Here is a 54,686-nt window from a genome sequence, read left to right as displayed (position 1 = left end):
GATCGCGCCCGACCCACCGCTGCCCGTCAACCCGGCAGCACCCGCGTTGGCGATACCCTGGTCGTTCCCGCCGCTGGCCGTGTAGTGGTTCGCGCCGAGGACGATCGTGGCGGTCACCCCTCCCGACAGCGCATTCGCGTTCTCGTTCGTGCTGCTGTTTCCACCGTACGAACCTGCGGCACCGATACCGCCGCCTGCCGCGAACGCGCCCCCGTTCGAGCCCCAGCCGCTGGCCGTCGAAGTCGAGTTGTGGAAGGCCGATGCCGTGCCGGTGGAACCAGCGGGTGTCACGGTACTTCCTGCGCTTGCGCCCGCGACCGAATTCGAATTGCTCGTATAGCTGCCTGAGCCGACCAGCACCGAACCGGACACACCCGCTGCAACGGATTGCGTCTGGTTGGTCGTGGACGGACCGGCGGCCAATACGGCCGACGAAAGGACGGTGAGCGCTGTCGCTAAAATGACTTTGGCTTTCATAGCAATTCCTTGCCGTGAGAAAGTTTGGTGGCGAGGTCGCCGGGCTCGCCCTCGCGAAACGAAACCCGGCGTCCGTGCCACCAGCCAATGACGAACGCTGCGCGCCGCGGCTCAGTGGTGATACGTCCAGCCGATCGAGCCGGCATTCGCACCGCTGTTGCCGCCCGCTTGCGCGCCGCCGAAGCCGAAGCCGCCCACCGTCGACGTTTGGACGTGGCTCGTGTACGAGATCGAACCGCTGCTGCCGCCGCCAGCCGTGGCACCGGCTGCGCCGAGTGCGGCACCCGAATCGGTCGCGGTGAAATGGCCGAATCCGGCAACCCCGGCAATCGTCGAGCCGCCGCTCGACGAATTGCTGGTCGATACCGTGCCGCTGCCGGCGAATGCTGCACCCGAAACCGCCAGAACTGCGACTGCAATCAGAAGCTTCTTCATGGTCGACTCCATAACGGCGTGGACGGAACAAGCGAGGAAAGCTGCACGCCTTCAACTTTCCAGCCCTGAGCAATCCCCATAACATAAGGATCACTATCTAATTACAAAGAATTTATTCATCTCGAATCCGATGGCCGCGCAATTTTTCGGCGATCCGAATCCTGGTTTCATATTTTTTTAGTTTTCCGAAATTTTTATATTTATTCTCGATATGAGTTATCGATCATTTATCAATCGGAAAACGAATCGACGCACGCACCCGGAAACAGGCATTCGCCATTCGGGATCAGTCGTTTTCGAAATTTGCTTACACGGCATACCGGCACATGGCATCCGCTTCAGCGATCGAAAATGCGTGAGTACAGTTATCTACCGTGAATGCAGTGCCATCGAAAACATGCGCGTTATCGCGGCGATAACGGGCCTGCATTACAGTCAGGCGGCATCGCTTCTCCCTGGGCTACCGATCAAAGATCTTCCGGGCAATCCGGCCGACGGGTATGCGAGCTAGTCCAGCCACCGCAGGCATCGACCCGGCGCAGCGGATACGGCTCGGCACGAGCGGAAACGATTCGGCGTCGAGCCGTCCGGCACGGACAGCATGGCCCATCCGGACGAGCTGAATGAAGGGGAGCACGGCTGTCGGCCGGTTGTCGTGAGAAACGACAGGCGGTCCAGCACGCGCAACGCGCGGATACCGGGAAACCGGCAACGAACCCGCGAAGCTGGCACTGCATCGCGAGTCCTGTTCCGAGCTGTCCGACTACCCCACGGGTGCGCAAGGAATGCGCGCATCAAGTTGTTGCTTCTGGTCTTCATCGCTATTTCCCCGACTGCTTATTGACGAACGGGCCGCCCCCCATCTTTGTTGCATCAGGTCGACCGCTCGCCGGTGCGTCCAATATCGCAAACGGCATGCCATGCGTGATTCCACCGATGGTTGCGCGTCGCGTATCGTTCGCGGCGCCCGCAATATCGCCGGGAATCGAATTTTTTGTTTCAGGAATGTATCGCGATAACGCTCGGCAGCACGCGCCGATCATCGAATGGCGCGAAGCAATGCCGGAAAAGGCGGACGAACGCGGCCCGCGGGGCCGCGCGCAAGGCGGTGTCGAACGGATGTTTCATACTTGAGAACTGCACCGTCGCATATCCCGGCCGATGTACATTTCGGCCCCGGCAAACCCCCTGCCGCAGCCCGTTCGGCAGCCTTCCCGTACGCGAAAAAATCGTGAATCGAAGCGCGCGACAACCGGTTCTGCGGGACCCGCGCGGCCGACATCGCTATCGTTCCGGACGTGCGCACCCGCCGCCGCGAAACGCAATTGATTCATCCGTGAAAATACCGACGATATCGAGCATCGGCCGGCGATGCGAACGCGCGGCAAAAACCGGTAAATACGACGCAAGCCGACATGGCTTTCACGCCGCATATCGGAAAAAACGACGGCAGGTGCGCCATGCGGCCTTGAACACACTTTATCGATTTTTACTGTTTTCCTTCGATTCACCGACATCCAGTACCGGCAACCATCGTGCTCCAACGGATGGGATGAGAACACGCGCTGCGCGCGAGAAACATTTTCGAATCGAGTTCGACTGCGAATCTCATCGCGCGAAACATGGTCGTGAAACGCGCGATCCATGCAGAATGTGCGGGGCGGAGCGGCGTTATTGCGCGTTTCGGCCCGTCGGTTCGCATCCTGCCGGCATTTTCCGTATCGGTTCGCCCGTTTCCGGGATGCATGCTTGAAACAGAAGTTCGTGCGCGGCGCGGCGGCACGCTCCGCTGTCCCGTTGCGCCTGCGTGCGGCGGCCATGGCACATCGATTGCGTGTCATCCCGTTCCGGCGAGCCGCGCATCGCGCGACGAAGCCAGGCCGGATGCGGTCGACACGACCGGCACCGCCGTCAGGTGCCGAGCAATTCCTTCTTGCGCAGATGCACGACATCGCGCATCGGCGGCGCGCCGAACAGCCGGCTGTATTCGCGGCTGAACTGCGACGCGCTTTCATAGCCGACGGTTGCCGCCACCGACCCGACGTCGCCGCCCTGCCGCAACAGCAAACGCCGCGCCTCGTGCAGCCGCAGCTGCTTCTGGTACTGCAGCGGACTCAGCGTGGTCACGTGCTTGAAGTGATGGTGCAGCGACGACACGCTCATGTTGACCGCCTGTGCGAGCGTGTCGACGCGCATCGGCTCCGCGTAGTGATCGCGGATCCATTCGATCGCTCGCGCGATCCGGTGCGTCTGGCTGCTCGCGACGGCCATGTGCCGCAGCCGCGTGCCCTGCCCGCTCGTCATCAGCCGGTACAGCAGTTCCTTTTCGATCAGCGGCGCGATCACCGGAATGTCGGCCGGCGTATCGAGCAGCCGCAACAGCCGCAGCGCGGCATCGAGCAGCGGCGGCGTCAACTCGGCGAGCGCGATGCCCTCGCCTTCCGGGCCCGCATCGGGCTCGGGCAGCCGCATCTCGGCCGCGAGTTCGACGATGCGCTGCAGATCGAGCGTGAGCGACAGGCACAGGTAAGGCGCGTCGGGCGACGCCTGCGTGACGCGCGAGAGGATCGGCAAGTCGATCGACGTAATCAGGCAATTGCGCGTGTCGTATTCGTAGGCCTGGCCGGCCACGATCACGCGCTTCGCGCCCTGCGCGGCGATCACGAGCGCGGCACGCGACACGCCGCAGCCGAGATCGACCGGATGCGCATGCCGATGCAGCATCAGCGCCGGCACGGCCGTGGAGTGGGAGCCGTCCGTCGGCGCGAAACGGCCGATCAGCGACGCCAGTTCGCGCCGCCCGGATTCGCGCGACGCCGCGATATCGGTCATGTCCATGACGGATTCCTCGCCTCATTTCCCTGAATCGCGGGAGCATAGCGAATCGCTCGCCGCCGCGCCGGGGATTTGCAGGATTGTTCAATAAATTTGCAGGATTGGGTAGACGTAAAAATCGGCCGTTCGCGCACACTGCCACCTGATCCGGCGCATGCCGGGTTTTCCCCACGGAGACAAAAAATGCCCACCACGTTTGTCCTGAACGGCAAGAGTGTCACGCTCGACGCCGATCCGTCGATGCCCGTCCTCTGGGCAATCCGCGAGCACGCGGGGCTGACCGGCACGAAGTTCGGCTGCGGCATGGCGCAGTGCGGCGCGTGCACCGTCCATCTCGAAGGCCAGGCCGTGCGCTCGTGCGTGCTGCCGCTCGCCGGCATCGCGGGCAAGCACATCACGACGATCGAAGGCCTCGAGAGCAAACCCGCGCAGGCCGTGCAGGCCGCCTGGGTGAAGCTGCAGGTGCCGCAGTGCGGCTATTGCCAGTCCGGCCAGATCATGTCGGCAACCGCCCTGCTCGAACAGAACCCGAAGCCGACCGACGCGGACATCGACGCCGCGATGAACGGCAACATCTGCCGCTGTGCGACCTACGCCCGGATCCGGGCCGCGATCCACGACGCGGCCGCGACGCTGGGAGCCTGACCATGACGATCGAACTCGACAACGCCGGCTCGGTGCGACCGTCGCGCCGCACGTTCCTGAAGGCCGCGGGTGCCGCGGCCGCCGTCAGCCTGACGATCGGCTTCGAATGGGCCGGCCTCGGCCGCCGCGCGCTCGCCGCGACGGCGGCCGCCGCCGACTTCGCGCCGAATGCATTCCTGCGCATCACGCCCGACGGCACGGTCACGGTCATCGCAAAACATGTCGAAATGGGCCAGGGCGCGTACACGGGCATCGCGACGATCGTCGCCGAGGAACTCGACGCGGACTGGTCGAGCGTGCGCGTCGAAAGCGCACCGGCCGATGCGAAGCGCTATGCGAACCTCGCGTTCGGCACGATGCAGGGCACGGGCGGCAGCTCGGCCATGTCGAACTCGTGGCAGCAATTGCGCGAAGCGGGCGGCAAGGCCCGCGCGATGCTCGTGTCGGCCGCGGCGGCGCGCTGGAAGGTGCCGGCCGGCGAACTGACCACCGCCAACGGCGTCGTCACGCATGCGAAGAGCGGCAAGACGGCCGCCTACGGCACGCTCGTCGCCGACGCGTCGAAACTGCCGGTGCCCGACAAGGTCACGCTGAAGCAGCCGGCCGACTTCAAGCTGATCGGCCATCGCATTGCGCGCGTCGACGGGTCGGCCAAGTCGAACGGCACCGCGCATTTCACGCTCGACACGACCTTCCCCGGCATGCGCGTCGCGCTGCTGCAGCGCCCGCCGCGCTTCGGCGCGACGGTCAAGTCATTCGACGCGACGGCCGCGAAGGCCGTGCCGGGCGTGGTGTCGGTCGTGCAGGTGCCGGGCGGCGTCGCGGTCGTCGCGAACGGTTTCTGGGCCGCGAAGCAGGGCCGCGACGCGCTGAAGGTCGACTGGGACGAAACCAACGCCGAAAAGCGCAGCTCGGACCAGCTCATGCGCGAGTACCGGCAGCTCGCCGCGCAGCCCGGCGCGTCGGCCCGCAAGGACGGCGATGCCGACGCGGCGATCGCGGGCGCCGCGCGCAAGGTCAGCGCGACCTACGAATTTCCGTATCTCGCGCACGCGCCGATGGAGCCGCTCGACGCGGTCGTCAAGCTGAGCGCGAACAGCTGCGAGATCTGGGCCGGCGACCAGTTCCAGACGGTCGACCAAGGCAACGCCGCAAGGGTCGCGGGCCTGAAGCCCGAGCAGGTGCAGATTCACACGCTGTACGCGGGCGGCAGCTTCGGCCGGCGCGCGAACGCGTGGTCGGACTACGTGGTCGAGGCCGTGTCGATCGCGAAGGCGCTCGGCGCGGACGGCAAGCCGGTCAAGCTGCAGTGGACGCGCGAGGACGACATCCAGGGCGGCTTCTATCGCCCGATGTACTTCCACAAGCTCGACGCGGGGCTGACCGCGGACGGCCGGCTGGTCGGCTGGCGCCACCGGATCGTCGGCCAGTCGATCCTCGCCGGCACGCCGTTCGAGGCGTTCATGGTCAAGGACGGAATCGACGCGACGTCGGTCGAGGGTGCGGCGAACCTGCCGTACGCAGTGCCGAACGTGTCGGTCGAACTGACCACCACCAAGGTCGGCCTGCCCGTGCTGTGGTGGCGCGTGGTCGGCAGCTCGCACACGGCCTACGCGGTCGAGGCGTTCATCGACGAAGCCGCGCACGCGGCGGGCAAGGATCCGTACCTGTTCCGCCGCGACCTGCTCGCGAAGGAGCCGCGGATGCGCGCGGTGCTCGAGCTGGCCGCGCAGAAGGCCGGCTGGGATCCGGCGAAACCGCTGCCGAAGGGCCGCGGGCGCGGGATCGCGGTGGCCGAGGCGTTCAAGAGCTACGTCGCGCAGGTCGCGGAAGTGTCGGTCGACGCCGACGGCAAGGTGAAGGTCGAGCGCGTGGTGTGCGCGGTTGACTGCGGAATCGCGATCAATCCCGACATCGTCGCCGCGCAGATGGAAGGCGGCATCGGCTTCGGGCTCGGCGCGGCGCTGCACAGCGCAATCACGCTGAAGGACGGCCATGTCGAGCAGCGCAACTTCGACGGCTATCACGTGCTGCGGATGGCGGAGATGCCGAAGGTCGAGGTGCATATCGTGCCGTCGGCCGAGGCGCCGACGGGCGTCGGCGAGCCGGGTGTCGCTCCGGTCGGGCCGGCGGTCGCCAACGCGATCTTCGCGGCGACCGGCAAGCGGCATTACGTGCTGCCGTTCGATTCGGGCGATACGGCGAAGGCTTGACGGGCGGAACGAAGAGACGCCGGGCCGGCCGCGTGACGGGAACGTTGCGCGGCCGGTTTTTTATTGCCGAGCCTGCGGCTTCCAATGTAGGGTTCCAAGTCGGCAAAAATCTTCTGCAAACCATTGATTCACTTATAAAAACGGCTAACCCGGGTAGGGTTCGATGTAGGGTTCGCCATCCGCCCGAAACCCCGTTCGCGCTGGGCGAACCCCGCGTTCCGCACGTTACGCCGCCCGTAACGTCCGTAACGCCCGTAACGTTCCCGCCGGATGCTACGTAACAATCCTTCAATGTTGCTCCGACCCTTCCGAAGCACACCACACGCCCCACGTTAAAAATTCTTTTAGATTCAAGGCCGGCGCGCCGCCCACCCCGCTCCGACCGCCCGTCGATTCCTGTCAGTCCGCCCCTGGCCCGGAAGTTGCGGTACATGACTCGCAAACACTCCTTTACGGACATGCGAGGGCCAACATGGATTGCAAATACCTGTACATCGACAACATAAAAATCAACTTCGTGCGCCGCACGATCGAAATCGACAACAAAGTCGTCGACGTCACGCCGCGTGAATTCGATGTCGTCGAATTCCTGCTCGACAACATGAACAAGATCGTGCCGCGGCAAGCGATCCAGGAAGCGGTCTGGGGCCGCGAGCTCGGCGTGTCGTCGCGCACGCTCGACACCCATATCTCGCGCATCCGTTCGAAGCTGCAGCTCGATCACGACAAGAACCTGCGGATCATCCCGATCTATGCGGTCGGCTATCGGCTGGTGCTGTTCGGCGCGGCCATGACGCACGTCGAACGCCACGATGTGGCGCCGATCCTGCGCGCCGCACCCCAGCAGGCGCTGGCCGCCGACTACGCGTAACGCGTAGCGGCTCACCCGCGCGCCGCCGCAGCGCGGCGCGCCGGCAAGGCTCCTCCACGGCGCTGCACGCGCGACCCGGAGCGTCTCGTGGCCGGGCACGCCTTCCCCGCCGCGACACGACCGCCGCCATCGGGCGGCGGCCGCGTTTGCGGCAGTCGCATGCAAGCGCGCGTGCCGTCGATTAGCGGCTGCGCTATCGCACGCCACGCCGCCGCGACACCGCGCCGACCCACCACCGCCCCGCCACGCCCCCCCGACAAAAGGCTTCGTAGCTCGCCGCCACCCGCGCGGCCCCGCGCTGGACACGACTACGGATTCCGGCGCGGCACGCGGCCGGCGGCGTCCCTACAATCGACGCAGCAGCCGCGCGCCCCCTGCGCCGCCGGCCACAACAACCCGTCGAACCAACGCCGAATCCGCCCTGATCCCGCCGTGCCTGCGCTGTCCCTGACGAATGCCGACGCCGGCGACGCCGCGAATCGGGCTCCGCCCGCCGCCGCCACCCCGGCCGCCGCCGCGCCCGCCATCCCGCCCCCGCCGGCCGCGGTCGCGCTCGACGCGTCGCCCTGGCTGCCGCGCCTGTCCGCCGCCGCCGCGCGCGGGCTGTCGCATGCGTACGGCGCGACGGCCGCGGTCCCGGTCACGCTCGGCGAACACGCGTACGAGGTGCGCTGGCGCGCCGATGCCGAACCGGCCGCCGACGCGCATGCCTACCGCTTCGTCATCGGCCCGGCCGCCGGCACGCTGTGGATCGATCCGGTCGCGGAAAGCGCATGGCTCGGCGACGCGGCCGACCCGGCCGTGCCGGCCGTGATCCGCGCGGCGCTGCTCGCCGACCTCGCCGCGCCGCTCTCGGCCGTATTGCAGGCCGCGACGCGGCAGCGCGTGGAATTGCTGCCGCCGCCGGCGAGCGTGCCCGCGTGGCGCACCGCGCCGGCCGCGCTGCGCTTCGAGCTGCGTCGCGCCGACGGGGCCTGGCGCTGCCACGGCGCGCTGCTGTTCGATGCGCCGGACGCGCTCGCGGTGTTCTTTGCAGCACCGACGCCGGCGGCCGCGCGGCCCGACACCCGCGCCGCGTATGCGGGCCTGCCGGTGCCGCTGGTATTCGAGATCGGCCGGACCGAGCTGACGATGGCCGAACTGGCCGACGTCGTCGGTGGCGACATCATCGCGATCGAACGCTGGCGCGCGCACGAGCAGAACCTGCTGTGCGTCGCGCGGGTGCCGGCCGCGCCGGCGTGGGAGATCACCGGACGGCCGTCGGGCAACCGGCTGACCGTCGAACGAATCAGGGAGATGCCTTTGGAACCGACCCGCACCGACACCCCGCCCGCGAGCGCGCACGATGCGCCGCCCGACGATGCGCCGCGCTCGCTCGACGGCCTCGCGGTCGACCTGCGTTTCGAATTGCCGCCCACATCGATCCCGCTCGGCGAACTCGGCGCACTGCAGCCGGGCGCGGTGATCGAGCTGCAGCAAGGCATCAACCAGAGCGTGATCCATCTCGTCGCGAACGGGATGCTGATCGGCACCGGCCACCTGATCGCGGTCGGCCAGAAGCTCGGCGTGCGCGTCGTCACGCTGACGCAGCCCGCGCCGCGCGAGCGCTGAACGATGGGCAGCCTGCCGAATCCGGTCGCGCTGATCGCGGTGATCGCCGCGCTCGGCATCGCGCCGTTCGCCGCGCTGATGGTGACGAGCTATACGAAGCTCGTGGTCGTGCTTGGCCTGCTGCGCTCCGCGCTCGGAATCCAGCAGGTGCCGCCGAACCTCGTGCTGAACGGCATCGCGCTGATCCTGTCGCTGTTCATCATGGCGCCGGTCGGGATGTCGATCCGCGACGCGCTGCAGGCACGCCACTTCGACGCGTCGGGGCAGCTGTCGACCGCCGATATCGGCGCGCTCGCCGATGCCGCGCTGCCGCCGGTCAAGGATTTCCTGGTGTCGCACACGCGGCAGCGCGATCGCGAATTCTTCGTGCGCACGGCAACCTCGGTCTGGCCGAAGAACCGCGCGGACGGCATCAAGGACGACGACCTGCTCGTGCTGGTGCCGAGCTTCACGCTCGCCGAGCTGACCAAGGCATTCCAGATCGGCTTCGTGATCTACATCGTGTTCATCGTCGTCGACCTGCTGGTCGCAAACATCCTGCTCGCGCTCGGGATGCAGATGATCTCGCCGACGACGATCTCGGTGCCGTTCAAGCTGCTGCTGTTCGTCGCGCTCGACGGCTGGTCGCTGCTCGTGCACGGGCTCGTGCTGTCGTACCGCGTATCGGGGGCGGGATGAACGCGCGCGCGTTGCGCAGCGTCGTGCCGAACCTGCGCGCAGTGATCGCGCCGGCCGTGCTGATCGCGCTGGCGTTGACGCTCGCCGGCGCGGGCCTGCAGCCGCGCAGCGCGCACGCGGCCGGCAGCGCCGCCGGCTTCGCGCAGCTCGCGCGCGCGTGCGCGCCGAACGTCGATCCCGACACGCTCGCCGCGCTGGTGCGCACCGAATCCGGTTTCAACCCGTATGCGATCGGCGTGGTCGGCGGCCACCTGACGCGCCAGCCCGCGTCGCTCGACGAAGCGCGCGCGACCACGAGCGAGCTGGCCGCGCGCGGCTTCAGCTACAGTGTCGGCCTAGCTCAGGTGAACGAACGAAACTTCGCGAAATACGGCCTCGACGACACGACGATGTTCGAACCGTGCCGCAACCTGCGGGCGGGCGGCGCGATCCTGACCGAATGCTTCGCGCGCTCGTCGAATACCGGCCGTCCCGCGCAGGCCGCGTTGCGCGCGGCGCTGTCGTGCTACTACAGCGGCAACTTCACGACCGGGTTCTCGAGCGGCTACGTGAGCCGCGTCGTCGCGAGCGCGCGGCGCAATGCGCGCGAAGGCGGCGTCGAGCCGATTCCGGTGGTGAGCGATACGCCGCCGCCCGCGCGACAACGGCGCATGGACGCGGCCGCGACCACGCCGCCCGAACGCGCGCGCAGGCTCGCGTCGCCCGCGGCCTCCGCCGACGCGCCGTCGTGCCATGCGCGCCCGGTCGTGATGATGTGCCGCGGCTTGCCGGCGAGCCAGGCGAAGCGGCTGTGCGTGCGCTGTCTCGATCAGTGAGCGTCGACGCGACGCCGGCATGACGTGCATCGGATGACGCGGCGTGCCGCGTCGCCCTGCTTCATGCGGCGCGCTGTGCCTCCAGCCGTGCCCGGAACTTCCGAACCGCGCCGCGTCATCCCGCTTCATGCAGCGCGCTGTGCCTCCAAGCGTGCGCGAAACTTCGGCACCGCCCCGCTTCACGCAGCGCGCTGCGCCTCCAGCCACGCCTGGAACATCAGCACCGTCCACAGCTGATGCTGCCAGTTCATCCGGCCCGACTGGTGCTGGCGCCACAGCCGGTCGACCGCCGCCGCGTCGAAGAAGCCCTCGTCACGCAGCCGCGACGGCTGCAGCAACGCGTCGGCCCAGTCGCGCAGCGCGCCGCGCAGCCAGTGATCGACGGGCGCGCAGAAGCCCTGCTTCGGCCGGTCGATCAGCGCCGACGGCACGTACCGGTCCAGCAGCCGGCGCAGCAGCGCCTTCGACTGCCCTTCCGGCAAACGCACCGACGCGGGCACGCGCCATGCGAATTCGACGACGTGATGATCGAGGAACGGCATGCGCGTCTCGAGGCTCACCGCCATCGCCGCGCGGTCGACCTTCGCGAGGATGTCGGTCGGCAGGTACGTGAGCGTGTCGATCGCCATCGCCTGCTCGGCGAAGCTCAGGTTCGCGGGCCATGCGGACACCGTATCGAGCGGGGTCGGCGGTTCCTTTCCGGCCAGCGCGATGCGCTCCGGATGATGCACCGACGACATCAGCAGCCGGTACAGCGCGATGCGGCTCTCGGCCGTCATCACGTGGCCGAGCTTGTGCAGCCGGTCGCCGATGCGGGTCGCCGAGTCGCGTGCTTCCACGCCGCTCCATGCGCCCTGCGCGACCGCCGCGAGCTGGTCCGCATGATCGGGACGCAGCGCATGCAGCGCGGCGGCGATCCGCGCGCGCACCGCCGCCGGCACGCGATGCAGCTTGCGCCACAGGCGCGGCGTCAGGAAGTAGCGCGTATAGCCGCCGAACAGCTCGTCGCCGCCATCGCCGGACAGGCTCACCTTCACGTGCCGGCGCGTCAGCTCCGACACGAGGAAGGTCGGAATCTGCGACGCATCGGAGAACGGCTCGTCATAGATCGTCGGCAGTTTCGGCACGACGCCGAGCGCATGGTCGGCCGTCACGTAGAGCTCGGTATGCCGCGTGCCGAGGTGGCGCGCGACCGCCTTCGCATAGCCGGCCTCGTCGTAGCCGGCCTCGTGAAAGCCGATCGTGAACGTGTCGACCGGCTTCGCCGACTGCGCCTGCATCAGCGCGACGATCGCCGACGAATCGATGCCGCCCGACAGGAACGCGCCGAGCGGCACGTCGGCTTCCATCTGCCGCGCGACGGCCTGGCGCAGGATCGTGTCGAGCTGATCGACGGCCTCGTCGGCGCTGCCCTCGAACGGCTGCTCGCGGCCGGCTTCGATCGCCTGCTCGAGCGTCCAGTACGCGCGCAGGCGCGGCGTGTCGCGCGCATGCTCGAACTGGATGAAGGTGCCCGGCGGCAGCTTGCTGATGCCGCGATAGATCGTATGCGGCGCGGGCACGCTCGACTGGCGCAGGTACAGGCACAGCGCGTCGCGATCGATCGTGCCGTCGAAGCCCGGGTAGCCGCGCAGCGCCTTCAGCTCCGACGCGAACACCAGTGCGTCGCCGATCCGGCCGTAGTAGAGCGGCTTCTCGCCGATCCGGTCGCGCGCGAGCGTCAGCACCCGCGACGCACGATTCCACAGCGCGAACGCGAACATGCCGGTCGCGCGCCGCAGCGCCGCCTCGACGCCCCACGCGGCGATCGCCGCGATCAGCACCTCGCTGTCGGAGTGGCCGCGCCACGCCGGTGCGCTACCCGCGCGCCCGAGCTCCGCGCGCAAGTCGCGATGGTTATAGATTTCGCCGTTGAAGACCATGACGTAGCGGCCGCACGCGGATGCCATCGGCTGCCGGCCGTGGACCGACAGATCGACGATCGCAAGCCGCCGGTGGCCGAGCGCGATACCGGCTTCCGGGTCGACCCAGAGGCCCTGCCCGTCGGGGCCGCGATGCGCGAGGCTCGCCGTCATTCGCGCGAGCGTGCCGCGCGCTGTCTCCTCATCGAAGGCGACGCTATTCAGAAAGCCGTCGATTCCGCACATTGATTTGTCTGCCTCTGTTGACCTGTTCCGTCAGCGGCGGCGCAACCTCGCAGCCCGCCGTCCGGCTGACGGTCGAGCCATATTACGAAGAAATAAATCAGCAATAATTCATGGGTGAATCTCGGACGACCCCGGAAAAAAACCGGCGTCAAGCACTGCGTGCGACCGGCCCGGTGAAGCGGAAACGGGGCCGCATCGCGACGCATCGGTGAACCGCGCGCCTTTCGATGTTCCGGCACCGACAGTTCGAGCACGTCAGGCCGCGCCGGTCGCCCACTTCAGCAACTGCGCGACTTCGCGGAAATGCCGTTGCTGGATCGTGCCCTTTTCTGGCGTGCTCTCGTACAGCGCCTGCGCGAGGCCGGCGTTCGCAAGCGTCGGACGCAGCGCGTCGCGCGCGAGCCGTACGATCCGTTCGGCCGCCTCGCCCTCGCCGCGCGCGAGCACCCATGGCAGCGTGCCGACGCCGCCGTAATAGAGCGCGACCGCGACGCTCGACGAATAGACGACCACCGACGCGAAGCCGATCCGGTCGGGCAGCGACGAGAACTGCGCTTCGCGCGCGAGCTGCCGGCGCTTCGCCTCGATGTGCGGGTCGCCTTCGTCTTCCTTGTGCTCGCGCCGCACTTCCTCGATCGACATCTTCATCTTCTGATTGAACTCGCGCCGCTGGTGCACGATGTCGATCAGCGCCATCACGATATAGATCAGCGCGGCCCAGCCGAACAGCAGCATCAGCAGCTTCACGAGCAGCGCGAGAATCGACATCGGCCGCGTGAAGCCGGACTGCACCGCCGGGTCGAGCGACTCGACGATCAGCCAGCCAAGCGTCGCGACCAGCAGCACGGTCTTCAGCAGCATCTTCGCGAGGTTCACGAGGTTGCGCATCGACACCATGTTCTTCAGCCCCTCGGCGGGATTGAGCCGCGACAGCTGCGGCACGAGCCGGCTCCACGCCATCACGCCGCCCACCTGCACGAAGCCCGCGAGCAAGCCGGCCAGCAGCCCGGCCGCGACGATCTGCGCGGACAGCAGCGCCCAGTCGCGCGCGGCGCCGTCGATCAGCACCGCGAGCCGCGCGGAAGGATCGCTGGCGCCCGCCGCATCGAACACGAGCCGGAACAGCGCCTGCAGCCGCGCGAACAACGTGCCGAGCCCGACCGCGAGCGCGACGCACACGCCGACGAAGAACGCGGACGAGATCGTCTCCGCGCTCTTCGGCACATCGCCTTTCTGGCGCGCCTCGCGCAGGCGCTTCGCGGTCGGCTGCTGGTTCTTTTCGGCCATCGTCGCTCCGGTCCGGCGGGGCCGTCACGCGCCGCCGTGCGCGGCGAACAGCGCGCGCAGCAGCGCCATCAGCCCGCTGTCGGGGCTCAGCAGCGCGCGCAGCGACGCGTATACCACCGGCAGGAACAGCACCATCATCAGCACCGCGAGCGCGCTCTTCAGCGGCTGCGCGAACACGAAGACGTTCAGCTGCGGCACCGCGCGCCCGACGAGGCCGATGCCGAGCTCGACCAGCACCAGCACGATGATCACCGGCGCGGCGAGCTTCACCATCCATTCGAAGATCGTGTCGGTCTGCCGCACGACGAAGGTCTGCAGCATCGACGAGAAATCGGGGCCGAGCGAGCCGATCGGCCACCACGCGTACGACTGCGCGAACAGTTGCACGAGCACCTGCAGCCCGCCCGCGGTGACGAACAGCGCGATCGCGACGAAATTCAGGAACCCTGACGTCGGGCCGCCCTCGTGCCCACCCATCGGATCGAAGAACGCGGCGCTGCCGCTGCCGGTCAGGAAATCGATCAGGTAGCCGACGCCCTGGATCGCGAACAGCACCGCGCTGAACGCGCCCGCGAGCAGCATGCCGATCACCGCCTCCTTCGCGACGAGCAGGCACCACATCAGGAACGGCAGCGCGGCGACCTGTGCCGGGTCGATCACCGGCGCGACGAACGCGGCGATCACGACCGCGATGCCGTTGCGCACGAGGCCCGTGACGATCTGCTCGTTGAACACCGGCACGACGAACATGATCGGCAGCAGGCGCGGCATCACGTAGAGCAGCGGACGCAGCGTGCCGGCGATGTCGTTGAAGTTCGTGGCGTGGTCTAGCATCGGCGCTCCGCGGCGGCAGGCGGCGCCGGATCGGCGATGGTGGCGGCCGGGACAGTTGCGCCGCCCGGCGCGGCGTTGCCGGCCGCCGCGCGCGTGTTTGCCGTGTTTGCCGCGTCCATCGCGTCTACCCCCGCCGGTCGCGACACCATTTCCGCATCGAACGCGGCGGCCATGTCACGCTGCCCCGATGCATGCCCCTGCGCGTCGCCCGCCCACACGCCGGCCGTCGCGAAGCGCCGCACCGCATGCGCATCCGCGACTTCGTCGGCATCACGCTCGACCCGCGCGGCGCGCGCCTGCAGGGCCTTCTCGCCGGCCTTGTCGAGCTTGTCCTCGGCGGCCTTCGCCTTGCGCGCGGCGCGCTGCAGGTCGGCGAGCGTGGCCTCGTGACCGCGGTGCAGGTGCGCGGCCTCGCTGACCGACGCGTGCGCGACACCGATATGGCGGTCGAACGTGCGCGTATCGGCCGCCGCGTTCTGCAACGCGCGCGCCTCGCGCACGTCATCGGCGAGGCGCGTCTGGATCGCGGCCTTCGCCGCGACCTGCTGCGCAAGCTGCGCGTGCGCGGCGTCGAGCGCGCGCCGGCTCTGCGCAGCGATGCCCTGCTGGCGCGCGGCCGCCACGCGCGCGATCTGGCTGCGCATCTCGCGCACGCGCTTCAGGCGGGCGAGCGTCGCGAGCACGAGACGGTCGTCGGCTTCAGACATGGTCGTTCGCGAGTTTCGTCAGCTTCGCGAGCAGCGCGTCGAAACGCACGTCCTCGTGCGACGCCTGCGCGCAGAACGCACCGATCGCATCGCGCGCACGCAGCGCGAGATCGCCGAGCCGGTCGCTGCCTTCGCGGTACTCGCCGATCTGCACGAGCAGCTCGATTTCCTGGTACTTCGCGACCAGCTCGCGCACGCGCGCGGCCGCTTGCTGATGCGTGCGGCTCGCGACGAGCGGCATCACGCGCGACAGGCTCGCGAGCACGTCGATCGCCGGATAGCGGTTCGCGAGCGCGATCTTGCGCGACAGCACGATGTGACCGTCGAGGATCGAGCGCACTTCCTCGGCGATCGGATCGGATTCCTCATCGCCTTCGACGAGCACCGTATACAGCGCGGTGATCGAGCCGGTCGCGCCCTGCCCCGCGCGTTCGAGCAGGCGCGGCAGCACCGCGAACGTCGACGGCGGGAAGCTGCGCCGCGTCGGCGGCTCGCCGCTCGCGAGGCCGACCTCGCGCTGCGCGCGCGCGAAACGCGTCAGCGAATCGACCAGCAGCAGCACGCGCTTGCCCGCATCGCGGAAGTGCTCGGCGATCGCGGTCGCGACCAGCGCGGATTTCACGCGCTCCATCGCGGGACGATCGGACGTCGACACGACGACGATCGAGCGCGCGCGCACCTCGGGCGACAGGCTGTGCTCGATGAACTCGCGCACTTCGCGGCCGCGCTCGCCGACCAGCGCGATCACGTTCACGTCGGCCTGCGCGCCGCGCGCGATCATCCCGAGCAGCGTGCTCTTGCCGACGCCGGACGGCGCGAAGATGCCGACGCGCTGGCCGATGCCGAGCGTCATCAGGCCGTCGATCACGCGCACGCCGGTCGGAAACGGCGTGTCGATCAGCTTGCGCGCGAGCGGGTTCGGCGGGTCCTGCTGCGTCGACACCCACGCGGCGCCCGTCACCGGCCCGCGATCGTCGAGCGGCCGGCCGAGCCCGTCGAGCACGCGGCCGAACAGCGCTTCGCCGACCGGAAACACATGCTCGCGCCCGGACGGCACGACGCTCGTCTCCGGCGACAGCCCGGCCACGTCGCCGAGCGGCGTAAGCAGCGTGGTCTGCCGCGAGAAGCCGACCACTTCGGCGAGCAGCGTCGGCTGGTTCGGCGTGCGCAGCTCGCAGATCTCGCCGAGCCGCGCGCGAATGCCCGTCGCATTGAGGATCTGCCCGACCGCGTGATTGACGCGGCCCTGCACCGACACCGGCGAGAAGAACGCGAGCCCCGCGTCGAGATCGCCGACGAGGCGGCCGCGATCGAACGGCGCGGCATCGTCGTCGCTCTCGCGGCCGTTCGGTTGCGGATCGTCGAGCGGCGCGTTCATCGCGGCGAGCCCTTCAGCGCGTCGCGGCGGATCGCCTGGCGCAGCGCGTCGATCTGCAGGTCGAGGCTCGCATCGATGCGCCCGGACGGCGTCTCGACCGTGCATGCGTGGCGTTCGAGCTGCGCATCCTCGACGATGCGGATCCGTTGCCGGTTCGACTGGCCGGCGAACGCGCGCTCGAGCGCGTCGCGCATCTCGTCCTCGCGGCCCGGCGCGACCCGCACGATCAGGAACGCCTCGTCGCGCACGAGCGGCGCGATCCGCGCGAGCGCGGCCTCGTACAGCTTCTGCGTGGGCATCTCGCCGACGATCGCGCGCACGGCCTTCACGACGATGTCGGCCATCGAATCCTTCATCGACTCCATCGTGCGCGCGGCGGCCAACGCCTGCGTATAAGCCTGCGCCGCATGCTCGCGCTGCGCGCGGCGCATCCCTTCGTCGTAGCCGGCCGCCTGGCGCCGGTCGAATTCGCGCTGCGCATCGGCGACGATGCGCGCGGCCTCGTCGCGCGCGGTCGCGATCACCGCGGACGCGTCGAGCAGCGCCGCGTATTCGCGCTCCTTGAGCACCTTGCGCTCCGACAGCAGCTGCAGGTTGTCGCTCGTGATCAGAAAAGCCAGTCCCATGACGCAAGCCTCTCGGGAATCAGAAACAGGAACAGCAATTCGCCGAACTGGTCGCGCTGCGCGCGGTTCAGCCAGTACGGCGCTTCGTCGTCGATCGCGCGGTTGAATTTCAGGCGCGCGCGCCGCGCGACCGCATCGCCCGCCACGCCGATGAAATCCGCGAGCAGCCGCCCGCCGCGCGCACGGATCACCACCGGCAGCGCGGCCGGATCGGCGCGCCACGGCTCGAGCGTGTCCGAGAGCGCACCGAATTCCGGCGCGCGCTCGAGCGCGAGCTCCAATGCATCGCCGCCGAGCTTCGCCGCGACTTCCGCGCGAATGCGGCGCACGGCCAGCGCATCGCGCAGCCAGCCGCGATGCAGCAGCAAGCCCGCATACGATGCGAGCTGTTCGAGCGCCGCGCCGGGCAGCAGCGCAAGCCGCGCGCACGGATTCGCGAGGTCGAAGTCGTGATGTTCGGCCACGCCGTTCGCATCGAGCAGATGGCGCGCAAGCAGCTTGCGACCGGCCGGGCCGAACGCGTCGGGCGAGCGGTAACGCGCGGGCCAGTCGGCCGGCACGCGCGTCACGTGCAGATAACGGTCGGGCCGCAGGTTGAATTCGCAGACGAGCGCATGAAACGCCGCGCGCCGCGCAGCGGGCGGCGCCGCGAGAGATTGCAGCCACGGCAGCGACACCGCGTCGGGTGCAACGCCCGGCGGCAGCACATGCGGCTCGTTCATGCGCCGTCGCGCGCGCCGTCCGGCGTGCGCAGGCTGCCGCCCGACTGCGCGGACGCGCCGCCTGCACCGTTGCCGCCGCGCGGTGCGCCGCCGACCAGCCCGGCCAGCCGCGCGCCGAACATCCCGCGCCGCGCGGCCGACAGCGCGATCACCGCGCAGGTCAGCAGGATCAGCGCGAACACCAGCCAGCCGAGCGGCGAGCGCAGCCGCAGGATGTCCGACACCGCGCTGCCGATCCCGTCGACGCGCGCCGTGCGCGCGGCGGCCGGCTGCAGGAACAGCGACACGTTGTCGTACTGCAGCCCTTCGATGCTGTGCGCGACGAGATCCTTCACCATCGGCGCCATCGCGCGCAGGTCCACGCCGGGCCGGTAGCGGATGTACACGGCCGCCGACGACGGCTTGATCTTGTCCGCAAGCGGATCGTTCTCCGGAATCACGACCTGCACGCGCGCGACTACCACGCCCTCGATGTCCTGCAGCGTGCGCGACAGGTCCTGCGACACGCCATACAGGTAGCGCACGCGCTCCTCGGCCGGCGTCGACACGAGCCCCTGCTTCTGGAACAGCTCGCCGAGGCTCGCGTAGCTCGGCTTCGGCAGCCCGTTCGCCTGCAGCACGGTGAGCGCCGACTGCATGTCGCCGTCCGCGACGCTCACCTGCCATGCGTTGCGATCCGACGTGTCGCGCGCGTCGTTGTCCTTCGCCGCGCTGATCCCTGCGTCGCCGAGCACGGCAACCATCTGGTTCGCATCGCGCTCCGACAGGCCGGAGTAAAGCTCCTTCTGGCAGCCCGCCAGCAGCGCGAGCAGTCCCGCGAGCAGCGCACGCGCCGCCCGGCTGCGCCACGCATGCAGGCGCGGCGTCGAATCGATCGTCGTCATCGTTTGTCCGCTTCAGGGCGCGCGGCCGGTTCAGGCGCACGCACCGGCTTTCGCTACTCCTGGGTCTTCAGCACCGTGTGCGTGAAGCCGTTCGCCGCCTGCGCGACCGACAGGCTCAACTGGTATTCCGAAATCGTGGTGGTCGCCGTCCACTGGAAATCCATCGCCTTCACCATCGTCATCAGCGGATCGCTGCGGTTGTCCGCCATCGACGTCAGCATTTCGGTGCGATGCTTGTCGATGTTCGCGTACCGCGTGTCGAGATCGTTGCCGTAGGTGCGCAACCGCTCGACGAGCGAAGAATGGTTCGCCTGCGCGGGTGTCGCGGGCGTCATCTGCACGGCCGGCGCCGCATCGGCCGGCGCGCGCGACATCGCGACGCCCGACGCCGACGGCGACGCCGCGGCCGGCGCGGCACCCGGCTGCATCAACGCATCGAACTGGCGCACCTGCGCCGGATCGGACGCCGTGCCCGCCTGCTGCACGGCACCCGCGAGCGCGGCCGCGCCCGGGGGTGCCGCGCCTACGCCTGTTACCGACATGATCGTGTCCTCCTTGACCGGCAGCGCCGGGAACGGGCCGGCCGCCACGCGCATACGCCCCGCCGGGCGCCCGTCACGGGCGGCCCCGGCATCCGGCGTCGCGCGGCACGGCCGGCGACCGGCGTCATGCGCGGCCGGCGGAACTCAGGTGTTGCGCAACCTGGGCGTTCGCCGTCCCTTCCTGCGCGGTCACTGCGTTGCTGGTTTCGAACGTCGCGGTCGACTGCTGGACCTGGAAGTTGATCTTCGTCAGTTCGAGCTGCGTCTTGGTCAGGTCGTCCGCCTGCTGCTGGACCTGTTGCGTGTTGTTGGCACCAGTCGGGGGGGTACTCATGTTTCGCTCCTTTGCATGTACGTCATTGAACTGCTTCCCTGTTCCGGCGGCGGCCCCATGCCCCACCGGCGACGTGACGCGCCGCATGCGCGCGGCGTGTCGCGTAATGCGCGCACCGCGCGACGCGCGATGCGCAAGTCCTGTCGCGGCGCTAGTGCGCCGCCTTCGATGCGCCGGCCGCGGCAACCGCCGGTACCGCCGGCGCATCCGGCAACAACGCCGGTCCGGGCACCGGCTGTGCGACGCCGGCCGCCGCGCCGCTCGCGAGCGGCGGCACGGGCGGCGCCGATGCCCGCTCGGGCGCGCTCGCGGACGGACCGCCGAGCGGCATCGTGATGCGCTGGCCATTGCGTTCGAACACCACTTCGTCGGGGCCGATCGACACCACGGTCGGCCCTTCCTTCAGCCGCGCGCCTTCGAAATAGCGGCTGCCGTCGGCCGTCTCGATGTAGCGCTGGTCGCCGTCGCCCGCGAACACCGTCGTGATCTCCGGAATCCCCGCGACGCCGCCGAGTGTCGTCGCGGTGCGCGGCGCGGCCGCATCGGCGTCGCGCACGTGGTCGACCACCTCGAGCGCCGGACGCGCGTCCTTCATGTAGTTGCGGATACGCGGCTCGATCTGCGCGCGCTCGGCCGCCCCCGTCAATTCGATCCGGCCGCGGCCGAGATAGGTGACCGTCAGCGCCGTGTCGCTGAAATACGTCTGCGCGGTCGCGACGAGATCGCTTACCACGTAGAGGTTGCCGAGCGCCGCGTTGTCGACGCCCGCGACGATCTGCGCGACGCGTTCCCGCGCGGCCGGATCGCTCACGTAACCCGACACGATCACGCCGTCGTCGCGCGGCGCGACGGCGAGCTCCGGATACGCGTGCAGCAGCTGCTGCAGCCGGTGCGTGCGCGCGAGCACCGACTCGTGCTGCCACGGCAGGCGCCCCGACCATGCGACGAAGCCGTAACCGAGCGCGCCGAGCAGCACGCCGATCCACAGCGCGACGACCGCGATCACGAGCCGCCGGCTGCCGAGACGGCGCAGCCCCCCGGTGAGCCAGCCGAGCCACGCGGCCTCGCGCGCGGCGTCCGGCGCGTCGGCCTCGTCGGGCACCGCGACGCTCGCCTGCGCATGACGCGCGATGCCGAGCTTGATCGAGCCGACCGTCACGACATCCTGCGGCGTCATCGAGCGGCGGCCCGCGCCGAGCGGCGCGTCGTTGAACAGCACCGGCGCGCCGCCGTCGCCGCCGTGGTTCTGCACCGTCACCGCGAGCGCGCCGACCTGCAGGCATACCTGTTTCGCGCCGATCTCGCGATCGGGCAGGATCACTTCGCAGTCGGCCGCGGTGCCGACCCAGTTCGCGCCGCGCGCGAGCGACATCGTGCGGCCGTACATCGGCCCGCTGAGGAAGCACAGGTTCCACGGCGACGCGAGCGCGGGCGCCCCGGCCGCGGCGCCCGCCGTGCCGCCGGACAATGCGCCGTCGCCGTGCGGGTCAATGATGGTCGTCGACATGGGTGGACGCTCCTGCGGTCGTCGCCACCGGCTGCGCCGCCGAATCCTTCGGCGGCGGCAGCGCGGGCGGGCCGAACTTGGTGCCGGGCAGCGGCGCGGGCGTGAGCGGCACCGCGATGTCGTTGTCCGGCGGGCGATACATCGACGTGCCGTTCAAACCGGCCGGCCCGTCCGCGCCCGGGTTCACCGGCGAGCCGTCCGGCGCGTACATCGACGCGGTCGTCACCACGCGCGGCGTCAGCAGGTAGAACCGCTCCATGTGGTTGCCCGACTTGTCGGTGTACTTGAACAGGTTGCCGATCAGCGGGATGTCCGACAGCCACGGCACGCCGCTCTTGTTCAGCCGCACCTCGTCGTCGTTGAAGCCCGCGATCAGGAGGCTCTTGCCTTCGTCGATCATCGTCTTGGTGACGATGTTGCGCTGCTGGATCACCGGCACGTTCGACACGGCCTGGCCCGGCACGATGTTGCCGTCCTGGATGTCGATCGACATCATCACGCTCTGCGGGTTGCCGGACACGGCGGCCGCGTTGCGGATCGCCTCGTCGACGATCATCGGCGTGACCTTGATGCTGGTGCCGGTCGTCACGCTGTACAGCGACGAATCCTGGTAGCCCTGCACCTGCACGTAGAACTGCGTGAGGTTCTCGAGAATGGCCTCGGTGTTGTCGAGCGCGAGCACCTTCGGCTTCGAGCGCAGCTGCGCCTGCCCCTTCTGCGCGAGCGCGTTCACGCGCGTGAGCAGGTAGTTGCGCAGCGAGCCGCCGATCGACGCGGTCAGCGCGATGCCGGTCGGCATGAAGGTGCCGGTCTGCCCCGTCTCCGACGCGCCGACGCCGAACGTCAGCGGCGGATTGCCGGCGCCGTTGTACTGCGTGTTGCCGTTCAGCGGATTCGCGCCGTTGCCGATCTGCACGTCGCCGTGCGTCGTGTGCAGGCGCCAGTCGATCCCGAGACTGTCGAGCGAATCCTCGTTGATGTCGATGATCGTCACGTTGATCTCGACGATGCGCGGCCGCTCGTCGAGCTGGTTGATCAGCGCCTGGTAGCGGTACATGTTCTCCGGCAGGTCGCGCACGATCACCGCGTTGATCGCCGGATCGGCGACGATCTGCGGCAGCGTGTCGCCACCGCCGCCGTTCGAGAACGGCGAGACACCGCCGGCAGCGCTGTCGGCACCGCCATAGCCGCCCTGGCGCGGGCCGCCGGCAATGTCCGGGAAGTCGAGCCGCGGCACCGCGATCGTCAGCCCCGAGCCGAGCTTCACCTGGCGCGCGGCCTGCCCGAGCGGCGTGCTCGACGGCAGTTCGCTCGTGCCGCCGCCCTTGCCGAACAGCCGGCGCAGGATCGTCGCGACGCCCGGCACCGTCACTTCCTTGCCCGAGCGGTTGATCGTGAAGTCGGACGCCCAGCCGTACCGGAGCCGGAACGCGCGGATGTCCGCATGCGCGCCGTTCGCCGACGGATCGCCGACCGAGCCGACCGCCTGCCGCACGAGCTCCACGTAACGACGCGGGCCGGCCACGTACACGCTGTTCGCGCGATCGTTGATCACGAGCGTGTAGCGCTTGTCGGGAATCTGCATCGCCTGCAGCGCGCGGCCGATCTCGCCGGCCGCGTTCGGCGGGATCGGGATCATCTGCGTCTGCGACTGGTCGGCCGGGTCGACGTACAGGAACGAGCCGTCGTAGTACCACGTGAGCCCGTAGGTCGAGCAGATCGTGTCGAGCGTCTGCTGCGGCGTGCCCGAGAAGCGGCCGCTGATCACGCCGTCGACCTTCGGGTCGACCACGGCCGTCACGCCCTGCGACGATGCGAGCTCGCGAATGAAGTCGCCGATCTTCTTGCCATTCGCGACGATCGTAAACGGCTTGTTGCGCCAGCGCAGGTCCGCCGCGCGCGCCGGCTGCGCGACCGTCACGCACAGCGACGCGGCGAGCAGCGCGGTCGCGCACATGGCGAGCGCGGCCCGTTGCAGGCGGCGCGGTTGAAACCGGATCGGGGCGACGCGTCGACGCATCAAAACACTCCTGTGGAAGAAACGAACATGCGTTCCAGCGCCTGCTGCGCGAAGCGCAGCACCTCGCTGCCGAGCCAGCCCGACAGCAGCACGAGCGCGACCATCACGGCGATCAGCCGCACCGCGATGCCGAGGTTGGCGTCCTGCACCTGCGTGACGGCCTGCAGGATCGCGACGACGAGGCCGGTGACGGTGGCGATCAGCACGATCGGCAGCGACAGCAGCAGCACCAGCATCAGCGCCTGCCGGGTCAGGTCGAGGATCGTCGAGCTCGTCATTGCACGACTCCCGGCGCACGCACGCCGGCGCCCGCGCCGAGCGTGCCGTCGTCGGGCGGGTTCTTCACCCAGCCGACCGTATGCAGCTGCACGTCCTCCTCGACCTCCTGGTACGACAGCACCGCGAGTTCGGGCAGCACCGGCTGCAAAATCGTCTTCACGTAGCGGCGCGCGCCGAGCGCGACCATCACCGCGAGCCGCGCGGCGCCCGGCGGGTTGCCGTGACCGCCTGCGCCTGCCGGCTGCGCCGCCGTCGCGGCCTGCACGATCGCGCGCACCTGTTCGCCGATGTCCTGCTTGATCGCGCTCGACAGCGCGAGGAAATTGCCCTGCTTCGTGCGCATCACCGCGTTCTCGATCCGCTCCTGCAGGTTCTGCTCGAACAGCACGACGCGCAGCTGCCGCGTCGCGCCCGCATGGCGATCGGTGATCATCCGGCGCAGGTCGACGCGCACCAGCTCGACCAGCGCGATCACGTCGTCCGGCTCGTTCGGCGCCCATGTGATCAGGCTTTCGAAAATCACGCGCAGGTTGCGGATCGGCACCTGCTCGGCCAGCAGCCGGCGCAGCACCTCGGTCACGCGCTGCAGCGGCACGAGCCGCGTCAGTTCGCCGACGAGTTCCGGATGCTCGCGGCGCACCAGGTGCACGAGCGCCTGCGTTTCCTGGATGCCGAGCAGCTCGTCCGCATGCTGGCGCACGATCTGCTCGACGTGCGCGGCGAGCGCGCCTTCGCTCGTCAGCCACTTGCCGTCCGGCGCCGCGCCGTCGGGCTTGATCCACAGCGCGGTCGCGAACGGGCCGAAGGCCTCGGCCGGCTGGCGCTCCGCGCGCTCCGGCAGCGGCGCGACGCCGTCCCACAGCAGCCAGCCCGGCTTCAGCGCGCCCTGCGCGGCGAGCACGTCCTGCAGATAGATCCGGTACGTGCCGGGCGCCGCCCCTTCGTCGTCGTTCAGCGTGATGCGTGGAAACACCGTGCCGATGTCCGCGTCGACGCGCGCCTTCGCGCTCGACAGCGCGGTCTGCAGCTGCGCGAGGTTCAGCGTCGTGCGCAGGTCATCCGACAGCGACACCGCGATCAGCGACGTGACGCCTGCCGCATGCGACACCTTCGCGGGCTGGCCGTCGTCGGTCGCGCCGATGCGACCCGCGATGTGAATCAGGTTGAAGCTCGGCGCGGTCGTCTTGCGCTTGAGCTGCGTGAAGGCGAACGCGCCGAGGCCGAGCGCGATCAGCGCGAACGACCATTTCGGAAAACCGGGCACGACGAGGAACCCGGCCAGCACCAGCGCCGCGATCAGCAGCGCGCGCGGATGCGCGCCGAGCTGCTCGCCCAGCTGTTCGCCGAGCTGGCGCTGCCGCGTGTCGCGCGTCGCGACGCGCGTCGTCACGATGCCCGCCGCGATCGACACCAGCAGCGACGGGATCTGCGACGCCATCCCGTCGCCGACCGTCAGGATCGCGTAGCGCTGCAGCGCCTCGCCGATATCCATCCCGTGCATCAGCGTGCCGACCGCGATGCCCGCGACGATGTTGATGAACGCGATCACGAGGCCCGCGATCGCATCGCCCTTCACGAACTTCATCGCGCCGTCCATCGCGCCGTGCATCTGCGATTCCTGTTCGAGCTTCTCGCGGCGCTCGCGCGCTTCGTCGGCGCTGATGATGCCCGCGCGCAGGTCCGCGTCGATGCTCATCTGCTTGCCCGGCATCGCGTCGAGCGAGAAGCGCGCGCCGACTTCGGCGACCCGCTCCGAACCCTTCGCGATCACGATGAACTGCACGACGGCGATCACCAGGAACACCACGCCGCCCACCACGACGTTGTTGCCGACCACGAGCCGGCCGAACGCGTCGATCACGTGGCCCGCGTTCGCGTGCAGCAGGATCAGCTTGCACGACGCGATGTTCAGCGCGAGCCGGAACAGCGTGGTGAACAGCAGCAGCGCGGGAAACGACGAGAAGCTGACCGCCGACGGCACGTAGGTCGACACCGTCAGCAGCACGACGCTCGCGGCGAGGTTCAGCGAGATCATCCCGTCGAGCGCGGCTTGCGGCAGCGGCAGGATGAACAGCGCGACCACCGACACGATGAACGCGGCGAGAAACAGGTCGGCGCGCGGCGATGCCCCGAGACGTCGCCCGGACACGCTGCGGCCGGCGGAAAAGATCCGCTGCCAGTCGCGAGGGAGCGCCTTCGGTTCTGCCATCGTGCCGTCGTCCTGTCGTTGTCGCCGGCGGGCGCGGGCCGTCATGCCCCGCGTAGCGCGGACCGTTGAATGGGACGAGTGTAGCGACGCGCAACCGCGTAAAAAGGGAGGCGCCTCGTAGCGTCGCAGCCGTTTTCCGGTGACGATCGGATCGGACTACGAAACCCGGCGGCGCCTGCGCGCGCGCATCGCCGGAACCGCTTCCATCGCGCGGCTGGCGCCGCGCGGGGAGACAGGGTCAGGACTCCAGACGGCGCGCGGCGAGATACGCGAGCTGCGCGCGGTTCTGCACGTTGAAGAGTTTTTCGAGCGAGCGGATATGGTGACCGACCTTGTGCAGCGACGTGCGCAGCGCGCTCGCGATCTCCTGGTCGGACAGCCCGTGCACGAGCCGGTCGAGCACCTGCTGCTGCTCGTCGCCGAGCGCGAAGCCGCGCATGCGCGCGATGCGCGCCTCGAGAAACGGCAGCGCGACGCGATGCACGGCAAGGCTCACCGACAGCGCGCCGCCGATCACGCGATCGTCGATCCATTCGGTGCCGTGGGCTTCCGACGTCACGTTCACGGCAACGCGCAGGTCGAGCCGCGGCGCCGACAGGCTGAAGATCACGCCGCTGTTCATTGCATGCGCGCGCAGATGGCCGGCCAGCGCGAGCACCTTGCGGTCGCCGCTGCCCTGCGCGGCCGACTCGATCTCGTCGAGCCGCCACGCGACCGGGAAGCCGCTGCTGCGCACCTGCGCGAAACGCGGGTCGCTCTCGTAGAGCATGCCCTCGATATACGGCTGCATGAACGTCGCGGGCGCGAGGTCGCGCAGCAGATGCGCGCACAGGATGCGCCGCCCGATCATCTCGTAGGCGCCGTAGCCGAGCGTGCTGAAACCGATTTGCCGCAATCGCGCATGGCATTGGGAGAAATCGACGGAAGCGAGGTCGGATTTACCGGGCGCGATTTGAATTCCGGTAAAAACGTCGCGCTCGATTGCATGAATTTCTTTCGAATAAGCGGCAGCGGCCGCGATATCGGCTTGCGAGAACCACTCGACGCGTGGCGCGTCGTCAGCATATGTCATGAGGAGCCCACCCTTTCCCAATATGTGAACCTGCCCCGTCACGATTTGGTCTTTTCTTTATGATTTTCTGGTCGACTCTATACCGGTGCGAATATGAACCTTTCGCCCGAATTAGTATTACGGCATATTACGGCAGACAGGCATTTTTGTACAATGCCCCCGCGTTTCGTCTAGATGACGATCGGCGCATATCATAAAGATGCTCGATCGCATCGTCGCGGGCACCGTGCACGACACGGCTGCCGCTGCGCGATGCGCGTCGATTCCGAGGGATGGCTCATGTCCGATATTGCATTGCAAGAAGAAGCGGTCGCCCCAACCTTGCCCCGTCCGCCGCGGCGGACGGTCGCCTGCACCGACGCGTCGAGAGCGCGCCCGGTGCAGGTCGTCTGGTGCGACGACGTCAAGCGCGACGACATCGCGCAGCCGCACGCGCCGAAGCTCGGCGTCGCCGATACGCTCGCGCACGCGCAGAGCACCGCCGAACGCAACCGGATCGTCACCAGCCTGCTGCACCTGACGGGCTTCTCGACGTTCGCGTATTTCGCGCTCGAATTCTCGCGGGAGCGTGTCGAGAGTCTCTACCTGCACGAGGCGTTCACGCCGCCCACCTATCGCGGCGACTACGTCCGGCACAACCATCACGACATCGATCCGCGCACGCTCGACGCGCGCGTGTGCAACATGCCGATCGTGTGGGACCTGCAGCAGCTGCGCCGCGAACACCGCGCGCGCGACGGCGGCCCGTGCGTGAGCCCGGCCGCGCTCGACGGTTTCCTGCAGACGATGCAGGACGACGGCATGTGCAGCGGCATCATGTATTCGATGGCCGTGCCCGGCACGCGGCTGCACGCATTCATGAGCTTCACCGCGCCGCGCCGCACGCGCGAATGGATCACGCCGGCGACGATCGAGCAGGCGCTGTCGATCGGGCTGTCGGTGCACAAGTTCGCGTCGCCGCAACTGATCGCGACGTCGCGCGAACGCGCCGTGAACGGGCTCACGCCGTTCGAGCAGGAACTGCTGCTGGGCATCGCGGAAGGCGCGTCGGACAAGGAGATCGGCCGGCGCCTCGACACCAGCGCGCACAATGTCGACTATCACCTGCGCAAGCTGCGCAAGCGCTTCGGCGTCGCGAACCGGATCCAGCTCACGTACCTGACGTCGAAGCTCGAGCTGATCTGACGCGCGCGCTTTGCCCGCGTAAACGCACATGCCGGCCTCGCGGGCCGGCATGTGCGCACACCAGGAGATGACGCCGAACGGCGTTACTTCAGCAGCGTCATCTGCACGACCTTGACGATCACGAGACCGACCGCGATCACCAGATAGCCGCGCAGCACGGCCATCCAGACGCGCGTCGCGACCGTCATGTTCTGCGGTTCGAGCGTGTCGAGCGGGGGCATGCGCCAGGTGGCGCGCAGCGCGCGATCGATGCCCGGCTCGACGACGCGCTTGTTGCGGCGGATCAGCACCGTCGCGAGATAGCCGGTGATCGCGAGCACGGTGCCGCCGACCAGCACGTCGATGATCGCTTCGCCGCTGATGTCCGGATACATCACCGACGCGGTCAGGATGATCGACAGCAGCACGAGCACCCAGATCACCGCGCCCGTGAAGATGTTGAGCTTCGTCGAGTTGACCCACGGGCCGAGCACCTGGCGATCGTTGCACAGCACGAGCAGGAACACCGTCGCGCTCGGCAGCAGCACGCCCGCGAGCGTCTGCACCGCTTCGGTCAGCAGGCCGAGCGGGCTGCCCGGGATCAGCACGAGCGCGGCAGCGGCCGCGACGATCCCGAAGTAGACGAGATAGAAGCCCTTCGCGTCGGACACGCCGCGATGCAGCGAATGACGGATCTTGAACACGTCGCCGATCGCGTACGCGGTCGACAGCGACACCGCCGCCGCGCCGATGATGCACGCGTCGAGCAGCGCGACCGCGAACAGCGTCGCGCTGGTGCGGCCCGCATACTTCTCGAGGCCGGCGATGATGCCGCCCGCGTCGCTGAAGTTGCCCGCTTCCGGATGGCCGCCGAACAGCGCCGCGCTGAAGCCGATCATCGCGACCGCGCCGATCAGCACGAACGCGATGCCGATCCACAGATCGACCTTCTCGTACTTCATGAAGCGCGGCGTGATGCGCTTGTCGATCACGTAGCTCTGCTGGAAGAACAGCTGCCACGGCGCGACCGTCGTGCCGACGATGCCGATCACGAGCAGCATCACGTCGGACAGCTTCGCGTGCGCGGGCCAGTTCGGCACGAAGAAGTCGCGCGACATCTGCGCCACCGGCGGGTGGATCGACACGAGCACCGGCACGAGCAGCAGGCTCAGCACGCACAGCACGATCGCGAACCGCTCGAAGCGCCTGAAGTCGCCGGTACTCACGGCCGCCATCGTCAGCGCGGCCGCCACGCACACGCCCGCGATCTTCGGGAGCCCGAAGAAAGCCAGCACGAACGTGATGCCGATGAACTCGGTGACGATCGTCAGCGCATTGAGCAGGAACAGGTCGATCACGCTGAACGCGCCCCAGAACTTGCCGAAGCGCTCGAAGATCAGGCGCGCATGGCCGACGCCCGTGACCGCGCCGAGGCGCAGCACCATTTCCTGGTTCACGTACAGCACCGGCACGAGCAGCAGCAGCGTCCACAGCAGCGTCGTCCCGTAGTTCTGGCCGGCCTGCGTATAGGTGCCGAAGGCGCCCGCGTCGTTGTCGCCGACCATCACGATGAGGCCGGGCCCGATGATCGCGAGCAGCGTGCGCAGGCGCGCCCACCACGTGCCGCGCGCGGCGGTGTCGTGATGCGCGATGGTGCCGAGCGCGCCGCGGATGTCGCCCAGGTGGGCTTCGTCGAGCACGGCACTGCGTTCGACGGCGATCGGTGGAGAGACGTTGGATGGCGTGGACATGATGAATTCCGTACGGCTGGTTTTTTTCGGTCAAGCGTGTGGTCTTGGAATACGCGCGCGTAACAGGCCCGGGGCCCGCGCGCGCATGCCGAGACGCGCTCGGTGTTTCAGTTCAGCGAAGCAGCGATTTCAACCGGTTGAACAACCGGGAAAACACCCGCGGACGGGCGTCGAGCATCGGCATCGCGTCGTAGTGCGGATGCGATCGCGTGACTTGCGGAAGATTCGACAGCAGAAGGCCGAAGTTCATGGTCTGGCTCCTGGCGGCAACGGCATGCATGCCGGCCGCGTGGTGGGTGCGGGGCCAGTCCGGGGCCTGAACGACGTGTCAGGCTAGTCGGCCGGCATGTCCCTGCGACCCGGGTTCAAAAGGGTCTGTTGGTGCAACGGGCATAAGGGACAACTGTCACTGTCGTTCATGGCGGCTCCTGTGCGGTGTTCCGGAGAACACGGTTGGCCGCCGCCCGGCGCGCGGGCCGCCATTCGGGTGCATGCGAAACGCATGCGCGAACGCGGCCGCGCGCCGGGCGGCGGCGAAACCGGATGGCGCGTGCGCAAACGCATCACGCTAACCGGCGCGAATCAGGGTGCACGAGGGGGTTACTGCGAAATACTGCTGCGCGCACCGTTTGCCTGTGGGACAAACGGCGGCTTCGATGAGGCGCGGACGTCGGTCGCTCAGGCGGAAACTTCGTTCGAAGATCGACTACTGCAGGCGTCCAAGGCGGCGGCCCCAAGAGTGAAGATGGCGGATTCTATGGACCGGCCGAAACGGAAGTCAACCCTTTGGAACAGGCTTGACGGAATATTTTTTCGGGTTCATGCGGACTGAAAGATTCGCGCCCCAAATGACGCGCCGCAACCTTTCAGCGCCTCGGCGCGCACGCGCCGCCGATGCGTGCGAGCAACAGTCGCCGCGCGCCGCCGGCGGGCGGTCGCAGCGGGCATCGACCGGCCCGGAGGGGGCGCCGCATGCGGTGCGAAATGCGCAACGTCGCCGCCTTTTTTGCTTGCACCGCAGCAAAACTCGCGACTACAATCCGCCCCAATTCATCAAGGGAGTCCCTTCGTGGACGCATGCTCCAGTTGCAGTTCGATGCCGGTCCAGGCCGGCCAAGCCATCGCGAGATAGCAGCCAGGCGCATGTCTTTCGCCGCTAGCTCGCCATCGTCGGGTTAGCGCGCTTCCTCCCGGGCCGGCATCGCCGAATCGTCCGTGTCGCACGCTCCGTTACGTTCCAACCGCCGAGCGCTGGTCGCGTCATGCACCCGCGCTCGATCACGTCGTCCGGCATGCGCCGGACCGGACGGAGGCACGTCATGTCGTTTCAATCGCTCATGGTCAGACTCAGGCAACTCGCGCGTGTCGTGTCCGACCGCTCGTTCGCTTCGGCCCTTGCACCGCTCGCCCACACGTTCGGCAACTGGCGCGGCAGCGCGCTCGCGCACCTGCCGGCGGCACCGCGCCCGCTCGACTGCGTGCTGGCCGGCGCAATGGCGGCCGCCGTCGCGCTCGTCGCGCTGCTCTGTGCGACCGCATCGCGCCTCGGCTTCACGCACGTATGGCGGATCGGCGGCTGGCTGCCGTAACGGGTCGCGCGCGCAACGCGCAGCATGCCCGCGCGCCGCCGCCCGCACCTGCGCCATCGCTTCACGTTTTCACTGCTTCAGCCAAACCAATCACTCGAATCATGGAGCCCGCATGAAAAATCGCTTCGCATCCGCGGCGCGCACAGCGCGCCTCGACGCGCTCGCCGCGCTGTTGCTGTCGCTCGCGGCCGCGCCTGCGTTCGCGCAATCGTCGTCACCGGCCATCGCGGCCGAACCGGCCGCCGGAGCCAGCGACACTGCCGCCGCCCCCGCACCGGCCGCCGATGCTGCCGCGCCCGCCCCCACCGGTTTCTGGGAACGGTCGAACCTGCTCGGCAACATGGGCGGCCTGCGCGACGTGCTCGGCGATCACGGCGTCACGCTGAACCTGCAGGAAACCAGCGAGTACCTGTACAACGCCGCGGGCGGCACGCAGCGCGGCGGTGCCTACCAGGGCCTCACGCAATTCGGCTTCAACGTCGATACGGAGAAGGCGATCGGCCTGCCGGGCGGCACGTTCAACGTGTCCGGGTTGCAGATCCACGGCACCAACCTCACGCAGCGCTATTTGCAGACGCTGCAGACCGCGACCGGCATCGAGGCGAATTCGACCACGCGGCTGTGGGAGCTCTGGTACCAGCAGGCGTTCCTCGCCGGCAAGGCCGACGTGAAGATCGGCCAGCAAAGCGTCGACCAGGAATTCATGGTCAGCCAATACGCGGCGACGTTCATGAACGCGACGTTCGGCTGGCCCGTGCTGCCGGCGACCGACCTGCCGGCCGGCGGCGCTGCCTATCCGCTGTCGTCGCTCGGCGTGCGGCTGCGCGTGAAGCCGGCCGACGCGTGGACCGCGTTGGTCGGCGTGTTCGACGGCAATCCGGCCGGCCGCAGCGACGGCGACGCGCAGGTGCTGAACGCGCACGGCACCAACTTCAACCTGCGCAGCGGCGCGTTCGTGATCGGCGAACTCCAGTACGCGCTGAACGCGCCGCCCGCCGACCCGAAGGCACCGCAACCGGCCGGCCTGCCCGGCACGTACAAGCTCGGCTTCTGGTATCAGTCGCAGCACGCGAACGATCCGCGCGTCGGCACCGACGGGCTGTCGCTCGCGGATCCGGCCAGCAACGGGATCCCCGCCACGCATCGCGGTAACTACGGTTTCTATGCGGTCGCGGATCAGATGGTATGGCGGCCGTCGGCGGACAGCCCGCGCTCGGTCGGCGTGTTCGCGCGCGTGATGGGTGCGCCGGGCGATCGCAACGTCGTCGATTTCGCGGCGAATGCGGGCGTGACGCTCAAGGCGCCGTTCAAGGGCCGCGACGACGATACGGCCGGCATCGCGGTCGGCTACGCGAAGATCGGCTCGCATGCGCGTGCGCTCGACGGCGACACCGGCAGGTTCACGACGCCCGGCTATCCGGTGCGGCGCGCGGAAACGGTGATCGAGGCGACCTACCAGTACCAGGTCGCGCCGTGGTGGCAGGTACAGGCCGACCTGCAGCACTTCTTCCGGCCGGGCGGCGGCATTCCGGACCCGAACGCGGCCGGCGCGCGCATCGGCGACGAAACGGTGGTCGGCGTGCGCACGACGATCACGTTCTGACATCCGCGCATGCGAAACGGGCCGGACTGCCGCGCGCGCGGCGATCCGGCCCGTGCTCGTTCAGGTGCGTGCATGCAATGCACGCGGCCTGTCACTCGCCATACAGCCCGAGCAGCTTCAGCGTGACGCCGTTGGTCCAGCCGAAGCCGTCCTGCAGCGGATATTCGCCACCCCCGCCGCCGCCCGCGCCAGCCCCTTCGACCACGTACTTCTCGACGAGCTTGCCTTCGGTTGCATACACATGCTTCACGTCGGTCAGAAAGCGCGTGCCGATGTCCTTCGCGAGCGCCGGCTCGCCGTAGCGGCGCAGCCCGTCGATCGCGATCCACTGCAGCGGCGCCCAGCCGTTCGGCGCGTCCCATTGCTGGCCCGTGTTCGCGGTCGTCGTCGCGAGGCCGCCCGGCTGCAGCAGCGTCTTGCGCACCTCGCGCGCGGTCGCCTTCGCACGCTCGGGCCACGCGACGCCCGCGAACAGCGGATACAGCGCGGCCGCCGTCACGCCGTCGCGCGGCTTGCGCAACTGCCAGTCGTAGTCGCCGTAATAGCCGCGACGGTTCCACAGATAGTGGTTGATCGCGGACGCGCGCCGCGCCGCCCGTCCGGAGAAATCCGCGACGCACGCGAAGTCGCGCGTGACCGCGCAGCCTTTCACGATCGTCGTCTCGAGATGGAACATCAGGCTGTTCAGGTCGACCGGCACGATCGCCGTCGTGCGGATGGTCGCGAGCGTCCGGCCGTCGCCGAACCAGCGCGAGCTGTAGTCCCAGCCGCTTTCGGCACCCGCGCGCAGGTCGCGGTACACCTCGTTCGCGGGGCGATCCGGCACGGCCTTCGCGGTCGTCACGTCCTCGAGATACGACTCGTCGCGCGGCGTGTCGCTCGCGTCCCAGTAGCGGTTCAGCACCGCACCGTCCGGCATCGCGACCACGTTGCGCGCGGCCTGCCCGCGCGGCGTCGTCGTTTCGCCCTGCATCCAGTACGCATGCTCCTTGCGCAGCGCCGGCAGGTATTTCTGGTAGACCTTGTCGCCTTCGGCCTGCGCGGCGAGCGTGACCATGTACGCGAAGAACGGCGGCTGCGAGCGGCTCGCGTAGTACGTGCGGTTGCCGTTCGGGATGTGGCCGATCGTGTCGATCAGGTATGCGAAGTTGTCGAGCATGTCGTCGACGAGATCCTCGCGCCCCGACACCTGCAGCCCGAGCATCGTGAAATAGGTATCCCAGTAGTAGCCTTCGCGGAAGCGGCCGCCCGGCACCACATACGGCTTCGGCAACGCGATCAGCGAACTGTACGGCGGCACCGTCGTGCTGGTTCGCGTGAGCTGCGGCCACAGCCAGTCGATGTGCTGGCGCAGCGTCTGGTTCGCGGGCGGCGTGACCCCGCCTTCCGGCGGCGGCGTGAAGTGCTGGTCGACGAACGCCTTCAGCGAGAAGCCCGGCTGCGACTTCTGTTGCTGATACAACTGTACGATCGTCGCCGGATCGGCGTTGGGCGTCGCGTCGACGAAGGTCTTCTGGTCGGGATAGAGTTGCGCCGTCTGCACCGCGACGAACAGGTCGCCGTAGAGCTGGCTCGGCGGCGGCAGCAGCGTGCCGGAAGCCGGCGCCGTGGCGGGTGCGGCGGACTGGCTGGCCGCCTGCATCACGGCCTGGTTCGCACTGTCGGCCTGCGCGGCGCAGCCGGCGACCGCGAGATAAGCGACGGCGAGCACGGCGGCCCAGCGCAGACGCGGCGCGGGCACGGATGGATGCGAGGCAGGATGCGATGCGGTCGATGCGGCGCGACGTGACGTCATGACGTGTCCCCTCCTTTCGATGATGAATGGTTCGGCAGGGGTCTCGTTCGCGCGTGCGCTCGTCTCGATGGCCGTCGATCGATGCGCGTCGTTGTCATCCGCGGATGAGTTCCGACTGTCGCACGAAACGCGCATCGCACGCAAGTTTCGCGGCGGCCCCCGCGGGCGCGCGTCATGTGTCACGTCATGGACCGCACCGGCAGCGCGGTCGTCTCTTCTTCCACGCGCGCTAACAGGAACGACTGTTGCAACATGCGGAACAGGCGTTGTCTCGCGTGACGCAACGACCACATTGTGGGCATAATGGCGTCTTTACCGCGCGCCCTGCCCATGTCGCCCGTCTTTCTAGCACCGCTCATCGTTGCCTGTGCGTTGTTCATGGAAAGCGTCGACGCGAACATCATCGTCACCGCCCTGCCCGCGATGGCGAGGGACTTCGGGCACAATCCCGTCACACTGAACATTGCGATCACGGCCTACGTGGTCGGCCTCGGCGTCTTCATCCCGATCTGCGGATGGCTTGCCGACCGCTTCAGCGCGCGCTCCGTGTTCCGCACCGCGATCGGCATCTTCGTCGCCGGCTCGCTGATGTGCGCGGCCTCCAATTCCCTCGGCGTGCTCACGTTCGCGCGCTTCGTGCAGGGCGTCGGCGGCGCGATGATGGTGCCGGTCGGCCGGATCATCATCTTCCGCGCGGTGCCGCGCTCCGATCTCGTGCGCGCGATGAACTACCTCGCGATTCCCGCGCTGTTCGGGCCGACGGTCGGGCCGCTCGTCGGCGGCTTCATCACGACCTACCTGCACTGGCGGATGATCTTCTTCATCAACGTGCCGATCGGCATCTACGGGATCTACCTCGCGAGCAAGCACATCGCGAACACGCACGAAGCCGATCCCGGCCCGCTCGACTGGTTCGGCTTCCTGCTGTCGGCGAGCGGCGCCGCGCTGCTGCTGATGGGGCTCACGCTGATCGACGGCGCGCTCACGTCGCGCGGCAACGCGCTCCTGATGTGCGCGGCCGGCGCGGCGATGCTCGCGCTCTACGTGCCGTACGCGCGCCGCAAGGCGCGCCCCGTGCTCGACCTCAGTTTCCTGAAGATCCCGACTTACCACGCGAGCGTGGTCGGCGGGTCGCTGTTCCGCATCGGCCTCGGCGCCGTGCCGTTCCTGCTGCCGCTCGCGCTGCAGGAAGGCCTCGGCATGAGCGCGTTCCACTCCGGGCTGATCACCTGCGCATCGGCACTCGGCGGCGCGGTGAGCCGCTCGACGGCCACCCATACGTTGCGCCGCTTCGGCTTTCGCACGGTGCTGATCTACAACGCCGCGTTCGCCGGGCTCGCGATCGCCGCCTACGGCGTGTTCCATCCGGGCATGGCGACCTGGGCGATCTGGATGATCGTGCTGGTCGGCGGGATCTTCCCCGCGCTGCAGTTCACGAGCCTGAATTCGATGATCTACGCGGATATTTCGCAGGCCGATGCAGGCCGCGCGACGAGCCTCGGCAGTGTCGTGCAGCAGATGTCGCTCGGGCTCGGCGTGACGGTCGCCGGCCTCGTGCTGCACCTGTCGCACTGGCTGCAGGGGCATCAGACGATGGTGTGGTCGGATTTCTGGCCCGCGTTCGTCGTGGTCGGGCTGTGTTCGTTCGCATCGATTCCGATCACGCGGCGGCTGCCGCCCGGCGCCGGCGACGAGGTCGCGCGCGGCAAGCGGCAATGAACGGGCTGGCTGGCGGGAAAAGGCTGGCGGCGGAAAAGCGAAACAACAAAAAAATCAGCGGACATCCACACGGGGCCGGTGCACAGCCGCATGGATGTCCGCTCAGGGCTCCGGGTCTCTCGTTGGGGGTTGAGAATCCCGGATCTGCTTCCTGCGTGCCATGGACATATGTGCGTCGGAAGCCGAATCGTTGCGCGCACATTTCGTCGCGCCATGACTGCACTATAGGGAAAGTCGCGCCGCGCATCTGTCAAGCATTGTCAGACGTGTCGCGCGAAAGCGTCGCACACGTGCGCCGCTTTCGCGCTAAAGTGGTGCCCGACCGCCACCTTCAGCCGCCGCTCCGATGCTCACGCTTTCGCCCGCCGCCGCCCGCGCGCTGCATCTCGCCGCGCAGGGCCTGCTGACCCCGCCCCGCCGCAAGGCCACCAAGGCCGACGTGCTCGACACGATCCGCCGGATGGCGCAGTTACAGATCGATACGATTCATGTCGTCGCGCGCAGTCCGTATCTCGTGCTGTTCAGCCGTCTCGGCAACTTCGCCCCGCAGTGGCTCGACGAGCATCTCGCCGAGGCGCGCCTGTTCGAATACTGGTCGCACGAAGCGTGCTTCCTGCCGGTCGAGCAATTCGGGCTGATGCGCTACAAGATGCTCGATCCATCGGGGATGGGCTGGAAATACGCGGCCGACTGGCACGCGCAGAACCGCGCCGAGATCGAGCGGCTGCTCGCGCGGATTCGCGACGAAGGCCCCGTGCGGTCCGCAGATTTCATCCGCGAAGACGGGGTGAAAGGCAACGGCTGGTGGGACCGCAAGCCCGAGAAAAAACACCTGGAAGTGCTGTTCACGACCGGCCACCTGATGGTGTCCGAGCGCCGCAATTTCCAGCGCATCTACGACGTGCGCGAGCGCGTGCTGCCCGACTGGGACGATGCGCGCGACCTGCCGCCGCGCGACGCGGTGCTGCCCTCGCTGCTCGACTACACGTGTCGCGCACTCGGGATCGTGCGCGCGGACTGGGTGGCCGATTACTACCGGCTGCCGCGCCGTTCGTACCGCGCGGAACTCGAGCGGCTCGCGGACGCGGGCGAGCTGATCCCGGTGGAGGTCGCCGACTGGAAGGAGCCGGCCTACGTGCATCGCTCGCTCGACGCGCTGCTGCCGGCCGCCGCGGCCGACACGCTGCGCTCGACGGTCACGACGCTGCTGTCGCCGTTCGATCCGGTGGTATGGGACCGGCGGCGCGCCTCGACGCTGTTCGGGTTCGACTACACGATCGAGTGCTATACGCCCGCGCACAAGCGGCGCTACGGCTACTTCTGCCTGCCGGTGCTGCATCGCGGCCGACTGATCGGGCGCGTCGACGCGAAAGCGCATCGCGCGCTCGGCACGTTCGAGTTGAAGACGGTGCATGTCGAGCCGGGCGTGCGGTTCGGTACGGGGCTCGCGGCCGACGTCGCGAAGGCCGTGAAACGGCTGGCGGCGTGGCATGGCACGCCGGAAGTCACGGTCGGGCACGCGCCGACAGCGCTCGCGGACGCACTGCTCGGCGGCTGATCTGCCGCGGCGGCGCGACCGCTCGCCCGCCGCATGCATGCGCGCCGGCACCGTTGCCGTATCGACGCGCCGACGCATCGACCCATCGACCCATCGACGCGCCGACGCATCGAGTCGCCGCCGCGCATGCCCACCGCGCGGTGGGCCTCCGCTGCAACCGCTACCGCTTCGCGGCAATCCAGCGGGCAATGCCCGGCCACACGTCCTTCAGCGTGCGCGATCCCATGAACAGCCCGATATGCCCGCCCGGCACGAGCTGGCGCGTCACCTGCGAGGCGGGCGTCCCCACCAGGTCCTGCGCGGCGAACACCTGCTCCTGCGTCGTGATGTCGTCGGCCGCGCCGGCAAGCAGATAAACGGGGCACGTGATCGCCTTCAGGTCGAGCATCCGCCCGAGCGCGACGAACGTGCCCTTCGCGAGCCGGTTCTCCTTGAAGATCTGCACGATCGCCTGCAGATACCAGCGCCCCGGCAGGTCGATCGGACTTTCGTACCAGTTCGCGAATGCTTCGCGCTTGCGCAGGTAGTCTGCATCGTCGAGGTGCTCGTACAGGTCGACGTGCTCGGCGAGATAGTGCTGGTCGGGATGCATGTTCTTCCAGCCGCGCAGCATGAAGCGCCCGCGCATCAGGCCGCCGCCCATCGTCACGAGTTCCTCGTAGAACGACGTCGGATAGGTGTGCGCCATCTTCTTGATCGGACCGTCGCCCGCATCCGTGTCGATCGGCGCGCCCGCGAGCACGAGGCTCGCGACCTTGTGCGGAAAGCGCGCCGCATACATCGCGGACATCCACCCGCCCTGGCACAGACCCACGAGATTCACGCGCCCGCCGAGCTCGTCGACGCAGACGTTCAGCTCGGCCAGGTACTGGTCGATCTCGAGGTCCCGCATGTCTTCGGTCGCCGAGCGCCAGTCGGTCAGGTACACGCGCGTCACGCCGTGCTCGCGCAGCGTCTGCATCAGGCTCTGCCCCGGCTGATAGTCGGCGATCATCGCCCGGTGTCCCGCATACGGCGCTTCGACGATCGTCGGCAGCCCGTGCGCCGGCGCGACCGAATAATCGCGGAACGTCATCGTGCGCAGTTCCAGCAGCGCGCGGTTCGGCGACGCCAGCGCCGGATGCGGCTCGCAATGCAGCTTCTCCTCTTCCGCGACGAAACGCAGGTTGCGCGCGGTGAGTGCCGAGCCGAGCCGGACCATCGCGGCGGCGGCGGCCATCGGCCAGAAGATCGGCAACGCCGGCGCGCTGGCGGACGTCGCGGAAGGCGGGGCGGTATCGGTATCGCTCGAATTCATCGAATTCCTGGCTACTGGGAACATGAAGGGAAAAAGCCGTACGCGGGCTGCGCGACGATCGTCCGCGCTACACCCGCGGCGAATCGCACGTCACGCGCGCGGCCGTGTCGTATGCATGACGTTTGCGTCCTTCGATGCGTCCGCAACGATCTTCCGATGCGGACGGCAATCGGTCATCGAACGCCCGGTGCGACGATCGGCGAAACCATTCTGGTCCGTAACCGGAAGCGATCGCTTGATCGTCGTCAATCGTTTCAGGTGAAATCCCGATAGCATGAAATCGCGCGATGACAGTTCGATGGCCGCGGCGCGATATCCGCCGACCTCGCTGCCGGCCTCGCGGCCGACATCGCGTCGCCACAGCGCACCGGCGACACCGGGCGACCTGCCTCCCCGCCTCACATGCACATCCGCGAAATCCGCTCGAAGATCAGCAGTACCTCGTCCACGCGCAAGATCACGAAGGCGATGGAAATGATGGCCCGCACCAAGATGGCGGTCGCGCAGCGGCGGGCGCGCGATTTCCGGCCCTATGCGGCGCGCATCCGGGAGATGGCCGAGCGCGTGCTGCGCGACCGGTCCGGCCACGTCTCCGCGCTGATGGCGAGACGCACGCCCGTGCGCCGCGTCGGCCTGATCGTCGTGAGCACCGATCGCGGGCTGTGCGGCCCGCTCAATACGCGGCTGCTGGTCGAATGCGTGGATGCGCTCGAACGCTGGAACCGCGCCGGCGTCGCGTGCGAACTCAGCGTGATCGGCGCACGCGGCATTGCGCCGCTGATGCGCCATGGCGCGACCATCACCGCCCGCGCGAGCGGCCTCGCCGCCGCGCCGCACTTCGAGCAGCTGCTCGGCGCGCTGCTCGTGCCGCTCACCGCATTCGTCAACGGCGAACTGGACGAACTGCACATCGCGTACAACCGGTTGACGAGCCCGCTCGCGTATTCGCCGCGCATCGACGCGGTGCTGCCGCTCACCGGCCTCGACACCGGCACGCCGCCCGGCGACACCGCGACATCCGACTATCTGTACGAGCCCGCGCCGAAACCGGCCGTGGATACCTTGCTGCTGCGCTACGTCGAGGCGACGCTCTACCAGGCCGTCGTCGAGAATTACGCATGCGAGCAGTGCGCGCGGATGTTCAGCATGCAGACCGCGACGGAGAACGCCGATCGCGTGCTGCGCGAGCTGCGGCACCTGTATCAGAAGACGCGCCAGGCGCAGATCACCACCGAGCTGTGCGAGATCGTCGCCGGCGCGGCGGCGGTCTGAAGGAGGCACGCATGCCGACGTCGATGAAGCTCGACATCCTCAGCGTGGAAGACGTGCTGTATTCGGGCGACGCACATTTCGTCGTCGTGCCCGGGGAAAGCGGCGAGCTGGGCATCTACCCGCATCACGCGCCGCTGCTCACGCGGCTGCGGCCCGGCGTCGTGACGCTCGTTGCCGCACCGGGCGGCGAGCACCGCCGGCTGCTCGTCGCGGGTGGCCTGCTGGAAGTCAGCCGCGACGGCGTGACGCTGATTGCCGACCACGCACTGCGCACGCCCGAACTCGACGACCTGCGCGCACGCGAAGCACGGCATGCGGCGGACGAGTGGCGCCGGCGCTTCGCGCACGACAACCGGCGCGCCTTCGATTTCGCATCGGCGCGTGCGGAGTTGATGGACGAAATCCGGCGCTTCTTCGCGCTGGCGATGCACCGGGAGTCCGCGCCGCGCGACACGCCGGGCGCCGCCGGCTAGGCCGGGCGCCGGCACCGCTCGTCGTGCGATCGGCGGGCGTGCTCAGTTCAGTCGCGCAGCTTGCGAAAACGCGGCGTGCCGTCCGGCAGGTTCTCGTTGAACATCGCTTCCGGCCGCACCCACAAGCCGCGCGCATGCGGCCACAGATGCTCGTACACGACCACCGACTCCTCGGTTTCGGAATGACGGGCGACGCCGATGTAGCGATACAGCCCGCCCTTGTAGTGACGATGCGTGGCGAGCTGTTCGGCTTCCTGTTCGGTCATGATCTGCTTCCCTTCGGCAAAAACGAAAGCGCGTATTGTATGCGCTCGCCGCGCGTCAGCGTTTCGCGTAGATATCGGGGCGGCGGATTTCCATCAGCCGTTCGGGATTCGCGGACGGCCCGAAACCGACCGGCCGGTACAGTTCGTGCGCGTCGGTCGTCACGAGCATGATGCGGCGCAGGCCCTGCACCATCGGCTGCGCAAATACGTGGTCGATCAGCGCGCGGCCATAGCCGTTGCCGCGCTCGGCCGGCAAGACGAATACGTCGCACAGGTAGGCGAACGTCGCGTGGTCGGTCACGAGCCGCGCGAATCCGACGAGCCGGTCGCCCACATACGCGCCGAAGCACAGCGAGCCGTCGATCGCGCGCTCGACGACATCGCGCGGAATGCCCTGCGACCAGTACGCATCGCGATGCAGGAAATCGAAGATCGCGTCGATGTCGAGCTCGCGCTTGTCGGTGGAAAATCTCAGCGGGGCGGGGGTGTCTGCGGGCACGTCGGCTCTCCGGTCGGCTGGGGGAGCAGCAACGATAGCGCGGTGCGGGGTGGGCGACAAGCGATGCCGCCTCGACATGTACAACATTCCGTACAATGGACGCCCATGCCATACTTGTACGGTTCAAAGTACAAGTATGGCGAATCATGCGCACGATTCACTTTTCGGATGCCCGCAGCAATCTGAAGACGGTCATCGACCAGGTCGTCGACGACGCGGACGTGACGCTCATCACGCGTCGCGATGCGCCGAACGCGGTCATCATGTCGCAGGAATACTATGACAGCCTGATGGAGACGGTTCATCTGCTCCGCTCACCGGCCAACGTTGCCCACCTCGAACGCTCGATCGCGCAACTGCGCAAGGGCAAGACGAAAGAGCACAAGCTGGCGGGGGACGATGAATGAGCGTACGCCGCGTGCTCTTTACTTCCGACGCGTGGGACGACTGCGTTTATTGGCAAGGGCAAGACCGCAAGACGCTCAAGCGCATCAACCAGCTCATTCGCGAAGCCCAACGGACACCGTTTGAAGGCATCGGCAAACCCGAACCGCTGAAGGCCAACCTGTCCGGGTTCTGGTCCCGCCGCATCGACGATACGAACCGCCTCGTCTACGAAGCGGACGATCTTCAAATCAGCATCGTGTCCTGCCGCTACCACTACGCGTAGCACCAATCCCGCCGCCGTCCCCGCCTCTTCAAGGCGCCGGCAACGCCCGATCGGCCTTGCACCGCTTCAGCGGCAGCGGCCGGGCCGCCACGATCCGCGTCACCTCGCGGGTGCGCGGGTCGATTTCCAGGTCGAGGCACGCGCAGCCGTAACCGTGCATCCCCGCATTGGTGACGACCCAGCCGCGTGTCGACATGTCCGGCATCTCGTCGAGGCCCGGCACCGGCGGGCTGCCCTGGGTCGACAGCGTCCAGCTGTTGTCCTTGTCGACGAGCCACCAGTTGGCCGGCGTCGGATTCTCGAGCCATCCGCAGCGCTTCTCCGCGGCGGCGGCCGCGGGCGTCGCGGACGTCAGCGCGACGAACACACCGAGCATCCACATCGCAGAACGGGCACGGGCGATTTTCATTTCAGGGAAGTCCGGACGAAGGAAACGGGGGGAAACGATAGCGTCGACAGCATACCGGGCTTTCATGCCCGTTATGTCATGCACCGCGTTTCGCGGGCGGCATTCCGTCCGATGCAAGGAAGCTGCCCGACCATCCCGCTTCGCCGCGGACCCAACCGCTCGCACGGGCCACGCGGCTCGATTCGGTGATATCGTCACCGGCTCGATCAACTCGCGGCATCGCTTCATGCCTTATCGACTCATCGCGTTCGACTTCGACGGCACCCTCGCCGATTCGCTCGACTGCTTTCTCGCGGCGCTCACGGAGGCATCGCGCCTGCACGGCTTTCGCGACGCGACGCCCGAGCTGCGCCCCGCGCTGCGCGGCATGTCGGCGCGCGAGATCATCCGCGCGCTCGAGGTGCCGATGTGGAAAGTGCCGCGTGTGACGCTCGACATGCGCCGGCTGATGCGGCCGCGCATCGCGCACGTAAAGCTGTTCCCCGGCGTCGACGCGACCTTCGACGCGCTCGCCGCACGCGGCATCCGCATCGCGATCGCGACGTCGAACACCGAGGACATCGTGCGCGACCGGCTCGGCCCGCACGCGAGCCGTTGCGTCGACACGTTCGCGTGCGGCATTCCGCTGTTCGGCAAGGCGCGCCGGCTGCGCGCGCTCGTGCGCGAAGCGGGCATGCAGCCCGACGACGTGCTGTATGTCGGCGACGAGATCCGCGATGCCGAAGCGGCGCGCCGCGCGCGTATCGCATTCCAAGGTGTCGCATGGGGTTACACGGCGCCCGACGCGCTGCAGGCGCATTGCGCGACGCCGTTGCTGCCGCGTCTCGACGCATTGCTCGATCGCGTGTGAGGACGCCGTACGAATCGCGCGCTCGATTCGACGAATCGCGAAACAACCCGCCCGCGAAACGATGAAACGTCGATGACATGCGCGCGCATTGCAGCGATCGCATGCACGCCGCGCACGCAAAAATTGCCGCCACGATGCACGCAACAGGTACGCCCTACCTGGCCGCGCGCGCATCCATCGTTTCGTCTTACCAACCGTTACACAAACCACAGCGCAGTTGCACCTGCTACCTGGGCGCTCTCCTAGAATCAGTCGGGCCGGGAAACACTTCGAACGCCGCCGCGGCAGAGCGGCGATCGAGCCCGGCCCGGGCGCGCCCGGTCTCTCGCACAGCTGCGGATCACGCGATCCGTCCGTTAATCAGAGCCCCGATCGAAAGGAGGTCCCATGAACCGCTTCCCCCAAGTCTCGCGCCTTGCATTGTCTGCCGCTGGCCTGCTTCTCGTCGCCGTGACGGCGACCGCGCAAACCGCGCAACCGGCGCCGTCCGCACCGGCCGCCGCCACGCAGACGCGCATCCACGAAGCCGACCAGGCCTTCATCAACGACGGCACGAAAACCGTGTCGACCCAGCACGACGCCGCACGCATCGCCGATTCGCGCACGTCGGACAGCCAGGTGAAGGCGTTCGCGCAACGCGTGTCGACCGACGATGAGAAGATCATCCAGGCGATGCGCGCGGCCAGCCCGCGCGGCGTCGACGTGCCGGCCAACGATCCCGACACGGCCGTGCTGGACAGCATCAAGACCCTGCGCGGCGCGGAATTCGACAAGGCGTATATCGAGCAGGTCGCGCTCGCCGGCCAGCAGAAGACGATCTCGGCATTCCAGGCCGAAATCGCGTCGGGCCGCGACACGAAGCTGAAGGAAGTCGCGCGCCAGGCGCTGCCGATCCTGCAGGCGCACTACGCGGCCGCGCAGAAGCTCGCGCAGCGTCATCACCTCGCATCGGCGCAGTAACGCGCTGCCCGCCGCGCACCGCGCGCGGCACGCCGCTTCCCCCCTCGTCGCGTCGCCGCCTCCTTTGCGGCGGCGCGACGCACGCGGCACCCGCCTCGCGTCAGGTCGCGAGCTTCGCCCGCAACCGCTCGCTCACCTCCGGCCATTCGTCGTCGATGATGCTGAAGCGTACCGAATTGCGCTTTCGGCCATCGGGCATGATCCGCTCGTGACGCACGATCCCTTCCTGCTTCGCACCGAGCCGCAGAATCGCCGCGCGTGACTTCTCGTTCAGCTCGTCGGTCGTGAACTGCACGCGCACACAGTGCAGCGTGTCGAACGCATACGCGAGCAGCAGCCATTTCGCTTCGGTATTCGCGCGCGTGCGCTGCGCCGATGCGCTCAGCCACGTATGACCGATCTCGAGCTTGCGGTTCTTGCGGTCGATCTTCCAGAAACGCGTGCTGCCGATCACGCGGCCCGACGCACGCTCGACGATCACGAACGGCATCACGGTGCCGGCCGCGCGGCCTTGCAGCGCCGTGTCGAGATAGGCGTCGACCGTCTCCTCGCCCGGCACGACCGTGACCTTCAGGTTCCACAGCTCGCCGTCCGCCGCCGCATCGAGCAAAGCCTGCCGGTCGGATGCTTCGAGCGGCCGCAGCGCGATGCGCTCGCCGGTGAGCGTCGGTTGTCCGGGGGAAGATGCAGCGTCGGTCATGACGGGTTCCGTTTCCGTGAAGATGACGAAGAGGAGCAGGCTGCGCGCAGCGAAACGCCCATCATACGGCCCTCGTCAGCCGGGCAGCGCGGCGAGCCGCTCGCGAATCGCCTGCGCTTCGCCACGCAGCGCTTCGGCGAATGCGTCGACGAGCAGGCTCTTCGGCCGGTGCTCGGGCACGATCATACTGACGCGGTAGGGAAACGAGCGCGTGAGCGGCCGCACGTGCAGGTCGCGCCCGACGAAATCGAGCGCGGTCAGCGGATTGACGATCGCGGCGCCCAGCCCCTGCCGCACGAACGCGCACACCGACACGGCCGACGGCGTCTCGACCACCGAACGCGGCGCGACACCGAGCTGCGCGAACGCCTCGTCGATCAGGATCCGGTACGGGTCGTTCAGCGACAGGCTCACGAACGGGCGATCGGCGAGATCCGCGAGATCGATCGCGCGCTGCGCGAGCAGCGGATGGCCGTCCGGCAGCACGCACACCTCGTCGACTTCGAGCAGCGGCGTGAGCACGGTGCCGGCCGGCGCGACGTCGTGCTCGGTCAGCCCGACATCGTAGCGCTGCGCGGTCAGCCACTCTTCGAGCACCGGCGACTCCTGCGTCGCGACCGACACGCTGACGCCCGCATGCGCGTCGTGAAAGCGCCGGCATGCGCCGGGCAGGATCGCATGAGAAAACGCCGGCAGCGCGATCACCGACAATTGACCGTCGCGAAACTCGCGCAGCCGCGCGGCCGTCGCCGCGACGCGCTCGAGCCCCACATACGCGAGCCGCACGTCGTCGAACAGCGTGAGCGCGGCCATCGTCGGCCGCAGCCGGCCATGCGAGCGTTCGAACAGCGCGAAGCCGACCACCTGCTCCATCCGCGCGAGCTCGCGGCTGATCGTGGGCTGCGACGTATAGAGCATCTCGGCCGCGCGCGTCGTGCTGCCGGTGACCATCAGCGCGCGGAAGACCTCGATGTGCCGGTGTGTGAGCATGGCCGCCTATATCAAAAATGAATCGAATGTCGACAAACAGGCATTTTACTGTATAGACATTCAGGCGCATCATTCAAGCTGTCCGTTCATTCGATCCGATTCATCCGCCATGTCCCTCGATTCCCGCCAGCTCGCGACGCTCGCGCAGCAATACGGCACCCCGCTGTGGGTGTACGACGCCGACGTCATCCGCGACCGCATCGCCCAACTGCGCCAGTTCGACGTGATCCGCTATGCGCAGAAGGCGAACTCGAACCTGCATATCCTGAAGCTGATGCGCGAGGAAGGCGCGTGCGTCGACGCCGTGTCGCTCGGCGAGATCGAACGCAGCCTCGCGGCCGGGTTCAGTCCGGCGGGCGAGCCGGAAGGCGTCGTGTTCACGGCCGACCTGATCGACCGTCCGACGCTCGCGGCCGTGCTGAAGCACGGCGTGACCGTGAACGCCGGCTCGCTCGACATGCTCGCGCGCGTCGGCGAGCATGCTCCCGGCCATCGCGTGTGGCTGCGCGTGAATCCCGGCTTCGGCCACGGCCACAGCAACAAGACCAACACCGGCGGCCCGCAGAGCAAGCACGGGATCTGGATCGACGACGTGCCGCGCGCGATCGAGATCGTGCGCCAGTACGGGCTGAAGCTGGTCGGCATCCACATGCATATCGGCTCGGGCGTCGACTACGGCCACCTGTCGCAGGTGTGCGATGCGATGGTCGACCTCGTCACGTCGCTCGGCCACGACATCGAAGCGATCTCCGCCGGCGGCGGGCTGTCGATTCCGTATCGCGACGGCGAGCCGCGCGTCGACGTCGGTCACTACTTCAGCCAGTGGGATGCCGCGCGCAAGCGGATCGAACGGCATCTCGGCCACGCGGTGCGCATCGAGATCGAACCGGGCCGCTTCCTCGTTGCCGAGGCCGGCACGCTCGTCACCGAAGTACAGGCCGTGAACCGCCGTCCGAAGCACGACTTCGTGCTGATCGACGCGGGCTTCAACGACCTGATGCGTCCGTCGATGTACGGCAGCTACCACGCGGTGTCCGTCCACACGCAGGACGGCGCGCTGCCGGCCGGCCGGCCGCTCGTCGACATCGCGATCGCGGGGCCGCTGTGCGAGTCCGGCGACGTGTTCACGCAGGACGCGGGCGGCGTGGTCACGCACCGCAAGCTCGCGCAGCCGCAGATCGGCGACCTGCTGTTCCTGCACGATGCGGGCGCCTACGGCGCGTCGATGTCCTCGAACTACAACAGCCGGCCGCTCGCGCCGGAGGTGCTCGTCGATCGCGGCACGCCGCGGCTGATCCGCCGCCGGCAGACGATCGACGAACTGCTCGCGCTCGAAACGTTCGAGTAACACGCGCATTCGCGCCGCGTTCGTCAAACCGGACGCCAACGGCCAGGCTTGCCGCTACCGGCATGCCTGGCCGTTTTGCTTTTCGGCGGTTGCCCTCAGGGCAACCGCTCGACCACGCCGTAGCACCTGATGCTGCGCACCCCATGCAACCGCAGCAGATCGCTTGCACCGGATTCCATGCGCGGAGAAAAATATTCCACGCCGCGTGGAAAATCCGTGCGTTTTTGGAAGCACTTTCCTTTTTGACAAAACTAAGATTGCCCTCAGTCGTTCGGCATTTGCGCCACCGGATACGCATCGACGATGCAGCCGGTCTATCTCATTCGCAGCAGCACGGGCACTCATGAACACGATGCTTGAACTCTTCGCCGCGCACCACTACGCCACCGTGCGCGAACGCATGCCGTAACGCATCGCGGCACACGGCTCGCGCCGCCTTTCGCCGCCCTTTTCCCGCGCCGCGTTCAACCGCGGCCCGCTTCCCGCCCACGGCGACACCGCCCGTCGCCGCGGACGCGCTCACCCTGAATTTTTCGACCACGACGTTTCGGCAACAACCCAGGAGAAAACCATGAAGCCCTTCACCCCGACGCTCAAGCAAGGCCTCGCCGCCGCCCTCCTCTGCGTAGCGGCCACGGCATCGCACGCGGCGGACCTGCTCGACACCGTCAAGCAGGCCGGCGTGCTGAAGATCGCGCTCGAAGGCACCTACCCGCCGTTCGACTATCGCAATGCCGAAGGGCAACTCGAAGGGTTCGACGTCGACGTCGCGAAGGCGGTCGCTGCGCGGCTCGGCGTGAAGCCGCAGTTCGTCACGACCGAATGGAGCGGGATTCTCGCCGGGCTGCAGGCCGGCAAGTTCGACGTGATCGTCAACCAGGTCGCGATCACGCCGTCGCGCCAGCAGGCGCTCGACTTCAGCCCGCCGTATGTGTATTCGTCCGCGCAGCTGCTGCAACGCCAGAACGACTCGCGTGCGTTCAAGTCGCTCGACGAGCTGAAGGGCAAGAAGGTCGGCGTGACGATGGGCAGCAACTACGTCGATCTCGTGAAGACGGTGCCCGCGATCGATCTGCAGGTCTATCCGGGCACGCCGGAGAACCTGCGCGACCTCGCGGCCGGCCGTATCGACGCGGCGGTCAACGACCGCCTGATGCTGAGCTACCTGATCAAGAACTCGCACCTGCCGCTGCGCCCGGGTTCCGTGCTCGCCGGCGGCGAGGACCGGATGGGCATCCCGTTCCGCAAGGGCAATCCGAAGTTCGCCAAGGCGATCGACGACGCGCTCGCGTCGCTGCAACAGGACGGCACGCTGAAGAAGATCTCGATGCAATGGTTCGGCTCGGACACGACGAAGCCCATCACGCAATAACGCAGCCGCCACGCGCCCGCGCGCACGAACGCGCGGGCCGGCCGCCACCTGGCCGACCCACAATCGGCACACGACACACAATCAGGATACACGCGATGGAAGCACTCGATCTGGTCATTCAAACCCTGCCCGTGATGGCGAAGGGCGCGCTGTTCACGCTGAAGTTCGCGGTGGCGTCGATGGCGCTCGGCCTCGTCGTCGGGCTCGTCGTCGCGATCATGCGGATCGGCAGCAACCGGCTCGCGTCCGGGCTCGCGCAGGGCTACGTCAGCCTGATGCGCGGCACGCCGCTGCTCGTGCAGATGTTCGTCGTCTACTACGGGCTGCCCGATCTCGGCATCACGCTCGACCCGACGACGGCCGGCATCTTCACGCTGACGCTCAACGCCGGCGCCTACCTGTCGGAAAGCATGCGTGGCGCGATCCTGGGCATCGGCCGCGGGCAATGGGCGGCCGCGCACAGCCTCGGCCTCACGCATGTGCAGACCCTGCGCTACATCGTCTGCCCGCAGGCGCTGCGCCTCGCGGTGCCGAGCCTCGGCAACACGCTGATCAGCCTGATCAAGGACACGTCGCTCGTCTCCGTGATCACCGTCACCGAGCTGCTGCGCTCGACGCAGGAAGTGATCGCCGCGACGTTCCAGCCGCTGCCGCTCTACGTCGCCGCCGCCGCGATCTACTGGGTGCTGAGCACGCTGCTCACGCGCCTGCAGGGCCGCGTCGAGACGCGCCTCTCGCTGCCGTCCGCGCATTGAGCATGCGTACGCCATTCAACCCGAACCTCAATCACGGACAACCATGATTACGCTCGACAACGTTTCCAAGTGGTATGGCAAGCATCAGGTCCTTTCCGCATGCAGCGCGTCGGTATCGAAAGGCGAAGTGGTCGTCGTCTGCGGGCCGTCGGGCTCCGGCAAGTCGACGCTGATCAAGACGATCAACGGCCTCGAGCCATTCCAGAAAGGCAGCATCGTCGTCGACGGCACGCGGCTCGGCGATCCCGCCGCGAAACTCGCGCAGCTGCGCGCACGCGTCGGCATGGTGTTCCAGCATTTCGAGCTGTTTCCGCACCTGTCGATCACCGACAACCTGACGCTCGCGCAGGTCAAGGTGCTCGGCCGCCGCAAGGACGAAGCGTTCGAAAACGCGATGAAGCTGCTCGATCGCGTCGGCCTGAAGGCGCATGCAAACAAGTATCCGGGGCAGTTGTCCGGCGGCCAGCAGCAACGCGTTGCAATTGCGCGCGCGCTGTCGATGAACCCCGTCGCGATGCTGTTCGACGAGCCGACGTCCGCGCTCGACCCCGAGATGATCAACGAAGTGCTCGACGTGATGGTCGAACTCGCGCGCGACGGCATGACGATGGTATGCGTCACGCACGAGATGGGTTTCGCGAGGAAGGTCGCGCATCGCGTGATCTTCATGGACCAGGGCACGGTGGTCGAAGACGCGGCGAGCGATGCGTTCTTCGCCGCGCCGCGCTCCGAACGCGCGCGCGACTTCCTCGACAAGATCCTGCACTGACCGCGCGACGGCTTCACCCGGCTTGACCGACTTTCAAAGGACGACATCTTGAACTCACTGCACTCGACCGACACCCTGCTTGCTCACGAAGGCCGCGCGCACGGCCAGCCCGGCTCCCCGGTGAATCCGCCCGTGTATCGCCAGTCGACGCTGCTCTTTCACGGCACCGACGCGCTCGATGCGGTACGCGGCACGCCGCTCGCCTACGGACGCCACGGCAGCCCGACCACGCGGGCGCTCGAAAAGGCGCTCGCGCGCCTCGAAGGCGCGCATGCCGCGCTATTGACGCCGAGCGGGCTCAGCGCGATCACGACCGCGCTGCTCGCGGTACTGAATCCCGGCGACCATCTGCTGATGGCCGATTCGGTGTACGACCCGACCCGCTCGTTCTGCGACGAGACGCTCGCCCGCCTCGGCATCGAGACGACCTACTACGATCCGTCGATCGGCGCCGGCATCGCATCGCTGATGCGGCCGAACACGCGCGCGGTCTTTACCGAATCGCCGGGCTCGCTGACGTTCGAGGTGCAGGACATTCCCGCGATCTGCCGCGTCGCGCACCAGCACGACGCGGTCGTGCTGCTCGACAACACGTGGGGCACGCCGCTGAACTTCCGCTCGTTCTCGCACGGTGTCGACGTATCGATTCACGCGGCGACCAAATACATCGCCGGACACTCCGACGTGCTGATGGGCGTGATCCTGACGACCGAGGCGCTCGCGCAGAAGGTCACGCGCTGCTACCGGCAGCTCGGGATGAGCGTCAGCGGCGACGATGCGTATCTCGCGCTGCGCGGCCTACGCACGCTGTCGGTACGCCTCGAACGCCATCAGCGCAACGCGCACGTGCTGACCGAATGGCTCGCGCGCCAGCCGGAAGTCGCCCGGATCCTGTATCCGGCCCGGCCGGGCGATGCCGGCCACGCGCTGTGGCAGCGCGACTTCACGGGCGCGTGCGGATTGTTCGGCCTGGTGCTGCATCCGCAGCCCGACGACGCGGTGCGCGCGCTGCTCGATGGCATGACGTGCTTCGGCATGGGCTACAGCTGGGGCGGCTTCGAAAGCCTGATCATCCCGTCGAATCCGTCGCGTCACCGCACCGCGACGCAATGGGCGGCGGCGGGCCCGCTGCTGCGCATCCACGCGGGGCTCGAGCATCCGGACGACATGATCGCCGACCTCGACGCCGGTTTCGCGAGAATGCGCGCCGCCGCGGCCGCGCTCGCGGAAGCCTGACATCGGGCACGTCACACGCATCCCTCTTTTTTTCCACGTTCCACCACCACTGATAGCGAGGCCATCATGAAAGACACGCTGTTCATTCTCCGCCCGGGTTTCTTCAAGGACTCCGAAGGTCCGTTCTACTGCGGCGATTCGGTTGCCGTCGAAGGGCTGCTGAGCTTCTATCCGCAGTTGCGCGACGCCGTCGCGGTCGAGTACATCGACGCGCCGCGGCCGCGCGGGCCGATCGTCGCGCTGATCGGCGAGGACAACCAGTCGGCACCGGTGCTCGTGCTCGGCGACGGGCCGGCACCGATCGATGACACGGTCGCGATTCGCGAACACAACGGCCGCCGCTTCATCGATTCGCCGGCCGATATCCGGCGCTACCTGTCCTCGCAATACGGCGTCGCGCACGTCGCGTAAGCACGCCGGCGCCCGATGTCGGCGGCCACCGCCGAACGGGGCAACGGAGCAACGGGGCGCGCGGCAAGCGCGCCCCCTTGCGCCGCTTTCCGGCACGCGCGTCGTCACGCGCGTGCGATGCACTCGGCCACGCGGATTCACCGCTGCCGATGACCGGCCCGAACAACCCGCCCCGGCCGTATCGACGCCAACGCAACGCGACACCGGATGCCGGCACACGCCGGCGCTGGCCGCGACCGGCGTCAGCCGGGCGAACTGCAGGCCGGCGCGAACGCAAATGCCGCCGGTTCCGACGGCACGTGGCGCGCAAGCCACAATGCAGCCTCCGTCCGGTTGCTCACGCCGATCTGGCGGAACAACGCGTACAGATGGTTCTTGATCGTGCCCTCCGCGACATTCAGTACACGGCAGATCTGCTTGTTCGACTTGCCTTCGGCCAGCAGCCGCAGCACGTCGCGCTGGCGCGGCGTGAGGCGCTCGAATGCGCGATCGTCGCCGGCCGGCACGCCGCCCGGGGGCGCCTGCGTCGCGCCGCCGTCGTTCGGCGGCACGTAGATCGCGCCGGCCGCGACGCGGCCGAGCGCATCCGCGAATTCGTCCGCGCTCGCGTGCCGGTCGATGATGCCGGCCGCCCCCGCCAGCAGCGCATCGGCAATCGTGCGGCGGCACACGGCGGCCACCACGCACAGCCACGGCGCGCCGGCGAACGTCTCGTTCAGCACGCTCGGCCAGCTGGGCCGCGCGGCGTGCTCGCCGCATTCGATCGTGATCGCCTCGACCGTCCCGGGCAGCAACGCGTCGCGCAAGCGCAAGACGTCCTCGGGACGGCGGGCCGACCACACATGCCAGTCGACATCGCGTTTACACAGTACGTCCGCCACGCCCGCGACGAATAACGGCGGGCTATCGATCATCAGAACGTTCATTGCGCGGTTTCCTCGAAATCGGGATGCTCGGTTTAGGATTTTTTGCTTCCCTACCCGGCGTTTTTTTTACCGCTGTTTTACGCACCGCGCACTAGGCCCGTCGCTCCGTGACGAATGGCCTAATTCGTCCACGCCGCGCCCCGCCGCGCGTATCGATGCCCGCCGCGCGCCGGCCCGGGCCGCCGGACGTGACGGACGTCATATTTGGTAAACGTCTTCAATTTCCTAATGTGAATAACGACAGCGAATTTCCGTTGTCTTCAACACGAAGAGGAGTTTATTCATGGACGCGAATTTCATTGGCTCGGTGATTAACGCTTTACCCATGGACCAAATGATCGCCGGCCCGTTAAAGGCGATGATCAGCGCGCAGACGCAGGCCGCAAAGAGCTACGCGGATTTCCTGATGCAGGTCTGCATCCAGGGGGGCAAGGCCGTGGCCGTCCAGTTCGACTACGACGAGACGCTGGTGGACGAAAGCGGCGTGTCGAAAGGCGTCGTGCAGAAGACGATGCGCATCCCGCTGCTCGCGGCGATCGTCCATCCGATCATCGCGATCGAGGAAGGCACGATCGACTTCGAGATGGAGATCACGCAGTCCGAGAAGTCGTCGTCGTCGACCGAAGCCGGCGGCGAATTCCAGGCGAAGTTCGGCTGGGGGCCGATCAGCGTCAGCGTGTCCGGGCGCGTGTCGCACAAGGCGGAGCAGACGCGCAGCACCGACACGCGCGCGAAATACTCGATCCATACACAGGTGAAGCGCCAGTCGCCGCCCGAAGCGCTGATGCGGGTGATCGACTTCCTGACCGAAGCGGCGACCAAGCCGGTCGTCACCGAAGGCAACGCGAAGGACGTGAAGCCGCTGCCGGCGACACCGACCGACGGCAAGCTGGTCGGCGATGCGTCGGGTGCCGGCGGCAAGGCGGCCGCGCCGGCCGGAGCCGATGCGGGCGCCCAGCAGCCGGCGCACGCGTAAGCGCGCGGACCGGCGATGTTCAGGCTCTTCGGACGGTCGCACCGCGCGGGCGGCGGCGGGCACGACGACGGGGATGTGCGCCCGGGCGGCGGCACAGCCCGGCAGGAACCGGACGGGCCGGTCCCGCCGCCGGCCGGGGCGGTGGCGGGCCGTAGCGGCGCGGTCGCCGGCGCGTGCCCGGACGCGGTCGCCGGCACGGG

General features: G+C 68.2%; 56 protein-coding genes (1 of these 56 running past the window's edge). 26 read left to right on the top strand and 30 right to left on the bottom strand.

Going from position 1 to position 54,686, the window contains the following annotated elements; translation table 11 throughout:
* Window positions 1-477 carry the 5' portion of a hypothetical protein gene (locus DIE02_RS31875; protein WP_124485385.1) on the bottom strand. The gene continues 114 nt to the left of window position 1, outside the view, so the window shows 477 of its 591 coding nt (coding positions 1-477); its start codon is at window positions 475-477; its stop codon lies off the left edge, out of view.
* A 111-nt stretch (window positions 478-588) separates the two neighbouring features.
* Window positions 589-912 carry a hypothetical protein gene (locus DIE02_RS31870; RefSeq protein WP_124485384.1) on the bottom strand — a complete coding sequence of 108 codons (324 nt, stop codon included), beginning with the start codon at window positions 910-912 and terminating at the stop codon, window positions 589-591.
* Window positions 913-1,686: 774 nt separating this feature from the next.
* Between DIE02_RS31870 and DIE02_RS31860 the strand changes: the two genes are divergently transcribed.
* Complete coding sequence (locus DIE02_RS31860) at window positions 1,687-2,046, top strand: hypothetical protein (protein WP_124485382.1); 360 nt, start codon at window positions 1,687-1,689, stop codon at window positions 2,044-2,046.
* Here DIE02_RS31860 and DIE02_RS31855 read toward each other — a convergent pair.
* Window positions 2,037-2,732, bottom strand: coding sequence for a hypothetical protein (locus DIE02_RS31855; protein WP_124485381.1), 696 nt, complete (start codon window positions 2,730-2,732; stop codon window positions 2,037-2,039). The genes DIE02_RS31860 and DIE02_RS31855 overlap by 10 nt on opposite strands.
* A gap of 91 nt (window positions 2,733-2,823) precedes the next feature.
* Window positions 2,824-3,750 carry an AraC family transcriptional regulator gene (locus DIE02_RS31850; RefSeq protein WP_044846637.1) on the bottom strand — a complete coding sequence of 309 codons (927 nt, stop codon included), beginning with the start codon at window positions 3,748-3,750 and terminating at the stop codon, window positions 2,824-2,826.
* Between the two features lie 180 nt (window positions 3,751-3,930).
* On the opposite strand from DIE02_RS31850, the gene DIE02_RS31845 reads away from it, so the two are divergent.
* The 6 genes from DIE02_RS31845 to DIE02_RS31820 all read left to right on the top strand — a co-directional run bounded on the left by DIE02_RS31845 (window position 3,931) and on the right by DIE02_RS31820 (window position 10,580).
* A complete protein-coding gene (locus DIE02_RS31845; protein ID WP_044846636.1) occupies window positions 3,931-4,392 on the top strand; it encodes a (2Fe-2S)-binding protein in 462 nt (153 codons plus the stop codon).
* Between the two features lie 2 nt (window positions 4,393-4,394).
* Window positions 4,395-6,605 (top strand): xanthine dehydrogenase family protein molybdopterin-binding subunit, encoded by a 2,211-nt coding sequence (locus DIE02_RS31840; protein WP_124485380.1) that lies wholly within the window; start codon window positions 4,395-4,397, stop codon window positions 6,603-6,605.
* Between the two features lie 472 nt (window positions 6,606-7,077).
* Entirely contained in the window at window positions 7,078-7,476 is a 399-nt protein-coding gene (locus tag DIE02_RS31835; protein WP_044846633.1) for a winged helix-turn-helix domain-containing protein, read from the top strand.
* Window positions 7,477-7,908: 432 nt separating this feature from the next.
* Window positions 7,909-9,087, top strand: coding sequence for a type III secretion system cytoplasmic ring protein SctQ (gene sctQ / locus DIE02_RS31830; RefSeq protein ID WP_124485379.1), 1,179 nt, complete (start codon window positions 7,909-7,911; stop codon window positions 9,085-9,087).
* Between the two features lie 3 nt (window positions 9,088-9,090).
* Complete coding sequence (gene sctR, locus DIE02_RS31825; protein WP_124485378.1) at window positions 9,091-9,765, top strand: type III secretion system export apparatus subunit SctR; 675 nt, start codon at window positions 9,091-9,093, stop codon at window positions 9,763-9,765.
* Window positions 9,762-10,580: a lytic transglycosylase domain-containing protein gene (locus DIE02_RS31820; RefSeq protein ID WP_124485377.1), complete on the top strand. Its 819-nt coding sequence runs from the start codon at window positions 9,762-9,764 to the stop codon at window positions 10,578-10,580. Before sctR ends, DIE02_RS31820 begins: the two co-directional genes overlap by 4 nt.
* A 179-nt stretch (window positions 10,581-10,759) precedes the next feature.
* Here the strand turns inward: DIE02_RS31820 and asnB are convergent, their stop codons facing one another.
* From asnB to DIE02_RS31745, 15 genes are all read right to left on the bottom strand, one after another.
* A complete protein-coding gene (asnB, locus tag DIE02_RS31815; RefSeq protein WP_124485376.1) occupies window positions 10,760-12,727 on the bottom strand; it encodes an asparagine synthase (glutamine-hydrolyzing) in 1,968 nt (655 codons plus the stop codon).
* 255 nt (window positions 12,728-12,982) lie between these two features.
* Window positions 12,983-14,014, bottom strand: coding sequence for an EscU/YscU/HrcU family type III secretion system export apparatus switch protein (locus DIE02_RS31810; RefSeq protein WP_124485375.1), 1,032 nt, complete (start codon window positions 14,012-14,014; stop codon window positions 12,983-12,985).
* 24 nt (window positions 14,015-14,038) lie between these two features.
* Window positions 14,039-14,848, bottom strand: a complete 810-nt coding sequence (gene sctT, locus DIE02_RS31805; RefSeq protein WP_124485374.1) for a type III secretion system export apparatus subunit SctT — start codon at window positions 14,846-14,848, stop codon at window positions 14,039-14,041.
* Window positions 14,842-15,555, bottom strand: coding sequence for a hypothetical protein (locus tag DIE02_RS31800; protein WP_124485373.1), 714 nt, complete (start codon window positions 15,553-15,555; stop codon window positions 14,842-14,844). The genes sctT and DIE02_RS31800 overlap by 7 nt, the downstream gene beginning before the upstream one ends.
* Window positions 15,548-16,933, bottom strand: coding sequence for a type III secretion system ATPase SctN (gene sctN, locus DIE02_RS31795; protein ID WP_124485372.1), 1,386 nt, complete (start codon window positions 16,931-16,933; stop codon window positions 15,548-15,550). Before sctN ends, DIE02_RS31800 begins: the two co-directional genes overlap by 8 nt.
* On the bottom strand, window positions 16,930-17,559 hold the full coding sequence (gene sctL / locus DIE02_RS31790) for a type III secretion system stator protein SctL (RefSeq protein ID WP_124485371.1): 630 nt from the start codon (window positions 17,557-17,559) through the stop codon (window positions 16,930-16,932). The genes sctN and sctL overlap by 4 nt, the downstream gene beginning before the upstream one ends.
* Window positions 17,541-18,281: a SctK family type III secretion system sorting platform protein gene (locus DIE02_RS31785; protein WP_124485370.1), complete on the bottom strand. Its 741-nt coding sequence runs from the start codon at window positions 18,279-18,281 to the stop codon at window positions 17,541-17,543. Before DIE02_RS31785 ends, sctL begins: the two co-directional genes overlap by 19 nt.
* A complete protein-coding gene (sctJ, locus tag DIE02_RS31780; protein WP_044847610.1) occupies window positions 18,278-19,165 on the bottom strand; it encodes a type III secretion system inner membrane ring lipoprotein SctJ in 888 nt (295 codons plus the stop codon). Before sctJ ends, DIE02_RS31785 begins: the two co-directional genes overlap by 4 nt.
* Window positions 19,166-19,218: 53 nt before the next feature.
* Entirely contained in the window at window positions 19,219-19,707 is a 489-nt protein-coding gene (locus tag DIE02_RS31775; protein WP_124485407.1) for a hypothetical protein, read from the bottom strand.
* Window positions 19,708-19,831: 124 nt separating this feature from the next.
* Window positions 19,832-20,041: a hypothetical protein gene (locus tag DIE02_RS31770; RefSeq protein ID WP_044847609.1), complete on the bottom strand. Its 210-nt coding sequence runs from the start codon at window positions 20,039-20,041 to the stop codon at window positions 19,832-19,834.
* Between the two features lie 151 nt (window positions 20,042-20,192).
* The gene (gene sctD, locus DIE02_RS31765; protein ID WP_124485369.1) at window positions 20,193-21,548 is read right to left on the bottom strand and encodes a type III secretion system inner membrane ring subunit SctD; all 1,356 of its coding nucleotides are present in this window, start codon (window positions 21,546-21,548) and stop codon (window positions 20,193-20,195) included.
* The gene (gene sctC, locus DIE02_RS31760; protein ID WP_124485368.1) at window positions 21,529-23,568 is read right to left on the bottom strand and encodes a type III secretion system outer membrane ring subunit SctC; all 2,040 of its coding nucleotides are present in this window, start codon (window positions 23,566-23,568) and stop codon (window positions 21,529-21,531) included. The genes sctD and sctC overlap by 20 nt, the downstream gene beginning before the upstream one ends.
* On the bottom strand, window positions 23,568-23,846 hold the full coding sequence (sctS, locus tag DIE02_RS31755; protein ID WP_124485367.1) for a type III secretion system export apparatus subunit SctS: 279 nt from the start codon (window positions 23,844-23,846) through the stop codon (window positions 23,568-23,570). Before sctS ends, sctC begins: the two co-directional genes overlap by 1 nt.
* Complete coding sequence (gene sctV / locus DIE02_RS31750) at window positions 23,843-26,056, bottom strand: type III secretion system export apparatus subunit SctV (protein WP_124485366.1); 2,214 nt, start codon at window positions 26,054-26,056, stop codon at window positions 23,843-23,845. The genes sctS and sctV overlap by 4 nt, the downstream gene beginning before the upstream one ends.
* Before the next feature lie 238 nt (window positions 26,057-26,294).
* A complete protein-coding gene (locus DIE02_RS31745; RefSeq protein ID WP_044847604.1) occupies window positions 26,295-27,128 on the bottom strand; it encodes an autoinducer binding domain-containing protein in 834 nt (277 codons plus the stop codon).
* 279 nt (window positions 27,129-27,407) lie between these two features.
* Between DIE02_RS31745 and DIE02_RS31740 the strand changes: the two genes are divergently transcribed.
* The gene (locus DIE02_RS31740) at window positions 27,408-28,313 is read left to right on the top strand and encodes a LuxR family transcriptional regulator (protein WP_124485365.1); all 906 of its coding nucleotides are present in this window, start codon (window positions 27,408-27,410) and stop codon (window positions 28,311-28,313) included.
* 83 nt (window positions 28,314-28,396) lie between these two features.
* On the opposite strand, the gene DIE02_RS31735 is transcribed toward DIE02_RS31740, so the two are convergent.
* The gene (locus tag DIE02_RS31735) at window positions 28,397-30,043 is read right to left on the bottom strand and encodes an Nramp family divalent metal transporter (protein WP_124485364.1); all 1,647 of its coding nucleotides are present in this window, start codon (window positions 30,041-30,043) and stop codon (window positions 28,397-28,399) included.
* A gap of 112 nt (window positions 30,044-30,155) precedes the next feature.
* Window positions 30,156-30,293: a hypothetical protein gene (locus DIE02_RS35715; protein ID WP_185500299.1), complete on the bottom strand. Its 138-nt coding sequence runs from the start codon at window positions 30,291-30,293 to the stop codon at window positions 30,156-30,158.
* A gap of 1,069 nt (window positions 30,294-31,362) precedes the next feature.
* Between DIE02_RS35715 and DIE02_RS31730 the strand changes: the two genes are divergently transcribed.
* Window positions 31,363-31,632 (top strand): hypothetical protein, encoded by a 270-nt coding sequence (locus DIE02_RS31730; RefSeq protein WP_124485363.1) that lies wholly within the window; start codon window positions 31,363-31,365, stop codon window positions 31,630-31,632.
* Between the two features lie 112 nt (window positions 31,633-31,744).
* Window positions 31,745-33,235 carry a carbohydrate porin gene (locus tag DIE02_RS31725; protein ID WP_124485362.1) on the top strand — a complete coding sequence of 497 codons (1,491 nt, stop codon included), beginning with the start codon at window positions 31,745-31,747 and terminating at the stop codon, window positions 33,233-33,235.
* Window positions 33,236-33,326: 91 nt separating this feature from the next.
* Here the strand turns inward: DIE02_RS31725 and treA are convergent, their stop codons facing one another.
* Window positions 33,327-35,030: an alpha,alpha-trehalase TreA gene (treA, locus tag DIE02_RS31720; protein ID WP_124485361.1), complete on the bottom strand. Its 1,704-nt coding sequence runs from the start codon at window positions 35,028-35,030 to the stop codon at window positions 33,327-33,329.
* 179 nt (window positions 35,031-35,209) lie between these two features.
* Window positions 35,210-35,410 (bottom strand): hypothetical protein, encoded by a 201-nt coding sequence (locus DIE02_RS35710; RefSeq protein WP_185702674.1) that lies wholly within the window; start codon window positions 35,408-35,410, stop codon window positions 35,210-35,212.
* On the opposite strand from DIE02_RS35710, the gene DIE02_RS31715 reads away from it, so the two are divergent.
* Window positions 35,361-36,749, top strand: coding sequence for an MFS transporter (locus DIE02_RS31715; protein ID WP_124485360.1), 1,389 nt, complete (start codon window positions 35,361-35,363; stop codon window positions 36,747-36,749). The genes DIE02_RS35710 and DIE02_RS31715 overlap by 50 nt on opposite strands.
* Window positions 36,750-37,095: 346 nt before the next feature.
* Window positions 37,096-38,307 (top strand): winged helix-turn-helix domain-containing protein, encoded by a 1,212-nt coding sequence (locus DIE02_RS31710; RefSeq protein ID WP_124485359.1) that lies wholly within the window; start codon window positions 37,096-37,098, stop codon window positions 38,305-38,307.
* A gap of 160 nt (window positions 38,308-38,467) precedes the next feature.
* Here the strand turns inward: DIE02_RS31710 and DIE02_RS31705 are convergent, their stop codons facing one another.
* Window positions 38,468-39,526 carry an alpha/beta fold hydrolase gene (locus DIE02_RS31705; protein WP_409362237.1) on the bottom strand — a complete coding sequence of 353 codons (1,059 nt, stop codon included), beginning with the start codon at window positions 39,524-39,526 and terminating at the stop codon, window positions 38,468-38,470.
* Between the two features lie 480 nt (window positions 39,527-40,006).
* Here DIE02_RS31705 and atpG point away from each other — a divergent pair, with 480 nt between their 5' ends.
* Both atpG and atpC read left to right on the top strand, forming a co-directional pair.
* A complete protein-coding gene (atpG, locus tag DIE02_RS31700) occupies window positions 40,007-40,876 on the top strand; it encodes an ATP synthase F1 subunit gamma (protein ID WP_124485356.1) in 870 nt (289 codons plus the stop codon).
* A gap of 11 nt (window positions 40,877-40,887) precedes the next feature.
* A complete protein-coding gene (gene atpC / locus DIE02_RS31695) occupies window positions 40,888-41,349 on the top strand; it encodes an ATP synthase F1 subunit epsilon (RefSeq protein ID WP_044847595.1) in 462 nt (153 codons plus the stop codon).
* 47 nt (window positions 41,350-41,396) lie between these two features.
* Here the strand turns inward: atpC and DIE02_RS31690 are convergent, their stop codons facing one another.
* Entirely contained in the window at window positions 41,397-41,615 is a 219-nt protein-coding gene (locus DIE02_RS31690) for a DUF1653 domain-containing protein (protein ID WP_006751720.1), read from the bottom strand.
* A 55-nt stretch (window positions 41,616-41,670) separates the two neighbouring features.
* Window positions 41,671-42,114 carry a GNAT family N-acetyltransferase gene (locus DIE02_RS31685; protein WP_124485355.1) on the bottom strand — a complete coding sequence of 148 codons (444 nt, stop codon included), beginning with the start codon at window positions 42,112-42,114 and terminating at the stop codon, window positions 41,671-41,673.
* 146 nt (window positions 42,115-42,260) lie between these two features.
* Between DIE02_RS31685 and DIE02_RS31680 the strand changes: the two genes are divergently transcribed.
* Complete coding sequence (locus tag DIE02_RS31680; RefSeq protein WP_124485354.1) at window positions 42,261-42,521, top strand: type II toxin-antitoxin system Phd/YefM family antitoxin; 261 nt, start codon at window positions 42,261-42,263, stop codon at window positions 42,519-42,521.
* Window positions 42,518-42,784 (top strand): Txe/YoeB family addiction module toxin, encoded by a 267-nt coding sequence (locus DIE02_RS31675; protein WP_060348282.1) that lies wholly within the window; start codon window positions 42,518-42,520, stop codon window positions 42,782-42,784. The genes DIE02_RS31680 and DIE02_RS31675 overlap by 4 nt, the downstream gene beginning before the upstream one ends.
* Before the next feature lie 28 nt (window positions 42,785-42,812).
* On the opposite strand, the gene DIE02_RS31670 is transcribed toward DIE02_RS31675, so the two are convergent.
* Window positions 42,813-43,193, bottom strand: a complete 381-nt coding sequence (locus tag DIE02_RS31670; protein WP_207671168.1) for a DUF4087 domain-containing protein — start codon at window positions 43,191-43,193, stop codon at window positions 42,813-42,815.
* 226 nt (window positions 43,194-43,419) lie between these two features.
* Here DIE02_RS31670 and DIE02_RS31665 point away from each other — a divergent pair, with 226 nt between their 5' ends.
* On the top strand, window positions 43,420-44,043 hold the full coding sequence (locus DIE02_RS31665; RefSeq protein ID WP_124485353.1) for an HAD hydrolase-like protein: 624 nt from the start codon (window positions 43,420-43,422) through the stop codon (window positions 44,041-44,043).
* Window positions 44,044-44,430: 387 nt separating this feature from the next.
* Entirely contained in the window at window positions 44,431-45,003 is a 573-nt protein-coding gene (locus tag DIE02_RS31660) for a DUF4142 domain-containing protein (protein ID WP_124485352.1), read from the top strand.
* 100 nt (window positions 45,004-45,103) lie between these two features.
* On the opposite strand, the gene DIE02_RS31655 is transcribed toward DIE02_RS31660, so the two are convergent.
* Together DIE02_RS31655 and DIE02_RS31650 are read right to left on the bottom strand one after the other, a co-directional pair.
* Window positions 45,104-45,703 (bottom strand): GNAT family N-acetyltransferase, encoded by a 600-nt coding sequence (locus DIE02_RS31655; protein WP_124485351.1) that lies wholly within the window; start codon window positions 45,701-45,703, stop codon window positions 45,104-45,106.
* Between the two features lie 75 nt (window positions 45,704-45,778).
* Window positions 45,779-46,693 carry a LysR family transcriptional regulator gene (locus tag DIE02_RS31650; RefSeq protein ID WP_124485350.1) on the bottom strand — a complete coding sequence of 305 codons (915 nt, stop codon included), beginning with the start codon at window positions 46,691-46,693 and terminating at the stop codon, window positions 45,779-45,781.
* A 109-nt stretch (window positions 46,694-46,802) separates the two neighbouring features.
* Here DIE02_RS31650 and lysA point away from each other — a divergent pair, with 109 nt between their 5' ends.
* The 6 genes from lysA to DIE02_RS31620 all read left to right on the top strand — a co-directional run bounded on the left by lysA (window position 46,803) and on the right by DIE02_RS31620 (window position 52,584).
* Window positions 46,803-48,041: a diaminopimelate decarboxylase gene (lysA, locus tag DIE02_RS31645; RefSeq protein WP_124485349.1), complete on the top strand. Its 1,239-nt coding sequence runs from the start codon at window positions 46,803-46,805 to the stop codon at window positions 48,039-48,041.
* A 571-nt stretch (window positions 48,042-48,612) separates the two neighbouring features.
* Window positions 48,613-49,413, top strand: a complete 801-nt coding sequence (locus tag DIE02_RS31640) for a transporter substrate-binding domain-containing protein (protein ID WP_124485348.1) — start codon at window positions 48,613-48,615, stop codon at window positions 49,411-49,413.
* A 95-nt stretch (window positions 49,414-49,508) separates the two neighbouring features.
* Window positions 49,509-50,168, top strand: a complete 660-nt coding sequence (locus tag DIE02_RS31635; RefSeq protein WP_124485347.1) for an amino acid ABC transporter permease — start codon at window positions 49,509-49,511, stop codon at window positions 50,166-50,168.
* Between the two features lie 43 nt (window positions 50,169-50,211).
* The gene (locus tag DIE02_RS31630) at window positions 50,212-50,937 is read left to right on the top strand and encodes an amino acid ABC transporter ATP-binding protein (protein ID WP_124485346.1); all 726 of its coding nucleotides are present in this window, start codon (window positions 50,212-50,214) and stop codon (window positions 50,935-50,937) included.
* A gap of 48 nt (window positions 50,938-50,985) precedes the next feature.
* Entirely contained in the window at window positions 50,986-52,173 is a 1,188-nt protein-coding gene (gene metC, locus DIE02_RS31625; RefSeq protein ID WP_124485345.1) for a cystathionine beta-lyase, read from the top strand.
* A 66-nt stretch (window positions 52,174-52,239) separates the two neighbouring features.
* Window positions 52,240-52,584: a DUF3088 domain-containing protein gene (locus tag DIE02_RS31620; RefSeq protein WP_124485344.1), complete on the top strand. Its 345-nt coding sequence runs from the start codon at window positions 52,240-52,242 to the stop codon at window positions 52,582-52,584.
* Between the two features lie 242 nt (window positions 52,585-52,826).
* Here DIE02_RS31620 and DIE02_RS31615 read toward each other — a convergent pair whose 3' ends face one another.
* On the bottom strand, window positions 52,827-53,510 hold the full coding sequence (locus tag DIE02_RS31615; protein WP_124485343.1) for a response regulator transcription factor: 684 nt from the start codon (window positions 53,508-53,510) through the stop codon (window positions 52,827-52,829).
* Between the two features lie 283 nt (window positions 53,511-53,793).
* On the opposite strand from DIE02_RS31615, the gene DIE02_RS31610 reads away from it, so the two are divergent.
* Together DIE02_RS31610 and DIE02_RS35840 are read left to right on the top strand one after the other, a co-directional pair.
* The gene (locus DIE02_RS31610) at window positions 53,794-54,486 is read left to right on the top strand and encodes a DUF2589 domain-containing protein (RefSeq protein ID WP_124485342.1); all 693 of its coding nucleotides are present in this window, start codon (window positions 53,794-53,796) and stop codon (window positions 54,484-54,486) included.
* Window positions 54,487-54,501: 15 nt separating this feature from the next.
* A partial coding sequence (locus tag DIE02_RS35840; protein ID WP_221623426.1) for a hypothetical protein occupies window positions 54,502-54,686 on the top strand: 185 nt, incomplete at its 3' end.

This window comes from Burkholderia sp. Bp8991, assembly GCF_003853795.1.
In the GTDB taxonomy this organism is placed as follows: domain Bacteria; phylum Pseudomonadota; class Gammaproteobacteria; order Burkholderiales; family Burkholderiaceae; genus Burkholderia.
Note: the sequence above shows the minus strand (reverse complement) of the source record. Positions and strands in the feature narration are given on the sequence as shown.

What these genes read in the sequence shown, in the direction of transcription:
- DIE02_RS31870 (WP_124485384.1), bottom strand. Translation starts at nt 912, where the DNA reads ATGAAGAAGCTTCTGATTGCAGTCGCAGTTCTGGCGGTTTCGGGTGCA.
- DIE02_RS31855 (WP_124485381.1), bottom strand. Translation starts at nt 2,732, where the DNA reads ATGGCCGCCGCACGCAGGCGCAACGGGACAGCGGAGCGTGCCGCCGCG.
- DIE02_RS31850 (WP_044846637.1), bottom strand. Translation starts at nt 3,750, where the DNA reads ATGGACATGACCGATATCGCGGCGTCGCGCGAATCCGGGCGGCGCGAA.
- DIE02_RS31845 (WP_044846636.1), top strand. Translation starts at nt 3,931, where the DNA reads ATGCCCACCACGTTTGTCCTGAACGGCAAGAGTGTCACGCTCGACGCC.
- DIE02_RS31840 (WP_124485380.1), top strand. Translation starts at nt 4,395, where the DNA reads ATGACGATCGAACTCGACAACGCCGGCTCGGTGCGACCGTCGCGCCGC.
- DIE02_RS31835 (WP_044846633.1), top strand. Translation starts at nt 7,078, where the DNA reads ATGGATTGCAAATACCTGTACATCGACAACATAAAAATCAACTTCGTG.
- sctR (WP_124485378.1), top strand. Translation starts at nt 9,091, where the DNA reads ATGGGCAGCCTGCCGAATCCGGTCGCGCTGATCGCGGTGATCGCCGCG.
- DIE02_RS31820 (WP_124485377.1), top strand. Translation starts at nt 9,762, where the DNA reads ATGAACGCGCGCGCGTTGCGCAGCGTCGTGCCGAACCTGCGCGCAGTG.
- asnB (WP_124485376.1), bottom strand. Translation starts at nt 12,727, where the DNA reads ATGTGCGGAATCGACGGCTTTCTGAATAGCGTCGCCTTCGATGAGGAG.
- DIE02_RS31810 (WP_124485375.1), bottom strand. Translation starts at nt 14,014, where the DNA reads ATGGCCGAAAAGAACCAGCAGCCGACCGCGAAGCGCCTGCGCGAGGCG.
- sctT (WP_124485374.1), bottom strand. Translation starts at nt 14,848, where the DNA reads ATGCTAGACCACGCCACGAACTTCAACGACATCGCCGGCACGCTGCGT.
- DIE02_RS31800 (WP_124485373.1), bottom strand. Translation starts at nt 15,555, where the DNA reads ATGTCTGAAGCCGACGACCGTCTCGTGCTCGCGACGCTCGCCCGCCTG.
- sctN (WP_124485372.1), bottom strand. Translation starts at nt 16,933, where the DNA reads ATGAACGCGCCGCTCGACGATCCGCAACCGAACGGCCGCGAGAGCGAC.
- sctL (WP_124485371.1), bottom strand. Translation starts at nt 17,559, where the DNA reads ATGGGACTGGCTTTTCTGATCACGAGCGACAACCTGCAGCTGCTGTCG.
- DIE02_RS31785 (WP_124485370.1), bottom strand. Translation starts at nt 18,281, where the DNA reads ATGAACGAGCCGCATGTGCTGCCGCCGGGCGTTGCACCCGACGCGGTG.
- sctJ (WP_044847610.1), bottom strand. Translation starts at nt 19,165, where the DNA reads ATGACGACGATCGATTCGACGCCGCGCCTGCATGCGTGGCGCAGCCGG.
- DIE02_RS31775 (WP_124485407.1), bottom strand. Translation starts at nt 19,707, where the DNA reads ATGTCGGTAACAGGCGTAGGCGCGGCACCCCCGGGCGCGGCCGCGCTC.
- DIE02_RS31770 (WP_044847609.1), bottom strand. Translation starts at nt 20,041, where the DNA reads ATGAGTACCCCCCCGACTGGTGCCAACAACACGCAACAGGTCCAGCAG.
- sctD (WP_124485369.1), bottom strand. Translation starts at nt 21,548, where the DNA reads ATGTCGACGACCATCATTGACCCGCACGGCGACGGCGCATTGTCCGGC.
- sctC (WP_124485368.1), bottom strand. Translation starts at nt 23,568, where the DNA reads ATGCGTCGACGCGTCGCCCCGATCCGGTTTCAACCGCGCCGCCTGCAA.
- sctS (WP_124485367.1), bottom strand. Translation starts at nt 23,846, where the DNA reads ATGACGAGCTCGACGATCCTCGACCTGACCCGGCAGGCGCTGATGCTG.
- sctV (WP_124485366.1), bottom strand. Translation starts at nt 26,056, where the DNA reads ATGGCAGAACCGAAGGCGCTCCCTCGCGACTGGCAGCGGATCTTTTCC.
- DIE02_RS31745 (WP_044847604.1), bottom strand. Translation starts at nt 27,128, where the DNA reads ATGACATATGCTGACGACGCGCCACGCGTCGAGTGGTTCTCGCAAGCC.
- DIE02_RS31740 (WP_124485365.1), top strand. Translation starts at nt 27,408, where the DNA reads ATGTCCGATATTGCATTGCAAGAAGAAGCGGTCGCCCCAACCTTGCCC.
- DIE02_RS31735 (WP_124485364.1), bottom strand. Translation starts at nt 30,043, where the DNA reads ATGTCCACGCCATCCAACGTCTCTCCACCGATCGCCGTCGAACGCAGT.
- DIE02_RS35715 (WP_185500299.1), bottom strand. Translation starts at nt 30,293, where the DNA reads ATGAACTTCGGCCTTCTGCTGTCGAATCTTCCGCAAGTCACGCGATCG.
- DIE02_RS31730 (WP_124485363.1), top strand. Translation starts at nt 31,363, where the DNA reads ATGTCGTTTCAATCGCTCATGGTCAGACTCAGGCAACTCGCGCGTGTC.
- DIE02_RS31725 (WP_124485362.1), top strand. Translation starts at nt 31,745, where the DNA reads ATGAAAAATCGCTTCGCATCCGCGGCGCGCACAGCGCGCCTCGACGCG.
- treA (WP_124485361.1), bottom strand. Translation starts at nt 35,030, where the DNA reads ATGACGTCACGTCGCGCCGCATCGACCGCATCGCATCCTGCCTCGCAT.
- DIE02_RS31715 (WP_124485360.1), top strand. Translation starts at nt 35,361, where the DNA reads ATGTCGCCCGTCTTTCTAGCACCGCTCATCGTTGCCTGTGCGTTGTTC.
- DIE02_RS35710 (WP_185702674.1), bottom strand. Translation starts at nt 35,410, where the DNA reads ATGAACAACGCACAGGCAACGATGAGCGGTGCTAGAAAGACGGGCGAC.
- DIE02_RS31710 (WP_124485359.1), top strand. Translation starts at nt 37,096, where the DNA reads ATGCTCACGCTTTCGCCCGCCGCCGCCCGCGCGCTGCATCTCGCCGCG.
- DIE02_RS31705 (WP_409362237.1), bottom strand. Translation starts at nt 39,526, where the DNA reads ATGGCCGCCGCCGCCGCGATGGTCCGGCTCGGCTCGGCACTCACCGCG.
- atpG (WP_124485356.1), top strand. Translation starts at nt 40,007, where the DNA reads ATGCACATCCGCGAAATCCGCTCGAAGATCAGCAGTACCTCGTCCACG.
- atpC (WP_044847595.1), top strand. Translation starts at nt 40,888, where the DNA reads ATGCCGACGTCGATGAAGCTCGACATCCTCAGCGTGGAAGACGTGCTG.
- DIE02_RS31690 (WP_006751720.1), bottom strand. Translation starts at nt 41,615, where the DNA reads ATGACCGAACAGGAAGCCGAACAGCTCGCCACGCATCGTCACTACAAG.
- DIE02_RS31680 (WP_124485354.1), top strand. Translation starts at nt 42,261, where the DNA reads ATGCGCACGATTCACTTTTCGGATGCCCGCAGCAATCTGAAGACGGTC.
- DIE02_RS31675 (WP_060348282.1), top strand. Translation starts at nt 42,518, where the DNA reads ATGAGCGTACGCCGCGTGCTCTTTACTTCCGACGCGTGGGACGACTGC.
- DIE02_RS31670 (WP_207671168.1), bottom strand. Translation starts at nt 43,193, where the DNA reads ATGAAAATCGCCCGTGCCCGTTCTGCGATGTGGATGCTCGGTGTGTTC.
- DIE02_RS31665 (WP_124485353.1), top strand. Translation starts at nt 43,420, where the DNA reads ATGCCTTATCGACTCATCGCGTTCGACTTCGACGGCACCCTCGCCGAT.
- DIE02_RS31660 (WP_124485352.1), top strand. Translation starts at nt 44,431, where the DNA reads ATGAACCGCTTCCCCCAAGTCTCGCGCCTTGCATTGTCTGCCGCTGGC.
- DIE02_RS31655 (WP_124485351.1), bottom strand. Translation starts at nt 45,703, where the DNA reads ATGACCGACGCTGCATCTTCCCCCGGACAACCGACGCTCACCGGCGAG.
- DIE02_RS31650 (WP_124485350.1), bottom strand. Translation starts at nt 46,693, where the DNA reads ATGCTCACACACCGGCACATCGAGGTCTTCCGCGCGCTGATGGTCACC.
- lysA (WP_124485349.1), top strand. Translation starts at nt 46,803, where the DNA reads ATGTCCCTCGATTCCCGCCAGCTCGCGACGCTCGCGCAGCAATACGGC.
- DIE02_RS31640 (WP_124485348.1), top strand. Translation starts at nt 48,613, where the DNA reads ATGAAGCCCTTCACCCCGACGCTCAAGCAAGGCCTCGCCGCCGCCCTC.
- DIE02_RS31635 (WP_124485347.1), top strand. Translation starts at nt 49,509, where the DNA reads ATGGAAGCACTCGATCTGGTCATTCAAACCCTGCCCGTGATGGCGAAG.
- DIE02_RS31630 (WP_124485346.1), top strand. Translation starts at nt 50,212, where the DNA reads ATGATTACGCTCGACAACGTTTCCAAGTGGTATGGCAAGCATCAGGTC.
- DIE02_RS31620 (WP_124485344.1), top strand. Translation starts at nt 52,240, where the DNA reads ATGAAAGACACGCTGTTCATTCTCCGCCCGGGTTTCTTCAAGGACTCC.
- DIE02_RS31615 (WP_124485343.1), bottom strand. Translation starts at nt 53,510, where the DNA reads ATGAACGTTCTGATGATCGATAGCCCGCCGTTATTCGTCGCGGGCGTG.
- DIE02_RS31610 (WP_124485342.1), top strand. Translation starts at nt 53,794, where the DNA reads ATGGACGCGAATTTCATTGGCTCGGTGATTAACGCTTTACCCATGGAC.